The sequence below is a fragment of the Pseudoalteromonas sp. Angola-4 genome, from assembly GCF_028599265.1.
Lineage (GTDB): Bacteria > Pseudomonadota > Gammaproteobacteria > Enterobacterales > Alteromonadaceae > Pseudoalteromonas > Pseudoalteromonas atlantica.
On sequence record NZ_JAQREK010000003.1, the window covers coordinates 287,453 to 345,123 of the forward strand.

Here is a 57,671-nt window from a genome sequence, read left to right on the forward strand (position 1 = left end):
TTATATGGTTACTTTGCGCCGCGGCATCGGTAATTATTGGCTGTGAAATTAACGCCTTGATTGGCTCTAACAACGTATTTAGTATTTGTACTTGTTCACCCTGTGATAAATAAAACGGTGCAGGGGCACATTGAGGAATCGTTTCGTTGAATTTTTCTAAAAAAGAAGGGTGCGAATTAATAAGCTTATTAGCAGCAAAAACACCTAAAGGCACATAACGATAAAATGAGCGCGGGTAGGCAGATGCGTCAATACCTAAGTGATCGGCAGCATTATTAAAGTCATCTAAATCAAGTAATACCTTGTCTACTCTATGATGGTGAAGTACGTTTACTATTTCTTCTAGCGAGTTTACTTCAAGCAGCGAGGTAATATTTTGCGTTTTAAACCAATTAGCCTGATAACTGCCATGGACCACGCCATAACGTAATTTTTTCGGGTCTTTATTAACGCTATCGGGATGAGTAAACCAGTACCAATTTTCTAGGTAAATAGGTGACGACAACTTACCATACTGGCTCATCTCAGAGGTTAAATGCGTTGTAAAATACCCATCCAACCTATCTTGTTTTACCTCGCGACGAGCCCTCAGCCAAGGTAACGACTGCAACTCAAATGGCATGTCCATATTGTGTAAAATACATTGCACTTGGTTAACCGCATTATCTGGTGTTGTAAGCGATACATTGGTACCTAATTTTAAGGGTTCAGTTAAAGTTAAAAGTGCAAAAAATAACGTTGTGGGCATAATCCATTGCTAAATAATTGTGTTAATTACAATAAGTATAGTAAGGCTTTGCCAAAATACCTAACTTCGATAAAATTAAATATTAAGTTAAATCAATAGGTAACCTTTCGCTTCAGTAACACTATACTTTAACGCTTAAATTTTGTTTCTAAAATCACTGACGACGTTGTGCGCTCTACCCCATCTAAATTACCTATATCATCAAGTAAATGGCTTAGCTTTTCTAAGTTTTGCGCTTGCACTACAGCAATTAAATCAAACTCCCCACTAATGGCATAAAGCTGAGAAATAGCATCAATCTGTTTAAGTTCTAAATTGGTTTTAGTGGTGAGTTTTTGCATCACCTTTATAGATACATGAGCCGAGACCATACTGGTCAAATAGTCTTCACCGTAGTCTACGCTATAGCCTTTTATAACTCCTGTTTCTTCAAGTTTTAACATACGGCTTTGCACGGTAGAGCGCGATAAATTAAGCATGCGTGCCAAGTCAGAAATACTGGCTCTTGCATTGGTTTTTAAAATTGAAAGTAGCTTTTCGTCTTGTGAAGTTATCATATTGCTTATTAATTTCGTTATTTTGACTTTTATTGTAATCATTTTTCACAAAATAGCACTGCAAATTTAACCTACAACCTTCGATAATAGTGCTTAATAACAAAAATTACCTAGCTGAGAAAACGCTAACGTTTTTATTTTGCTAATCTTTATTCAATATTCACAATTTTTAGGTGTACATAATGCAAGTAACAAGAGACTTATTTAACGATGTAATGGTGCCAAACTACAATCCGTCGGCAGTTATTCCAGTGCGCGGCGAAGGCTCACGTGTGTGGGATCAAAATAACAATGAGCTTATTGATTTTGCAGGCGGTATTGCCGTTAATTGTTTAGGCCACTGTCACCCAGCGCTTGTATCTGCTTTAAAAGAGCAAGGCGAGAAAATTTGGCACTTATCAAATGTAATGACTAATGAGCCAGCCCTGCGTTTAGCACAAAAAATGGTTGAAGCGACATTTGCTGATAAAGTGTATTTTGCAAACTCAGGCGCAGAAGCCAACGAAGCGGCTCTTAAGCTTGCTCGTCGTTTTGCACTTGACGAACACGGCGAAGATAAATCACAAATCATTGCGTTTAACAAAGGTTTTCACGGCCGTACATTTTTTACTGTGACGGTGGGCGGACAAGCTGCTTACTCTGATGGCTTTGGCCCTAAACCTGGCGACATTATGCATTGTGATTACAACGACATTGCAGCATTTGAAGCACTTATCAGTGATAAAACATGTGCCGTAATGATGGAGCCACTACAAGGTGAAGGCGGCATTATTTCACCTACCGACGAATTTGCTAAAAAAGTACGCGAGTTATGTACTAAACACAATGCACTGCTAATTTTTGATGAAGTACAAACAGGCGTTGGCCGCACTGGCGATTTATACGCTTACGAAGGTTTAGGTGTAGTGCCCGATATTTTAACGACAGCTAAAGCTTTAGGCGGTGGTTTTCCTATTGGCGCTATGATCACTCGTACTCATATCGCCGAGCACTTAAAAGTTGGTACGCACGGCTCTACGTACGGTGGTAACCCACTAGCTTGTGCAGTAGCAGAAGCTGCATTTGACACCGTAAACACACCGGATGTACTCAACGGCGTTAAAGAGCGTGAACAACTATTTCGCGATGGTTTAAATGCAATAAACGAAAAATACAACGTATTTAGTGAAGTACGTGGTAAAGGTTTACTTATTGGTGCGGTATTAAACGATAAATTTGAAGGCCGTGCACGTGACTTTTTAGTTGCCAGTGCTAACAATGGTTTAATGAACCTTGTTGCAGGCATGAATGTTATTCGTTTTACCCCTTCTTTAGTTATTCCATTTGAAGATATTAAAGAAGGCCTAGCACGCTTTGAAAAAGCAGTAAGCGACGTAGTAAACGGCTAATTTAATTAAGCGCGCCTTAGGGCGCGCTGTTGGAGCAAGTAATAAATGCAAGTATTACGTCCTATTACCACTGAAGACTTTGCTGCACTTAAGCAAATTGCGATTGAATCGGGCCATGGGTTTACCTCACTTCCGGTTGACGATCAGCAATTAAAAGACAAAATAGACCGCGCCGAAAAAAGCTTTGCTAAAAATATCAATCAGCCGTTAGATGAAAGCTACCTATTTGTTTTAGAAGACAGTGAAACAGGTGAGGTCATTGGCACAACCGCCATAGAAGCCGCTGTTGGCTTATCGGTGCCGCTTTATCATTACCATTTAGGTAAAACAGTACACCACTCGCCTACACTTAATGTTTATAACACCGTTGATATTTTAAGCATGTGTAACGATTACACCGGATGCTCTGAAATATGTACTTTGTTTTTGCGCGAAAACAGCCGTAAAGGCTTAACCGGGCGCTTTTTATCACGCTCACGCTTTTTATTTATGGCGCAGCACAGCGAACGCTTTGCCGATACAGTGATTGCTGAAATGCGTGGTGTAAGCGACGAAGATGGTCATTCACCGTTTTGGCAGTGGCTGCAAGAGCACTTTTTTAGTATTGAGTTTCCCAAGGCCGATCATTTAGTGGGGCTTGGCGATAAAGTGTTTATTAGTGAGTTAATGCCTAAATACCCTATTTACGTAAACTTACTCAGTAAAAAAGCCCAAGCAGTGATTGGCAACGTGCATGAAAAAACTAAACCGGCACTTAAACTGCTCGAAAAAGAAGGTTTTGAGCACCGTGGCTACGTTGATTTGTTTGATGCAGGCCCAACGGTAGAAGCCAAACTTGGTAATATTCGCAGTATTCGTGAATCTCAAGTATGCCCTATTACTATTGGCGAGCTGGAACATATTAGCCAGCACAGCTCAGATACTTTAGCCGTTTGTAATCAAGGTGTAAGTGGGTTTAGAGCAACCTTTACCCAGCACGCCCACTATAACCACGCTAAGCACACATTAGTAATAAGCCAAGAAGTGGCTGATGCCCTTAATTTATCCCAAGGAGATGCAGCGCGTTTTTTCCGCCTGTAAAACAAATATGAACACACACCTTATAAATAACCAATGGCATACAGGCCAAGGCCCCGCTTTTAGCTCTGTTAATCCGAGTAACGGCGAAGTTGTATGGCAAGGTAAAGGCGCAAATGCCGAGCAAGTAGATGCTGCAATCAATGCAGCTAGAGCCGCACAAGTACAATGGGCAGATACGCCAATTGAGTCGCGTATAACCATACTTGAAAACTTTGTAGCACAATTAAAAGAGCACAGCGAAGAATTTGCAGCCATTATAGCGCGCGAAACCGGCAAGCCTCTTTGGGAAACACGCACAGAAGTAGGCGCTATGACAGGTAAAGTGGCCATTTCGATTAAAGCGTACAACGAGCGTACCGGCACCACTGAAAACCCAATGCCGGGTGCAAAAGCCTTTATACGCCATAAACCACACGGCGTTGTGGCTATATTTGGCCCGTATAACTTTCCTGGGCATTTACCTAATGGCCATATTGTACCGGCTATTTTAGCGGGTAACACCGTGGTATTTAAACCGTCTGAACTAACCCCTCACGTTGCTGAATTTACTTTATCACTTTGGTTAAAAGCAGGCTTACCAGCAGGTGTTATTAACCTAGTGCAAGGTGAAGTAGAAACAGGTAAAGCTCTTGCTTCGCATCAAAACATAGACGGCTTATTTTTTACCGGCAGCTCAAACACCGGCCATTTATTACATAAACAGTTTGCAGGCCACCCAGGTAAAATATTAGCGCTTGAAATGGGCGGTAATAACCCTTTAATAGTTAAAGACGTAGCCGATGTAAGCGCTGCAGTGCACGATATTATTCAATCGGGCTTTATTACTTCTGGCCAGCGCTGTACTTGTGCACGCCGTGTGTTTATTGAAAAATCGTTCAATGGCGATGCTATTTTAGAAAAACTTATTAGCGCAACTAAATACATTGTTGTTGATGACAGCTTTGCAAGCGTTCAACCATTTATGGGCGCCATGATCAGCGAAAAAGCCGCCTTAGGCATGGTTGCAGCGCAAAATGAATTAGTTGCAAGTGGTGGCGAAATACTTGTTGAGCTTAAGCAGCTAAAAGCAGGCACTGGGTTTGTAAGCCCAGGTATTATTGATGTAACTAACATTACCAACATGGCCGATGAAGAACACTTTGGCCCGCTCATTAAAGTGTATCGCTACAACGACTTTGACAGCGCAATAGCAGAGGCTAATAACACCAGCTTTGGTTTATCAGCAGGCTTACTTAGCGATAACGAAGATGATTACAGCCACTTTTTAAAGCGCATTCGTGCCGGCATTGTCAACTGGAACCGCCCTATTACGGGTGCCTCTAGTGCAGCACCGTTTGGTGGCATAGGCGCAAGTGGTAACCACCGAGCCAGTGCGTATTATGCCGCTGATTATTGTGCCTACCCTGTAGCATCAGTTGAGGCCGATAAGGTAAACCTGCCACAAACTTTAGCGCCAGGCTTAGTAATTGAATAAGTGAATAACCCAATTTAAGGATTTAACATGCACACTAACGTAAATACATTATTTGAAAACCTATGGGATAACTATTTAGCCGTTACCCCCTCGGCAGATAAAATTCATGATTTATTAGGCTCAACGCAAAAAGATGACATTATTAACGACCATATTGCGCTGCGGACCTTTAATATTGAAAAAGTAGGCCTAGAAAAACTAGCCGCGCACTTTTTAGCACTTGGTTATACAGAGTGTGGTGAATACCACTTTGAAGCTAAAAAGCTCTATGCTAAACACTACGAGCATAGCGACCCTAAGCAACCTAAAGTATTTATTTCTGAGCTATTAGTTGAAAAGTGTTCACCCGAGTTACAAGCCATTGTCACAGATATGGTAGAGCAAATAGATGAAAACGCAGTAACTGCCGATAACTTTTTATACTCAGGCACCCATTGGCAAGTAAGTAGCGACACATACAAGCAGTTACTTGCTGAAAGTGAGTACGCAGCGTGGATGTCGGCATGGGGCTACCGTGCAAACCACTTTACTGTAAATATTAATATGCTTGCTAAGTTTGATAATATTCAGGATGTTAACCAAGCACTTAAAGACGCAGGCTTCGCCCTAAATACATCAGGCGGCGAAGTAAAAGGCTCACCAGAGGTGTTATTAGAGCAATCATCAACCCTTGCAGATGATTACGCTGTCACCTTTAGCGACGGCGAACTGCGCATCCCTAGCTGTTTTTATGAGTTTGCCATTAGATACCCTAAAGCCGATGGCGAGCTTTACACGGGGTTTGTTGCAGCCTCTGCTGATAAAATCTTTGAAAGCACTAACGCGCGTTAAAAATAAAACATGCCTTAATGTTTTAACTTAAAAAAAGCCCGTTTGGGCTTTTTTTATGACAAAAATATTTAGAACATTTACACTAAGTTTTATGCCTGTATTTACTAAATTTTTGATTATCTTGCATGTACTGCTTATATCATCATTGAGCCATGCAAATGAACCACTTACATTACTCTCTAGAGCGAATGCGTCTACTGATGGCTTTTTAAACTCAGATAAAACGTTCGAAAGCCTGCTCAATCATACAATTAATACTAAATTGCAGTGGACCAACCAAGCTCGTTTAATCAAGCGGCTTATGGGTAATGAAGCAGTATGCAGCTACGATATAATAAAAACGCCCGAGCGTGAAAAACATATTTTGTTCTCAAATATACCAACTACTATTTACGAGCAACGAAAAATATACGCATTTAAACGCACCTTACAAAACTTTCCTGAACGAGTCTCTGTTGCTCAACTACTAGAAAAAGACTTTACCCTTGCCGTAGACTCAGGAACGAGTTATCAAAAACTTGAGCCTGTTTTAACAAAGTATAATGAGCAAATTGCAGCGATAAGCTCAGAAGATACCAGCTCTCAACTACCTCAACTTCTCATCCATAATAGAATAGACATGATTGTCGATTACGAGGTTAACGTACTTGGTGCACTCACCAGTGAGCAACTAAAACAAATAGATAGTCGTGAAATAGCTGAATTTCCAGAATTTGTTAATGGCTACTTTGCATGTAGTAAGTCAGAGCTTGGCGAAAAAGTAATAAAAACCATCAATATTTTAATGAACACCCCCGAAATTTACGACCGCTTACAAAAAAGTTTACAACAAGCCTATAGTGCTGATACATCTAGCGCTATGATGCTTGCTTACTCTCAAGAGCACGTATACTTAACCTCTGATGAGTAAAATCAATCGTCAAGATAAACACCACAAATCAACATAAGCCAATGATTTTAATAGCAAATAAATTATTTTAAATTTATTTAAAATTTTTATTGCGCTGGATAAAAACCTACATTATTATCTCGCCGCTTCTTGATGATAGCCAATCCGAGTACATTACAAACCCCGTTTGTAGCAAGGCGATAGAGCAACTATCCAAGAGTGAATTTGACTGTGCGTTTGCACTATTGATCTCACTCAACTGACTCGTGGATATACCATACCCGAGCAGTTGCTTAATTGACTCGGAAAATAAAATGGCTTTATCAACACAACAACAAGACACCGTAACTAAAGTACCTGCAGCAGCGGTTGCTGCAAATCAAGCAATTGATTGCGCGCAACCGAGTATTGCCCACATTGAACAACTTGCTTCACAATTTGGCGCACCTCTAATGGTGCTTGACTGCGACGCTATACGTCGTCAATACCGTGCACTTAAACATGCACTGCCTGGCGTTGTGTTACATTTTGCTTTAAAGCCTTTACCGCATGCTGCTGTTGTGCGCACTTTGTTAGATGAAGGCGCAAGCTTTGATTTAGCAACCAGTGGCGAAGTTGACTTAGTAGCAAGCCAAGGCGTACCAAGCGAGCGTACGATTCACACGCACCCAATAAAGCGCGACAGTGACATTCGCGACGCACTTGCCTACGGCTGTACAGTGTTTGTGGTGGATAACATTAACGAGCTTGAAAAATTTATTGCCTATAAAGATCAAGCCGAAATTTTAGTGCGTTTAAGCTTTCGTAATAAAGATGCATTTGCTGATTTATCTAAAAAGTTTGGCTGCAGCCCAGAGGCGGCAATCGACATTATTAGCCTTGCCCAGCAACTTGGTATTCGTATTAAAGGGTTATCGTTTCATGTTGGCTCGCAATCACCTAACCCAACTAAATACGTTGAAGCGATAAATGCATCTGCAAAAGTGGTTAAACAGGTGGCTGAGTTAGGCTTACCAGCACTTAGTACGCTCGATATTGGTGGTGGGTTTCCTGTGCCGTACAGCGCAGATGTGCTACCAATTGATGTATTTTGTGCGCCTATTAATATCGCGTTGGCACAATTACCGGAAACAATGCAAATTATTGCTGAACCTGGCCGTTTTATTGTAGCAAGTAGTGTAACCAGTGTTGCCTCTGTAATGGGACAAGCCACGCGCGAAGGTAAAACATGGTACTACTTAGATGATGGCGTTTATGGCTCTTTTAGCGGTTTAATGTTTGATGAAGCAGCCTACCCTATCGATAGTGCAAAACAAGATAGCGAGCGTTTTGAGTCGGTACTTGCAGGCCCCACATGCGACAGTATAGATGTAATAAGTGATTCAATTATGCTGCCAAAACTAAACAATGGCGATTTAATTATTAGCCGTATGATGGGTGCCTACACACTTGCTACAGCAACCGACTTTAACTTTTTTAAACGTGCTGAGGTCGTTGTATTAAACGAGCAAATGCACAGCCAAGTATTAACAGGTTAAGAAAATAAGTTCCTCGCTATAGGTACGCTGGCTTGTACCTATACATTTCAACGCAGTTGCTCATTCCAACTGCGTTTTTTTATTGCGTTAAATAACTGGGGCTTGTTTATCTTTTTGCTCAACAGAGCAGGCTCTAATAAAAGCAACCTGCGCTACTTATTACAAAAATAATGGTTTATAGTCGTTTTCTAACTGTTCAAACGATAAGTTACCTATAAATCTGCCAAAGCTTAGCCACGTTGCTAAACCTCGTAAATCTTTAAAATGTGGTGGTACAAATTTTGGGCTTTCTATTACACCTAAACTATGTAATTGCGATATAAGTCTAAAATCATCAATCGATATTTTTCCGACCAACAATAATGGCAGCTGATCAATGCGGCCAAGCTGTATAGCAACACGAATTAAGTTATATACCAGCACAAATCCTTTAATGTAAGCAATATCCTTAGTAAAAGGTAAGCCTGTTGCCGTGCTGCCTCTAAATACACGTTGTGCTAACGTATAGCTTTCATCTTTTGAAAGCCCTTGCGCTAAGTAGTCACTGTATATATCAACAAACTCTGCACCATCAATCACTTTAGTAACTGCTTGAATACGATTTACTAACTTTGATAAACGCCTAGGTGTTGATTTAAGGGTAATTATTTCGGTTAAAACAGCTAAGCCTTCTTGAGTCACTGTTGAGCTTGGCGTCCCTTTACTTAAACAGGTTAAATAAGGCTGAGCTAGCCCGTTTTGCTTTGTACCTACGTGTATCCACCCTTCGTGCACTTCTAAAATATCGAGCTCACGCTGTGAGAATTTAACATCTTGATTTAGCTTAATGTTATTTGCACCTGCAGCAGCATCACTGACAATCCCATCGCTGAGCATAACCTCTACATTAATACCCGCCATACTGCTATTCACTTGCTCAGACAGAATACGCACGGCATCACTTGCATTAATATTTTTAGGATCATCAGGCAAAATATCGGCTATTAATAAGTTTTGCAGTGGTTTTTCTAACATATTGGCAAGTTCGAACAGTGAAGGTTCACCTGCATGGAATAAATCTTTTGGGTGACCAAAAAGCTCTACCGACAAATCATGAAACTCAGGCGTTCCTCTATACTCAAGCATACTGAGCACCGTTTTATACTCGCTACACATTTTACCCATGTATTGAGAAATAGGATTTAGCTGACCTAACTGGTTAATAATATTGCGGTGCAAGTTAGAAAACGCTTGGCGTAATTCGCTGGGGACAAATCCTAAATCTCGTTGCTGGTAATAGGCGCTATCGATTAGCGGATTTTTTTGGCACTTTTGCCTAAAAAACGCCTCTTTGATTTGTTTATCCCAGTTAATGGCATCGAGTATTCTAATGGGTGTTTGTAAAGCAATTAATTGCTCTGACAGTTCGCGAGTTTTAAGGAGTAAAGCCTTGTCTATCATGGTGTAAGCTCAACAAAAAATGAGTCTTGAGCATAAGGTAAAACCAGTTAATAGCAAGATTATTTTAGCGCTTATTAGGCATTGTTTTTACGGTGATCGACCCTCATATATAAAACGTAATAGCTTTAAACAATAAAGGGTTAATGATGAAAAACGAACTCGACAACAAGCAGATCCTCTCTGTGTACGAACGTATTCAGCAGCGCGGTAAACAAAATGATATTGGTAAACATTATCAAGGTGTTACGGCTTACTCTGACATTGACGGCTACACTATTTACTTAGAAGGTAGCGGCGTATTGTTACGCTTTGGGTTTCATAATGCTTATCACCTAGATTATGAGCATGACAAACATAAAGACGACTTTTTAAAAAAACTATACAACATTGCTAATGAGGAATAATGCAGCCAAGACGCATTCGTAAACGCACCTCAAACAAGCAAACCACCACGTTTATAAACCAGGTAATTACTGAGCTGCAAGCGCACCCAGAAAAGCTGGAGATAATCCGTCGAAACCTAAATGAATACCGCGAACAGACTCACCTTAAACGCGGTTTTTTGCTGGCTATTGAACGCTTTGACTGGGTGTTTGAGGCCAGTAACGATGTTAATTTTATATGCCAACAAATCTTAGCCGATGATTACATAGGTAATCGCCTTAGACGCTACCCACTATTATTTAAAGGCGTTATTAATAGCGCCTAATTTACACGCCTTTTTTAACCTTAACCCCTCCTCTTATAACCATTACACACTGCTATTTTTTTAATTAGTACACTAATTAAACATGTAAAATGGTTTCGTTTGCTTATTTAAAATACCCTTCGTACTCTAACTATTACCATTCTAACGAATATTTATCTTTTTTATTACTCATACCCCGTAAACAAATCCTTACTATTTTTACCATTTAAAAATTAACATATAACCCACTGAATATAATCAACTTTATTAATAAAGGCCTGCAAACAGCACTACTACAAATTAACCCGTTTTTATTAATAACCCATCTACATCTTGGTATCTGGTTGTTTACTTGCGCCTTGAATTGTTAGAGCTATTACATTAAGCTTATCTTTATTGAACGTTCAATTAATAAAAATTATGCCTAAAGTCGGAATGGAACCTGTCAGGCGTCAGCAGCTAATTGACGCGACCATTGAGTCAGTTGCACAGCGCGGTTTGCAAGGAACAACTATTAACACCATCAGTAAAAATGCGGGTTTATCATCTGGCATTATTAGCCATTACTTTGGTGGCAAGCAGGGGTTAATAGAGGCAACCGTTAGGTATTTGCTATCAAATTTAAAAAATGAATTAATTGAAAAAGTTGAGCCAACCACCAGCGCAATTGAGCGTTTGATGTTTATTGTTGAGGCCAACTTTGCACTTGTTCAACAGCGCAATGACACCACGCGAACGTGGTTAAGTTTTTGGGCGCAGTCAATGCACGATCAAGAACTGCACAGGCTGCAAAATGTAAACAGTAATCGCTTGCAAAGTAATTTAGCATTTTCTTTTAAGCAACTAATGCCCGTAAAGCAAGCAAAACAAGCTGCAGAACTTAGCGCCGCCATGATTGATGGCCTATGGTTAAGAGCAGTATTAAGTCAATCTGACGAAAACCAATTTAAACACAGTGAAACATTAGCAAAAAGCTATGTACATTCACTCATCAAGCAATATGGAGCCTAGCGTGACTACACCTGTCTATCAAAACTTTATTAACGGCCACTTCCTTGCAAACCAAAGTGGTGAAACTTTTGATGTAAAAAACCCAGCCACAGATGAAGTTATTTACTCGGTAGAAGTAGCCGACGAATTTATTCAAAACGCGGCTATCGAAAGTGCAAAACAAGGCTTTGCTCAATGGTCAAAAATGAGCCCAATAGAACGTAGCCGTATTTTATTAAAAGCGGTTGCTTTATTGCGTGAGCGTAATGATGAGCTTGCCTTAGTTGAAGTGCTTGATACAGGTAAACCAATGCAAGAAGCTAACTGCGTTGATATAGAAACAGGCGCAGATGTAATTGAATACTTTGCAGGCCTAGCACCAGCGCAAGTTGGCCAGCAGCAAATGGTTGGCGAAGACTTTTACTATACCCGCAAAGAGCCACTAGGCATTTGTGCTGGTATTGGTGCATGGAACTACCCGCTGCAAATTGCATGTTGGAAATCGGGCCCTGCCCTTGCCGCAGGTAATGCGTTTATTTTTAAACCTTCAGAAGAAACCCCTTTAGGTGCTATTAAACTAGCTGAAATTTTTGTTGAAGCAGGCGTACCTGCCGGCGTATTTAACGTTGTGCAAGGTGCGGGTGATGTAGGTCAGTGGTTAACCTCTCACAGTGAAATAGACAAAGTGTCGTTTACTGGTGAAGTAGGCACAGGTAAAAAAGTAGTGGCAAGCGCTGCTGGTACATTAAAAGACGTAACAATGGAATTAGGTGGTAAATCACCTTTATTAGTGTTTGAAGATGCCAATATTGAGCAAGCAGTCAGTGCTGCCATGCTAGGTAACTTTTATACGCAAGGCGAAATTTGTACTAACTGTACCCGTATTTATGTTCATAAAAATGTCTATCAACAATTTATTGATGAGCTTAAAACACGTACTGAGCAAAATATTATTGCCGGAGACCCACAAGATTTAAATACTAACTTTGGGGCATTAATATCTAAAAAGCATCAAGAGTTGGTAATGAGCTACATAGAAAGTGGCTTGGCCGAAGGTGCAACGCTACTTACTGGCGGTACAACTCTTTCTCCTGAATCAGCGCCTAATGGCTACTTTGTAGCACCTACGGTATTTACCGATTGCAACGATGACATGACTATTGTTAAAGAAGAAATATTTGGTCCAGTTATGAGCGTGCTTGTTTTTGAAGACGAAGACGATGTTATCGCCCGTGCAAATGGTACACACCTTGGCTTAGCCGCAGGCGTATTTACTAGCGATATTAAACGTGCGCACCGTGTTATTCACCAATTAGAAGCTGGTATTTGTTGGATTAATGCTTACGGTAATTCACCTGCTGAAATGCCTGTTGGTGGTTACAAACAATCAGGTATCGGCCGTGAAAATGGCATAGAAACGCTTGATCATTACACGCAAACTAAGTCTATTTATGTGGGCATGGCCGACATAGAAAGCCCGTTTTAAGGTGGCAACTATGAGTAACACTTACGACTATATTATTGTTGGCGCCGGTTCTGCAGGTTGTGTACTTGCAAATCGCTTATCTGAAGATACAAACAATAAAGTGCTATTGCTAGAAACCGGTGGTAGCGATAAAAGTATATTTATCAAAATGCCAACTGCGCTCTCTATTCCTATGAATACAGATAAATACGCATGGCAATTTCACACTCAGCCAGAGCCGTATTTAGATAACCGAGAAATGCACTGCCCACGCGGTAAAGTGTTAGGCGGTTCATCATCAATTAATGGCATGGTATATGTACGTGGGCATGCGAAAGATTTTGACGAGTGGCAGCAACACGGTGCTAACGGCTGGGATTATCAGTCGTGCTTACCTTACTTTAAAAAAGCAGAAAGCTTTTATTTAGGTGAAAATGCGCACCGTGGTGGCACAGGCCCGCTTGGCGTTAATAACGGTAACGAAATGCAAAACCCGCTTTACACCACCTTTATTAAAGCAGGTGTAGAAGCAGGGTATGCACACACAGACGACTACAACGCAGCTCAGCAAGAAGGCTTTGGCCCGATGCACATGACAGTTAAAGACGGTGTGCGCAGTTCGGCCTCGCGCGAGTATTTAGACCCAGTAAAATCACGCAGTAACCTAACAGTTATTACAGGTGCTTTAGCACAAAAAGTGATTTTAGAAGGCAAAAAAGCCACAGGCATTGAGTACACAGTAAATGGCACTCTTAAAACGGCGCATGCGACAAAAGACGTTGTATTAAGTGCAGGTCCAATTGGCTCACCTCATATTTTACAGCTTTCGGGTATTGGCGATAAAGCCATACTTGAAGAAGCCGGTGTTGAGGTAAAGCATCATTTACCAGGCGTAGGTCAAAACTTACAAGATCATCTTGAGTTTTACTTTCAGTACAAGTGTAAACAACCTATTACCTTAAACGGTAAATTAGGTCTTATTTCAAAAGGCTTAATTGGCGCTAAATGGCTACTGACCCGAAAAGGCTTAGGTGCAACAAACCACTTTGAGTCGTGTGCGTTTATTCGCTCAAAACCAGACGTTGAATGGCCAGATATTCAGTACCACTTTTTACCAGCGGCGATGCGCTACGATGGGCGCAGTGCATTTGCGGGCCATGGTTTTCAGGTGCATGTAGGTCATAACAAACCTAAAAGCCGGGGTAGTGTCACAATTCAATCAGCTAATCCTGAGCAACCGCCAAAAATTTTATTTAACTACTTACAGCATAAAGACGATATTGAAGGTTTTAGAGCGTGTGTGCGCCTAACTCGCGACATTATTGAGCAAAGCGCATTTGATGACTACCGCGATGAAGAAATTCAACCAGGTAAGCACATTCAAACCGACGAAGAAATAGATGCCTTTGTACGCCAAGCAGTAGAAAGTGCCTATCACCCGTCTTGTTCTTGCAAAATGGGCGAAGATGACATGGCCGTGGTTAATTCTAATACCCAAGTTCATGGTATTGAAGGGCTGCGTGTTGTTGACTCGTCAATCTTCCCTACGGTGCCAAATGGCAACTTAAATGCCCCTACAATTATGGTTGCAGAAAAAGCAGCTGATCTAATTTTAGGTAAAACCCCACTTACACAGGCATCGGTAAACGTTGCCATGAGCAGTAATTGGCAAACAACGCAACGTAATAGCGAGATTTAATTAAGCCATAACGTGCCTAACACTATGTAGGGCACGTTCAACTTGCAGTGGCTCACGGCGTAAATTGGTTACGCGGTGTTTATGCAAGCAATAAAACAAAAACGGAGAACTTATGAGTTACTTTTATTCATTTTGGGAGGGCGATAATGACTATATGGCTTAGTGCTGGCATTATATTTACGCTACTTGCTGTTATTACTATTTTATTTAAATGGGGTAACGTACGCGTAGTAGGCGTAACACCAGTGAGAACGTTTACCTTTATCGCAATCTTATTTACCTCAGGCCTAGACGTTGGCCTAATCATGTTTCCATTAACCGAATTTGCAGGTTATGCAGACATAAAAGCAAGCCCAGAATACGCGTTTGCAAACCCACTGGCTATTGAGTTTGGCTATTGGGGATTCTTGATCTGGGGATTTTACTTTCTTACGTGCTTTTATTTCTGTGTAATAGAGCCCAAAGTTAAATTTTTCGAAATTTCATGGGTTAAGTTCATTAATAACGTAGTTATTATTGGCACATGTGCCTTTACAGCTTACCTACTGCTTTCTAACTTGCCGTGGTACTTACCAGAGCTAGGCGATGGTTCGAGCGTTATACCTACCTTCTACTTTATTGTATTTGCAGCTATTTGCTTTGCTGTGTACTCAAGTACAGATATTAAATACGTGCGCTTTTTAAGTATTTCTACAACGTGGTTATTTATCGCATTAATTGCCTTTATGTGGGCAGGTGCCTTTGTCGTTGGTGATAGCGAAATGTCGGCATTTACCAATAACCTTGCTGAAATTGGTACTTACTTTGCCAATATAAATCAGTTTGTTTTACCGCTTAATGACTACCATGAATTTTATCTATTTTGGTGGTTTGCGTGGAGCATTATGATTGGCCAATTTACGTCTCGTTTTGTAGGCGGCCTTAAAACATACCAAGTATTAGGTGCAATGTTGATATTTCCATCTATTCCGATTGCGATTTGGTTTAGCGTACTTTATCACTACCACGAAATGGGAATTTCAACAGCGGGTATTAAAAACTTTGCCATGGTATTTGTTGGGATAGTGTTTGTTATTAATTCGCTTGATTCATTAATACGCTTATACACAGATAACCTTAACTTAACTGTTAAACGTTTAGGTAAAATGAACTATATGATACTCAATATTGTTGCCCTTTCGTTACTAACCCTATTGTTTAAGCTTGAGTTTTTACAAATTCAATGGGTTGGCGCGTTAGTAATTGCACTGTTTTTTGGTTGTGCTGCGTTTATTGGCTACAGCAAATTTAAAACGGTTAACAATATAGACAGTTCGCCAAAAGCAAACAAAATAGATTACACAAAAATAGAAACTGTACATTAGGGATCAACAATGAATAACAAACTAAAACAACTAGCCGTAGCGCTACCTTTCGCACTTTTATCAACTACGGTGTCAGCTAACTGGTCAACAACCATTACAGCAGCATCTGACTATACTTTTAACGGTGTAACACAAACTGATAACGACCCTGCAATTCAAGCAAGCCTTGATTACGCGTTCGACAGCGGTGTGTACGCAGGTGCATGGGCATCTAATGTAGATTTTGGTGATGACACTGATTTTGAACTTGATGCCTACCTAGGTAAATACGTGCAATTAACTGACAAGGTTAGCGCTGATTACGGTATTGCTTATTACACATACCAAGGTAATAACAGCGATGGTAACTACGCCGAAGCCTACACAAAATTTGGCTATGCAAGTGAGTATGGTCAAACAGAGCTAAACTTTTGGTATAGCTGGGATTACTTTGGTACAGGTGCTGGCCATGTTATTTCTATGATTGCCCACACCTTTGAAATTGCCCCAAATCATGCCATTCGTGCAAGCTTTGATATTTCTAATTCGCTTGATGGCGAAAAATGGGCATGGGATGTAAACCAAAAGAAATCATACAAACATTACCGCCTAGCGTATCAAACTAGCTACGAAGGCTTTGGCATTGAGATTGCTGCTGAAGACACAAGCCTAGATTACGATTACGCTGATGAGCGTATAGTACTTGCTATATCACGCACATTCGATTTATAAAATTGTAGTTGTTAGATTCTACAAACAAAAATGCCACTTTTAAAAGTGGCATTTTTTTACTAAATTTTAGGGCTTTAGCCCTAAAGAACTTAGTTTTATTTAGGGGCAATTAAGCACAATACAGGGTTTAACATCTCCTGGCCTAAATAGCTGCACCAGTAAATGCTCAAGTTAATCGCTATCGGTAGGGGCAATTTAATACCATAGCCTTAGCCTAAAACCCTCCATAAGCTATTAAACTACCTATAATAATATACAGGCTCTAACCTTCTATCTCCCACGCGCTAGTGCCCGCTGCAGATAAGTTAGCGGTATTTTTACGTAAAACTTTGTTACCCACATTGATAGAGGATTCTGGGCGACTAACCAAATAACCTTGTACAGAGCTTACACCCATGCGTTTTACAAGTTCAAACTGCTCAATTTCTTCTACGCCCTCTGCCACTATTTTAAGTCCTAACTTTTGACCTAATTCGCTAATAGTATTAAGGATGTCATTGTACTTTGGACTTTTATCGGCTTGAGAGATAAACGAGCGATCTATTTTTATTACATCAATGGGCAAATCAGCCAATGTACTTAATGAACTAAAGCCGGTACCAAAATCGTCAATAGCAATTGTCACACCTTCTGCACGAAGCCGCTCAAGCTCTTCAATCATACTTTTACTGGCTTTAATAAACGTAGACTCTGTTATTTCTAGCATTAAAGAATGCGATGGCAGCCCTGTGTTTTTTAGGTTTTTCATTATCCAATCGTACACTGAGCGGTGCTTTAATTGCACACCCGATACATTAACCGAAATTTTTACTTTGCGCATTCCGGCATTATGCCATGCCGCCATTTGCCTACACGACTCATGCATAATCCAATCGCCAAGCTCTAAAATAAGGTTAGACTCCTCGGCAATAGGTATAAACTCCGCCGGTGAAATCATCCCTGCTATAGGATGATCCCAGCGTGTAAGCGCTTCAAAATAATCTATCATGCAATCTTCTACATGCACGATAGGTTGAAACGATAAGTAAAAGTCTTTACACGCAACCGCTAAACGCAGCTCTTCTAATAAATAGTGATAGCGGCGCATTTTATTACCCATCTCTGGGGAGTACACTTTAAAAACCCCTTTACCATCGCTTTTTGCACGGTACATTGCCACATCGGCCAATTGCAATAATGCTTGTGGGGTTGATGCGCTCTCTGGGTAAGCCGCTATACCAATACTGGCGCTAATTTTTATTATTTTATTACCCAGTACAAAGTCCTTTTCAAGTTCACTGAGTACGTGCTTAGCAATATCGACTACTTTATTATCGGTATCTACTGACTCAATAAAAATTGAAAATTCGTCACCGCCTAAACGTGATAAATTTTGCTCTAACTGATTCGCCTCGTTAATATTACTTAACTTATGATGGCGTAATACGTTGGCTAAGCGCGTAGCAACCTGTACCAAAATTTCATCACCAAAGCTGTGGCCAAACGAGTCATTTACCTGTTTAAAGCCATCTAGGTCAATAAACAACAAGGCGCATTTAAGCTGCTCTTCGTCAGTAAAATTTATTTGCCTATCTATATGCTCAATATAAGCATGGCGGTCAATGAGCAAGGTTAGCTTATCTTGGCAGATACTTGTTTGTGTTTGCTTTAAATAATTAGCAACATGGGTATTTAAATTGTTTATTGACTGGCTTAAATTACCCAGCCCTGACGGGTTGTCGTGTTGGGGTTGTAGGTTAAAGGCTACAAGCAATTGATTAGCGTTGTTATTCAGTTGTGCAATTTGATGCTGATAAGAGATTTTTTTACGCTCTTTACGAATAATTGTAAAGCCAACAAACAATGCCATACACACCAATATAAAGTTTATTGGCGACGTTAGCGTCATTAAAATAAGCTTTGTTGCGTTTGCAGCGATAAATTCCGTGTCGGTAGTTTTAACTAACAAAAAATCGGCAGAAGGCTGGTGAATTAAATAGTGCCCATTGAGCATAGGGTTATACCAAGGCGCCATTTCGAGCGTTGTATCGACAATATCAAAGTGGCGCAAATCTATATCAGGATTGAATAAATTAATGCGGTTAATCTGGTTTGTTAGTTCGATGTTTAAACAAAAGCAAAACAAGATAAATACAAAAAAAATGCCGCCTAAGGGTTTAAATTTATTCATCAACAAAATCCATCTAAATTACTTATCCTATAAACCCGTTACTAAAAGACGATTATATCGCCTGTTTTTAGTACTAAGCAAGCTATAGCACAGTCCTTATTCATTAAAATTTTTAGAACTGTACTCAAAAAGAATAAATTAATGCTTAATAATTAACTAATTATAGAGTGTGATGAATAAAAATAAACCTTAAGCTTAAAATGTTTGAAAAAACTAATATTACAAGTATTTAATACATACCATCGATTAGTTCGATAATTTTTTCTTTCGCGTCTATAAACTTATCCAAACCACCGCCGGTGCGATAAGATGCTTGCGCAATTTTTTTATTGGTTTGAGCGTCTGTAACCCAAATATTCGCGTATGACATGTACAACGCTAAATCCCAATGCCAGTTAGCCACGTAATAAGCAACGGCATTACACCCTGCGATGTCAGCATTAGGTAATTCAGTTTGATACTCCTGATGTTTCAATACATAGTTAGCAGCAATTACACGTGTTTTGACGTTATGTTTTGCAAACCCTTCTTCCATTGCTGTGACAACGCCTTCTTTAACTGCCTTATGTTCAGCTATACATACTACTTCTGGTTTCACAGTGTCAAAGCGAGTTATATCTTGCTTAGCAGCACAACCCGCTAGGGTTGCTACCATTGCAGCTGCGATAGTTATTTTTATTGTTTTCATATTCATCCTTTTAATGGTTATTTAAAGTTGCCATGCATAGCTCACTTTTGTAAAAAATGTGCGTTGATCTCTTTCAACGTGTTTTAGGGAATCGTCTTGATAGCTTTTATCTGAGTAGCCTAAATAAAATAATGTTTGAGCATTAATTTTGTACGAGTAAACTAATTGGCTGCCGTAGTCTTTATTAATGTGGCTAACTTGGTAGTAGTAGGCGTCTTTATTTCTATCAATGTCTTCAAATTGCAATATAAGCTTGAGCATAGCGCGCATGCTAAATTTATAATAAAGCCTAAAATCTAATAAGTTCGCAGTATAAACTCGCTCCCCTTGAGGGTTATCTAAAACGCTGTAGTTATGTGTAGCGTCTACTTGCCAATGATCGTTTATATCCCACGTAACTTGCGTTTGCGTAGCATACGAATCGCCAATTTGCTCATTGGCGTAATCAATGCGGCTGCCATACTCACCGTAAAACGAAAGCCATATATTATTTTTAGGTTTAAAGCCCGTATAAACAAAGCCAATATTTTGATTATAAAAAGCATCATTATAGTTTTCATAACGATGCAGTAAGCCAATTTCAAAAATAGACTGCTTTTGCCCTTTTAATGTTATAAACCCTTGGTATTCTTCTTCAAGTAGGTCGCCATTTTGCGCCCATGTTTTATCCCAATCAGCCTCATAAGACCATGACGTTAATAAGCCAGACTCATCTGCATACCAGGTTTGCCCGCCCCCAAAGCCTACGTTCTCATAATCTACTTTTTCTTGATAACCTAAGTCAGTACGATAGTCTTTACCTATATTTTCGTAGCTAGCAAACAAATTGTAGTCACGTTTATCACGGGTAAACTCTATAGCGTACGCTTCATCAGATTGAGTTTTAGATAAGTTATAGTTACTTGTTAAAAAATCAGAGTTTTTAGAATCTGTTGTAGCTACCTGGTAGGTCAGTAGATCTGATTGATTAAACCAATAGCTGCCATCGACAGAAAGTACTGTATTGTAGTAATCATCGCTTTCGCGGTGAGTCGTACTTAGCCCTATAGTGCCTTGCTGGCCAATATCGTATTGATAACGCGCTGCTGCTGCATGGGTTTTATCCTCTAAAATTGCAAAACCAGAGCCTTGATTTGTAGGTAATAAAATATTGCTATTATTGTCATCGGCATACATAAATGCATAGCTATGTTGCCCTGTTTTACCTGTTAATTTCGCCCCTACTTCAGGCTCTGCAATAGTGCGGGTATACAATAGTTCAAATAAACTGCTTTTAAAGTAGGATGCGCCATCTAAAAAAAATGGTCGTTTTTCTGCATAATAAATTGAGTACGTGGTATTTACATCAAGGGCTAACGCATCACTTTCTATTTGCGAAAAATCTGGGTTTATAGTGGCATTAATTACCGCATCTTGTGTAACCCCCCAGCGTAAATCAAGGCCAGCTTCGGTGTCTATATCGCCATTATCCCACTGCCCTGGCAAGGTAGCTTTTGAATCATTTCTGAGCGCAGTAAGTGTGGGCGTTAGTTGCAGATTTTTGCTGGCTTTTATATTTTTAAAGCCATTTAATTTATCAAACTGACATAAACTGCATTTTATATCTCGGTCAAACCCCATATTTGAAAGCTGATACAGTACATCACGTTGGTAATTTCGCATAAGGGCAAAGCCCCATGTTAAATCTGTTTTATTTTCAGGAAATCTTAGCGCTTTAAAAGGTATACGCATTTCAACCACAAACCCTTGGTCGGTAATTTGCCCTGCGCTATCCCATATTGCATCCCAAGACGGGTCTGATTGCCAGCCATCGGTGTCACTCATCCGCGTATCACCTTGCGCACCCAATGGATTTACATAAAATTCGTAAGCTGAACGTTCGTCGTTAAAAGTGTCAATAATTAAAATAACCGTATCATCTTGCCAAAGCGTATCTCTATCACGTAGTGACGCTGTTATTTCGCTCGGCTGTGGATCTTCGGCTACAAATGCAACATATAAGTTGCTGCCATCTTCATACATGTAAGCATCGGTTTTAACCGGTGGGGTGCCCTTTTCGTTAGGCTCATCTTGAAATGCTATAGGAACTAAAGTGGCATTTTGCCAGTGGGGCTCATCAAGTACGCCATCTACAGTAATATCTGCATTTATATGTACAAGAGAATGCTGCTGTTTTTCACTGGCATAAAGGTGGTTAGAAAATAAAAGTGCTAATAAGAAGGGGAATAAAGCACTGCATTGTTTTTTTATAATTATTAAGTACTGCATAAACATCCATTTAGACGTGTTTACCCTTAAAAGGTAAACTTATTTATGCAGTGTAATTTAAGTCAGTACATTTGTTAATAGTTTGATACTAAAAACAATGGCTTTTTTAACTAATTAATATTAAAGGCTTAATTTAAAAGCTAGGTTTCAATTAATTTAAGCTTATTAGCCACGCCATTCCAACTATCGGCGTCAGCAGGCGCTGGTTTTACCTCAACAATGCGTGGCCACACCAATGCAAGCTCAGCATTAAGCTCGGTAAACTCTTTTTGCTCTTCAGGCAGCTCGTCTTCTTGGTAAATTGCTTCAGCTGGGCACTCTGGTACGCATAATCCACAATCTATGCAATCAATAGGGCTTATTGCTAAAAAGTTAGGGCCTTCGTAAAAGGCATCTGCAGGGCACACTGCCACACAATCTGTGTATTTACACTTAATACAGTTTTCGGTGACCACAAACGCCATAATAGTTTAAACCTAGTAATTAATTATCTAAAGCGAGGATCATACCCAACCCCATTAAAAACACAATAAATATGTGCCATCTGCGGTCAATTTAACGTAATATATGCGCCCTTAATGTATAGCCATTACGTGCCCTACACTTCTTATTGTGAGCGGATAATATTACCGCTAAGACACCTAAAAGAGATAACAATGATACGTTTAACCGAAATAAAGCTGCCGCTTGATCATAATGAAGACGCTATAGGCCAAGCCATAGTTGATAAACTAAAAATACAGCCAGCGCAGCTACACAGCTACAATGTGTTTAAACGTGGGTACGATGCACGTAAAAAAACGGCTATTTTACTTATTTATACCCTCGATATTGAAGTAGATAACGAAGAAGCGCTGTTAAACGCATTTGCTAAAGATCAGCACGTAAAGCCTGCCCCTGATACCTCATACAAATTTGTTGCCCACGCCCCCGCTAATCTTACTGAGAGACCTGTAGTAATTGGCTTTGGCCCGTGTGGATTATTTGCGGGCTTAGTGCTGGCTCAAATGGGTTTTAACCCTATTATTTTAGAGCGCGGTAAAGAAGTACGCGAACGTACCAAAGACACCTTTGGCTTTTGGCGTAAACGTACCCTTAATACAGAGTCTAATGTGCAGTTTGGCGAGGGTGGCGCAGGTACATTTTCAGACGGTAAACTATACAGCCAAGTAAAAGATCCAAAACATTACGGGCGTAAAGTTATCACCGAATTTGTAGAAGCCGGCGCACCAGATGAAATTTTATATGTAAGTAAGCCACACATTGGTACGTTTAAACTTGTTACCATGATTGAAAAAATGCGCGCACGTATTATTGAACTTGGCGGCGAAATCCGCTTTAGTACCCGCGCAGACGACATTCATATAGATGATGGACAAGTAACTGGCTTAACGCTTTCAAACGGTGAAAAGCTCAATACCCGCCATGTAGTACTTGCTGTGGGACATAGCGCCCGTGATACCTTTAAAATGATTCACGATAAAGGCATTTATGTAGAAGCTAAACCGTTTTCTGTGGGCTTTAGAATCGAGCACAAGCAATCCATGATTGATGAGTGTCGTTTTGGGCCTAACGCGGGTAACCCCATTTTAGGCTCAGCCGATTACAAACTCGTTCACCATTGTGATAATGGCCGCACAGTTTACAGCTTTTGTATGTGCCCAGGAGGGACTGTTGTAGCCGCCACCTCTGAAGAAGGCCGCGTAGTAACAAACGGTATGAGCCAATACTCTCGTAGTGAGCGCAATGCAAATAGTGCCATTGTAGTAGGTATTACACCTGAAAAAGACTTCCCTGGTCACCCGCTTGCCGGCATTGATTTGCAACGTAAACTAGAAGAGCAAGCCTATGCATTAGGCGGTAGCAACTACGATGCACCAGCACAGTTAATTGGCGACTTTTTAAAAGGAAAAGCATCGGGCGATTTAGGTGATGTACAACCATCGTTTACACCAGGAATAAAACTCACCGATTTAGCAAATGTACTCCCGCAGTTTGCTATCGATGCAATACGCGAAGCCATACCTGCATTTAATAAGCAGATTCGTGGTTTTTCTACAAACGACGGTTTATTAACAGGGGTAGAAACCCGTACATCATCACCTATTAGTATCAAGCGCGATAAAAGCTTCCAAAGCATAAATACTAAAGGTTTATACCCAGCGGGTGAAGGCGCAGGTTACGCAGGTGGTATTTTATCTGCAGGTATTGATGGTATTAAAGCGGCTGAAGCCGTTGCACTCTCAATGTTAGAAAACGCTTAACCCTTTTAAATTATTAATCAAAAACCTCACTTAGTGAGGTTTTTTTGTTTACACCTTGAGCTAAATTGAGGCACAAAAAAACCTGAGTAAACCTCAGGTTTTTTTATAAATGCTAAATTTTTTAAGCTTACTTTTTAAGGGTAAGCTTGGCGCCTTTTAAGCTTTTACGCACATTTGAAATACGTGAGCGATTTACCGCACGTGCTTCGCCTGTTGCTTGGCCTGTTGGCTTATTAGTACGGCTACGACGTAAATGCGCTGGTTTTTTACCTATTTTATCAATAAGTACTTCACGGCTACTTACTTCATAACCCTCTAAGTAAACACGCTTGATTTTTTGGCCAATTAACGACTCTATCTCAAACAAGGTGTTTTCTTCTTCGCGGCTTACAAACGAAATAGCTTGGCCTTGATTACCAGCACGACCTGTACGGCCAATGCGGTGTACGTAATCTTCTGCAAGCCATGGTAAATCAATATTAATTACTCGTGGTAGGCCTTCAATATCAATACCACGCGCTGCAACTTCGGTAGCCACTAAAACACGTACTTTGCCTTCTTTAAATTCACGAAGTGCACGGCGGCGGTTACCTTGCGATTTATCACCATGACATACAGTGGCAGGAATACCATCAAGGTTAAGCTCTTTAACCAGCTCGTCCGCCGTTTCTTTCATGTTTACAAACACAAGTACTTGTTGCCAGTTCTTTTTACCAATCAGCTCAGAAAGCAGCTCTTGTTTACGGCGCTCTTCAACTGGGTACACAACATGCTGTACCGTACTTGCAGTACTATTGGTTTGATCTACGCGAACAATTTCAGGCTGTTTTAATACTTTTGCTGCAAACTGCTTAATAGCCGCTGGAAAAGTGGCTGAGAAAAGTAAAATTTGGCGCTGCTCGTCACAACTTTTAATAACACTTTGCATATCTTCAATAAAGCCCATATCAAGCATACGATCAGCTTCATCAAGTACTAAGTGTTTAACGCTTGCTAGGCTTAAATTACCTAAACGAATATGATCAAGTAAACGCCCTGGAGTTGCAACTACAACATCTACGCCGTCTTTAAGTGCATTTGCTTGGCCTGCGGTATTAACACCGCCAAATAAGCTCACTACTTTTAAAGCGGTATGTTTTGCATAGGCTTTAAAGTTATTTGCTATTTGCTCTGCCAGCTCACGAGTTGGCGCAAGCACTAACGCGTGCGGAGCATTGCTTGTGCTTAGCTCAGATTCAGTTAATTTTTGGATGATAGGTAAAGCAAACGCAGCCGTTTTACCTGTGCCTGTTTGGGCACTTGCTAAAACGTCTTTACCTTTACGAACAGCCGGAATAGCTGAACGCTGAATGGGCGTAAGGGTGTGGTAATTAAGTTCGTCTAACGCCTGAATAAGTTCAGGGGAAAAACTAAAAGATTTAAAATTCATGCTGTATAACCTGCGGCCACATTTATCAAGGGTCGCAAATTATACAGCAAAAATGAGTCAACAGTTAGTGATTAGTGTTTATAAACTTGGTTAATCTTGCTTATACCGTTTAAAAATAAGAGATGTATTAATCCCACCAAATGCAAAGTTATTACTCATGACATAATCGGTGTTAATTTCTCGCCCTTGTGTCTTAATATAATCAAGCTCAGCGCAATCATTATCTATATCGGTTAAATTTATTGTAGGTGCAAACCAATTATCGCTCATCATATTAATAGTAGCCCATGCTTCTATTGCACCACACGCCCCTAAAGTATGCCCTAAATAGCTTTTTAAAGAGCTAATAGGTTTAACTCCCAGCGCATTAAAAGTGGCATGAGACTCAGCAATATCACCTCTATCGGTTGAGGTACCATGCGCATTGACATAACCTACTTTATCAGGTGATAAATTGGCATCTTGCAATGCCATTTCAATAGCTATTTGCATGGTATCTGAAGATGGTTGAGTAACATGTTGTCCATCAGAGTTACAGCCAAAACCGACAACCTCAGCTAATATATTTGCCCCTCTAGCTTTAGCATGCTCATACTCTTCAAGTATTAAAGTACCGGCACCTTCTCCTATAACCAAGCCATCACGGTTTTTATCAAATGGGCGAGGCGTATTTTTAGGGGTGTCATTTTTAATACTTGTAGCATACAGCGTATCAAATACAGCTGCTTCGGTAATACAAAGTTCTTCTGCCCCCCCTGCTACCATTATTTTTTGACGACCAAATTTAATTGCCTCATAGGCGTAGCCAATACCCTGCGAGCCAGACGTACATGCCGAACTTGTGGTGATCACTCGTCCTTTTAAGCCAAAAAATACGCCTACATTTACTGGCGCTGTATGTGCCATCATTTGAATATAGCTTGTAGCTGTGACTCCAGACATTGAGCCACTTTCCAACATATTTGCAAATGCGAGAAGCGGCGGTGTTGAGCCGGTGGATGAGCCATATGCTACACCGGTAGAGCCATCTGTAAGACTTTTATGTTCAAGTAAATCAGCTTGCTCAAGCGCACGCTCAGTTGCACGTGTGGACATAAGTGCCACTCGCCCCATTGAGCGTATTTGCTTACGTTTATAATGGTTAGGTTTTTCAAAATGGGTGACAGGGGCAGCTAAGCGCGTATTAAGCCCATCAGCCTTATCCCATTCACGCATTGTTACAACTGCATTTTCACCTTTAATCAAGGCGCTTTTAAATTCATCCCAATCATCGCCCAATGCGGTTATAACCGACATCCCTGTAACAACAACACGTTTCATTAAACCATCCCGCCGTTAACCGAAATAACTTGGCGAGTGATGTAAGCAGCATCATCAGACATTAAAAATGCAACTGTACCAGCCACTTCGTTCACTGTTCCCATACGTTTAAGTGGAATCATTTTCATCATTTCAGCAACCGGAAGCTCATCCGTCATTGCTGTTTCAATTAAACCAGGCGCTACACAATTTACAGTAATTTTTCGCTTAGCTAGTTCCAGCGATAGGGCTTTGGTAGCGCCAATAATACCTGCTTTCGCTGCGCTGTAATTTACTTGCCCTCTGTTGCCCGCAATACCCGACACTGAAGCCATAGTAATAATGCGCCCACCTTTACGAGTTTGTACCATGGGCATAACTGTTGGGTGCACAACATTATAAAAGCCATCTAACCCAGTTCTAATTACGCTATCCCAATCATCGCCCTGCATTGCCGGAAAAGCCATATCGTTGGTAATGCCCGCATTACACACCACACCATAGTAAGCACCATTGTTTGTAATATCTTGCTCAATTTGTTGCTTTGCCGCTGCTCTATCGCATACGTCAAATTGTAGTAGTGTAGTGCTTTGTCCAAGTGCGTGTATTTCTGCACATGTTTGCTGAGCTTGCTCTAAACCAGTTCTGCAATGAACAGTAATGTCATAGCCTTGAGCTGCAAGTTTAAGTGCAATAGCCTTACCTATACCCCGGCTAGAGCCGGTCACTAAAATTCTTTTATTCATTGGTTTTCTCTTATAAATTCCAGCGGATCTTCTGGCTGAAATACATTTATTTTTGCATCACACAGTATTTTTTTATTTTCACTTATTTGGCATTCAAACACACTTAAACCAGATTCTTCTTGGTAAAGCTTGTGAACATAAATAGTTAAGGTGCTGTTTTTATAAAACATGGCCTGATGTGTTTTATATTTTCGCGTGCCGATCAAAAAGCCAATTTTAACCGCTTCATTAATATCGTTAGCTAATGCTCCAGCATAGGCAGCTATAGACTGGGCCATATATTCAACACCGATATAACTTGGCACTCCCTCAATTTGCTCATTATAAAAAGGGCTTTGGGGTGTAATAGTCACAGAGCAGGTTGCACTTTCATCGCTGTATTCAACTAACTGATCTATTAAGATCATAGGAGCATCGTGGGGTACAACCTGCTCTATAGAATAATTATTCATTATGAGTACCTAAAATCAAACTAGCATTATTACCACCAAACGCAAATGAGTTAGATAGACAGTAATTTAATTTAACCGTGCTAGCTTGCTCAATAACGTTAACATCTGCCAGCTTATTTCTGTGTGTGCATTTATTAAAAGGCAAAGTAATATTTCCTCTCCCTCTGAGCAACAGCCAACAAATACCTGCTTCAATTGCACCAGCTGCACCTAAAGTGTGCCCAGTTAAGTACTTACTGGAGCTCAGCGGTGTATTGTTGCCAAACACACTATTAATTGCAAGGGCTTCCATTTCGTCATTTTTAATTGTTGCTGTGCCGTGTGCATTTATATAGTCAATATCACTAGGTAATAAGTCAGCAACGGCCAGAGCTGCTTTCATTGCCGATTTTGCACCATTACCGCTAGGGTCTGGCGCCGAAATGTGATGAGCATCAGAGCTTTCCCCACCACCTAAAAACATAACGCCATTTTCTAACGGTGCTTCTTTACTCATGACAAATAACGCAGCACCCTCACCAATATTAATACCATCTCTGTCATCGCAAAAAGGCTTACACATTCCAGTGCTCATTGATGCCAAGGCATTAAATCCATTAATGGTAAGTTTGCAAAGGCTGTCTACGCCACCACAAATTACAACGTCTGCTAAATCAGCAGTTATTAAAGCTTTTGCGCTAATGAGAGCTTTAGCACTTGAGGTACATGCCGTTGAAATACTATAACAAGGACCTAACGCCCCTACTTTTTCGGCTATGTAATGCGAAGGAGTAGCAAGTTCTTGATCAGCATATAAAAAGTCACTTGGCCACACACCTGAACTGTCGTGTTCAGCTCGAGCTTGTTCGCCATCATGCACCCCAGATGTACTTGTACCTACCACAACAGCAATTCGTGATTTATCAATATGTGAAAAACGCTTAAGTGTTGGGGATATTTGCTCAAGGGCTATATCAATTAGCGTATCAATACGGTGCTTTTGATTTAGAGGAACGCAGTCCACGTGCCCAACATAAAATGGCAAACCCTCTGTGCTTAAATCTTTTGTCTTTAAAAGCTGTGGGGCTTCATTATTTTGTAAGTTATTTAGGCTAATAATTGTATCTTCAACGCCTTTGCCCATTGCACTTACAATGCCTAAATCATTTAACCAAAAAGTCACTAGTTTACCTTCTCAAATGTAATTTGATAATGTCGCTCACTATTATTTAGTACTGTTTTATTATCGCTATAATTTATTGTAATAATCGAGCGGTTATTTTTTACTACACGCCTTTGTGTGGCTATCTGCTTTATAATCGCCCCAGATATTTTCTCATTAAGAAATAATACAGGCCAATGCACTAAGGCAATATCTGCCAATATATAAGCTGGGTCTAAATCAACACCGACTATCATTTTAGTAACATTAGGTGGTTGGTTATTTAGTTTCTCAAGCTTTAAAATAGGTAAACCTTGTGTAGTCATTAACAATAAGTTGATAGTACCCTGCTTGTTTATTTCTAATTGTGCTAATAATGTATGCTCTTTCTCATTGTTTTGAATATATAAAACATGCTGCCAATTTTGATCAAACATTTGTACAGGCACATGCGAAATATCAAGTGTAGTGGCTGCAGAAATATCAACACGCTCACTGCTTTTATATGTGCTACTACATGCTGTTATGCAAACACACACTAAAGCTATAAAAGTACATTTTAAAAAGTGTCTGATATGAGCCTCAATAACTGGGATTAATTTTGACATAGCTGCGCTAATACATTTAAACGACGCTCACTTTGAGCAACAAATGGATTATTTTTATCCCATGCGTAACCCGCTAAAATAGCACTGATCATTTCACGAACCTGCGAGTTTTGTTCTGAATAAAAAATAACGTCTTGAAATCGGGTATCGTACCAACCTTTAACAAAGGTTTTAAAACAATCAACTCCTGCCTGCAATGGCTCGGCGTAACATTCCTCAAAATCAATCACTTCTCCATTTAAATAATCATCAATAAGGGGGGCAATTAAGTGTGCAGACTTTAAAGCAATAGTCACCCCAGATGAAAACACCGGATCTAAAAATTCACCCGCATTGCCTAGTAAAGCAAAATGCTTTCCATGTAGCGTACATACATTAGCAGAGTAACCACTAATGCTACGCGCTTGTGTTATAGGTACGCGATTAGCTAAAAGTTTTTTTAAGTAAGGGTCTTGCTCTATAAACTGTTTTAAGGTGTCAGCTTCACTAATCTCATTAAAGCGTGTTTGCTTTGCCACAACCCCAATGCTGGACGTGCCATCACTAAAGGGGATGAGCCAATACCAAACATCATTAAATTTAGGGTGAACGGTTATTAAAATTTTATTTCTATCAAACAGCTCGTCAGTAATGCCATCATTAAAGTGACTGAAATAAGCACTACGCACAGGAAAAGTAGAAGGTTTTTCTAAATTTAAAAGTTTTGGTAAAACTCGGCCGAAACCGCTCGCATCAAGTACAAACTTAGCCCTTACGTCATACGTTTGTTTTTTATTATTTTGCACTTGCAGCGTCGCACTAGCGGCTTCATCAGTAAAACCAATAACACTATGCTGATAGCGAATTTCAACGCCTTGATGCTGCGCTCTATCAGCAATCAGCTTATCAAAATCAGCCCGTTTAACTTGAAAAGTAGTACCCGGGCCTGGGCTAAATTTTTCAGTAAAATTTATAGCTGTATTTTGGCCATTACGATGAAACGCAGCACCATCTTTAAATTGAAAGCCAAGCTCATCCGCATATTCATGTATTGTTTTAACTAGCCCAGCATCCGCTAAATACTCCATACATTGAGGTAATAAGCTTTCGCCAATTGAAAAACGAGGAAACACTTGTTGCTCTAGCACCAGCACTTTCCAGCCTTTTTGTACTAATAAGCTACTTACAAGTGCACCTGAAGGCCCTGCTCCTATAACCACAACATCATACTGCTCAAGGTTGTTCAAATTATTATTCCTTTTGAGACTTTAATACACTTAATGGAGATAAAATATATACGGCTAAAATCCCTACCATAACAGTAAGGCCAAAACTAAAAATGGCGGGAGTATTTGAAAAGGCGAGCATACCAAATACACACATCGAAGAGGCGGCCGACAAGCTAATGGCCAATACATTTACCGCCGTTAAGTTGTTAATTTGGTAAAACACTAAATAATCTATGGCTAGGCCAATAATGAGTAAGCCACCTAGCAGATTAAAAATTGAGATACTTCCTTGCGCTGCATTACATACCCAAAGCATAGTCAACAGGCTGGCACTTAATGTTATCACCTGCACAGTGCCAATCCGAAGGCCAAATTTATAGCTAAATAAAACAAAGCAAATAACAATGGCCACGCCCAATGTAAGCAATAAATACTGGCTGTAGTTTTCAAGTAAGCTACTGATTTGCTCAGGCTTGTTATATATAAACGCATCTTCATAAGCATTAACGTTAGAAGTTAACGCGTGCGTGGATACTCCCGATACAGAAAACCAAGTAATAGCCTTATTAGGCTCAACAAACATTTGTGCATTTAAAAGTGCTGAAAAATGACTACTTGCTAAAGCGTCGTAACTCAAAAGTTCTGTGTTAGCTGACTCAACTTTTATCCCTGTATATTTTTCAGTGATAGTTAACACATCGTTTTTAACAGCCCCATTAAAGAGCGCTAAATTATTTTTTTGCGTGCGCTTACTAGGTAACCAACGCTTAATAGCATTGTGTTTAAGATGTGGGTTAATACGCTTTAAATCATCTATTAGTTGCTCTTGCTTTTGCAGAAGTTGTTCAGCATTTGATGCAAATAAAAATACAATGTGGGCATCTAACTGTCCCAATAAAGTTAAATGCTTTTGCTCATTAAGTATTAGTTGCTGTGGGCTTGCATTTAGTAAACGTACATCGTTGTTAAATGAAATGGGTTTAAGGTAAAACAAAAACATTAACACCAGCCCCAATACGAGTAAAACCGATTGCTTACAACGGTTAAAGCGCACCATTAAACCTAATAACTGCTGACTTTTAATCAAACTTCGCTCAGAGAGTACAAGCTTAGATTGCCAGATAGGTAATATAATTAATGTGAATAACCAGGCGCTCGCAAGCCCAGCAATTACAAACACTGCTACTTGCGATAAAAGTGAAATTGGCGCACCTAATAAACAGCTATAGCCGAGGCCTGTTGTAATAAAAGATAAAAGCAAAGCTGTTTTTGTGCCTTTGCTTAACCCACTACTTTGGTAAAAACTGTTGCCATACGCTAAATCAGTCATCGCATGAAATGCATAATCAATAGCTATACCAATTAGGGTTACAGCAAAAACCAGTGTTAATAAATGAATCGAATTAAACACAAATACCATGGCCGTAGCACCACCAGCCAGTGCACTAAGTACGGTTAAGCTTGCAAGTAAAATGCTACTGACTTGCCTAAATACCCAAAACACCATTAAAAGTAATGCGATTACACTAAGGCCACCAAATAAGCTCATTTCATACTTAGCTTGCTGAGCGTTTTCAGCTGTATGAAAAAGAGCACCTGAATAGCGAATAGTGGTCTGTGGGTACGTATCATTTAAACTTTCAAGCTTATTTTTAATGCTGCTCGCAAGCTTAATAGACTCATCAATTGGGAGGCTATTGTTAGGAATGGTAGCCAATATAACAGCATAATCAGTATGATTTAGACGGCGCGTTAACCGCTCATTTTTTAAAGAGAATAACTGACTTTGTTTTAAATTATCGCCTATAAATGCAGCAAGACTTAAACTAATATCGGCTTTTAGGGTGGCACTTACAAAAGGGTTTCCTAATTGATTTAATTGAGTAAGGTAAAATGACTCAAACTGTGCTTTATCAACCATACTATTTTTATAATTGTCGCTAAGCAGCGCATGTTGATACGCAGAGAACACTGAAGATAACTGCACAATGCTTGGCAGTTCAAAGCTATTTTTTATATCACGTTTTAACAGCCATGATTTAAGCTCGTCATGTGCTAAGTTTTTACCATCACCAGTAAATGAAAACATAATACGGTTTGCATTTTTTTTAAAAAAGACCTCTTCGCCGTACGCCAATTGAGAATGTGATTTTGGTAATAAACTAAACATATCAGCATTTAATACAGGCTTAGTGATATACAAAGCAGCACAAAGTAAAACAGCTAAAAAACCAAACCATGTAATAAGTACACTAATACGTTTAATCACATCACTTTTCCGAAGGTTACTTACACTTATTAATTATTAGGTGTATTTGCATAAGAAAACTCTATTACTGTGTTGCTACCCGAGTGCTCATTTAAGGTTATACTTTGTACACGCTGGTTATTTTCACAAAGAATAAAATGGCTAAACAGCTGTTTTAATAGCGTATCTTTTGGCTTTAATAATAAACAGCCTGTTTGATTTGCTACATCAAACCGCGCATATAAGGCTTTCATATCTAATGCGAGTAAGTCAGTTAATAAGCCTACAAACTGCTCGCTGCCAGGCTGAGGAGTAAGCTCACCCTCTTTATTTTTCACAAATACTTGGCCATTCTCGATTAGTAATGTACTTTGCACTGGTGTTTTTACATACCAAAGCAGCTTTTCCCCTTCAAGTGTAAACTCCCCTTTAGAGATGAATGGTTTAGAGAAACCGGCAAAATGCTTTAATTGCTTAAATTCACCCGAAACTGTCGTAGCAGCTAATAAACTGGCACTAAAAAAAACAAAATAAAGAGCACTAACAAACACACAATTTTTTAAATAATTCATAGCATCATCCAATATTAGCTAAGTATTTTTGCAAGCTTATCAACTATCACCGCTGGTGAGGCAAACTGCATTTCTTTAGTCGATATCTCAACAGCAACTTGAGTGGTAGTCGCTTTAGTAATACGCTTATTCGTTATGGCATCTGTAATTACATAATCAATTTTTAATCGGTTTTCGAACTCTTTTAAATGCGCGGTCACTTTAATTTTTTGGGTAAATATGGCGGATGCCACGTACTTAATTTGCATATCCACTATTGGCCACGCATAACCCGACTCCATCATTTGAGGATAGTCGTAATCAAATAATCGCAGTAACTCACAGCGAGCCACCTCTAAGTAGCGAGGGTAATTACCATGCCATACAACATTCATCGGATCGCAGTCATGAAATGGAATTTCAATTTCCACTTCATGAGTTAGCAAAGCGCCTTTACTATTCATATAAAGCCCAACGTTTTTCTTGAATATAACTAATGGTTTGTCTAAGTACCGCTTCCATTGGCCTATCTTCAGTTAGGTTTTCGAAATAATGAGTTATGTCAGTATACATCGCTTGCATATCTGCAGTTAAACTTGAAAATTCGAGTTCGCCTTGTTTAATACGCAGCCTCACCCCTTGAATACTTGCTAGTAACGTACTTGCAATAACCTGCTCTGTAAGCTGTAAAATACGCAAACAATCACGTGAGGCAATAGTCCCCATACTTACTTTATCTTGATTATGGCACTCAGTAGAGCGAGAAAATACACTTGCAGGCATCGTTAACTTAAGCGCTTCAGCAGTATAGGCACTGGCGCCTATTTGCACGGCTTTAAAGCCATGATTTATGTAACGACGTTCAGCCTCACTGTCTGATAAATTTGATGGTAATCCATTATTAAATTTAGTATCGACCAATGAAGCGATTTGCCTGTCAGCTAAATCTGCCAGATTTGCAATCGCCGTTTTCATACTATCCATTGCCATTGCAATGTGGCCGCCATAAAAATGGCCACCATGAAGTACATACTCACCCTCGCCATCAATAATAGGGTTATCGTTTGCAGAATTAAGCTCGTTTTCTATCATCTGCCTGAAAAATGGCAAACTATCTTGCAACACACCAATAACATGCGGTGCACAGCGAATAGAGTACCTATCTTGCAGTCTATCAGCGTTACGAGGATGGTCATGATGGTTTAAATCATCTCGTATCCATTTAGCAACTTGTTGCTGCCCAGGATGAGGCTTAACAGAGAATAAAATTTCATCAAAATGATGACTATTACCTTTAAGAGCAAGGCTAGACAATGCAGTAATCCTACTTGCAAGTTTTGCTAAGTAATTGGCTCTATCAAACGCTAAACAAGCCAGTGCGGTCATCACAGCTGTACCATTCATAACTGCAAGCCCCTCTTTTGGGCGAAGCGTTAAAGGCTTTAAACCAGCCGCTTGCATTACCTGTGCGCTGTTAAGTATTTTATCTTTGTAAAAAACATCACGTTCACCAACCATAGCACCTGCTACATACGACAGTGGGGTTAAATCACCGCTAGCGCCTACCGAACCTTCTTGAGGAATAACAGGTACTATATCAAGGTTTAAATAGTCTTTGAGAAGATTAAGCATTTCCCAGCTTACGCCAGAATAGCCTTGTGAAAGTGATGCTAAGCGCGTAGCTAAAATTGCACGCCCTTGCACTTTATTAAACACATCGCCTAGTCCACAACCATGAAAGCGCGTTAAATGTAATGGTAGCTCATCAACTAAGTTAAGTGGTACAGGAACCGTGACTGAGTCACCATAGCCTGTAGTTACCCCATAAATCACACCATCTTCTTTGAGTAGAGAGTCTAAAAAGCTAAGCGCGCTATCAATCTTTGCGCTAAATTGCTCGCAGCCACTTAATTGCACCTGAGTATTTTGATGTGCAATATTAACAATATCTTCAATAGAAAGTTGTTGGTTTCCAAAAAGCTGTACTTCCTGAGCTGACACTCTACTTCTCCTTTGCATTGCTGCGTTCTACTTGCTGATCGTTTTGCCAAAAATCATAAAAATTAAACCACTGATAAGGATACCGCGCGGCATAAAAGCCTAAACGCGCAGAAAAATCTGTAATAACAGTGGTTAATAGACCTTGCCTTTGTGAGCGGGGTATTTTTAATGTTTGGCTATAATGTTCAAAAATCACATGATACTTTTTTGTTTTTTTATCTTTTAAGCAAAATAAAAAGTAAACGGGGCAATCTAATAATGCAGCTAATATAAAAGGCCCTTGAGAAAAAGATGCTGGCTTACCTAAAAACTCAACACGTGTTGATCGCTCACCCGTTGTAGCGCTTGTTCTATCACCAACAATAACGACTATTTCACCCTGCTCTACTTTATCTTTTAATAAAATAGCTAGATCAGGCCCCATATCGCTCACTTGAATTAAGTTAACCGACACCGCGGGGTTAATTTTTTTAAGCATTTTATTAAATTCAACAGCGTGATGAGTAAATACAAGCACATTAATTTTTTTACTGCTGCGATGCTGGCTCAGTGCTCTACATACCTCAAGGTTACCCAGGTGAGAGCCAATAAAAATGGCCCCTTGCTGTTGCTCATTTAAATCAATAAACAGCTGTTCATTAGTATATTGGATATCCTTTTTTGAAATTCGACCGAGCCAACCATCAATTTTATCAAGGGCGCTATCGGCAAAACTACAAAAATGCATAAGCTGTTGTTTAAAAGTTACTTTACGCTCAACATTATTGTAATTATTAACTTGGACTAAAAACTGCTTAGAAGCCGCGCGTGCAACTTTACCGGTAATAAACAAATAGCAAACAACCGGGAATAAAATAACCCACAACCCTTTACGGCCAAGTACTTTATGGGCAAATAGTAATATTTGTATACCTAAAAAGTTACCTCGCTCTTGCATTTTAGACCAATGTTTAACGGCCATAACGTCTCTTATATTTATGCCATAGTAAGACAGGTGAACGAAGCAGCATGCCAAAAAATAAACGCGTATGTAACCACGAAATACGCACATTATCTTGGAGTGGCTGGAAGTGTGACAAGCCATTTTCTGGGTAAATAACCTGGCTTGGTAAAAAAACAAATGGAACGTTGCGCCAATATAACCTAACCAGTATTTCTGGATCAAAGTCCATACGTTTACCGAGCTTAACCTCACTTATAAGCTTATTAGTCACATTTAAAGGGTAGACTCTAAAACCACACATTGAGTCCACAATTTTAAAGCTGAGCGTTTCTATCCATACCCACACATGGGTTAAATAACGTGCTAAGTAACGGTGCTTAGGAACCGATTCATCATACACTGGGCAACAACTAATTAATGCCTGTGGGTGTGTGTTTGAAAGCTCAATCAACTTTTTGATATCTGATAAATTATGTTGCCCATCTGCATCTACTTGTATTGCATGGCTATAACCTTGCTCATACGCGCAGCGCAATCCTGTTTGTACCGCACCGCCTTTGCCTTCATTTTGCTCATGCGATATAAGAGTGAGGTGGGCATATTTTTTCTCAAGAGTAGCAAAAAGAGATTTAGCCTGCACACTACTGGCATCATCAACCATTATTATTGGCAGCGTATACTCAGTTAACGTTGCAAGTACTTCATCTATAACACTTACATGATTAAAATTAGGTATAACAATACAAAAATTATTCATCTGTATCACTTTTAAACACTATACGCCCTGAGGCGTGTTGGCCTTTATCTGATTGATACGAAAAGCCATACTTACCGCCAGGCTTTTCTTCTACAGTTAATTTAATTGTTAGACCAGGGGTAATAACAACCTGAAACTTAAGCACTTCAATATCTTTTACTTCACGTTTAACATTAAAGTATTTTCGCACGGCATCTACGGCCCAATCGAGCTGCACTACACCTGCTAAAATAGGGCCTTGACTAAAGTGACCTTTAAAATAATCTAAACTTGGCGGTATAAAAAGCGTTAGGCAATGACTCTGTGTTGACGATACACAGTTAACAAGTTCAGGCTTTGTGTTAATCAGCTTTGACAAAAAGAGACTCCAATACTTTTAAATTTATTTTAGCTTGCGTGTTGTAGGGTAAATGATTTAGAAAACGCCATTTTTTAGGCGTACAGATCCCTTCAAAACGATTCAATGTATGTGTTTTTAAAAGCGTATTAGTCGCTAACTTTCCATTGGCGTTTAAATATGCTTGTCCTTTATGTGTAAGCACTATAACAGCGCCTAATACTAAACGTTTCCCATTTAGCGTTATTACTTTAGCTTCCTGTACCCACTCACTTTTGCATAAATGTAGCTCTAGTTCGTCAAGGCTTAAGCGTTTTTCTTCAAGCTTTATAATACGGTCAAAACGACCTAGTAATTCAAATTGGCCATTTTGAAATAATGTACCTCGGTCATCTAATAAATAGTTTGTTTGCTCAACTAAAGGCGAATTCAACACTAATCGTTGTTCAGAGGTACTGTGTAATGTGATCCCTAAAAATGGCTGCCAATGACTAACGTTCTCTAAAGACACAACCTGACGATATGCAATTCCGCCAGTTTCGGTGCTGCCAAATACTTGAGTAATGGGTTTATTTAGCTGTTTATTTAAAGTGACAGCGTCTTCATTTTGAAGCGGCCCACCGGATGAGAAAACCCACTGTAAATGTGACTTTTCTTCTATTAAAACGTTATCTTGATGCAGCCGCTTTAGCTGTGCCGGACTGGATATAAATACGGCCTGTGTAATTGTTTTAAGTTTAGTAGCAATATGTTCGGGGTAGTTAAGCAAGTCTGTATCAATTATGTGGTTATTGCTAAGCGGCCATAACACTCTAAATAACAAACCGTAAATATGCTGATGCGAAACACTGGCAATAAATACAGGATTACGTTTTAAAGCAAACGTACTGTTGAGCGTTTTTATCTCTTTATTAAGCACTCGCCACGATTTAAAAATAGGCTTAGCTTGACCTGAAGAGCCAGAAGTATAAAAAACAAGGTTACCTTCACTCGGCCAAGCAATTTTATTGAACGGTGTGTAGTTAGGTGTCGTTGTTAAATTACCAATATTTTCAAATGGCGTAGTCGCATGCTCGACCAAATCACTATCGCCCAAATAGTAAGGGGTTTGCTCTAAAAGCGCATTGAGTGTTTCGCTTTGACCATTAGGCGGTAAAATTATAGTCCAGCCTTTATGCGCCAATGCAAAAAGGTTTACAGCAAAATCATAGCTACTACTGTTGAAAAGCACTGCCGATGCTTTAGTAGGCGATTGCGGAATTTTAGCCAATACTTGATTAATATCATTAACAAATTGACGCTCAGATAACGCTGAGCCGTTATGATTAAATCGAATATTTATGCTTGCGTTATCTAAAGTATTAAACACCTGCATTCCTTTTTACTTTTTTCCTTACTAACCACTCTACTGCAAATAAAACACCCATAATAATGTATGCAATAAAACCGTTATAAAATGCCCACACATCAAGAGCTGTAAACACACTAGTGTATAACGCTATACTGGCGTTAAAAACAAAAAAAACGCACCATATTTTAGTTACATTTTTAGTGTACGAAATGGCTCTTTTATCAAGCTTTGGCTCAGTGATACGCGCAAACGTTTCTATGATACTTGGACCTTTATAAAGCGAGAAAGCAAAAACAAAAAACATAACAGTATTTACAATAACCGGATAAAGCCGAATACCAAAATCACTGCCCATCGTTTTTGATAAGCCAATAGCTAAAATTCCCAGTAATGAGGCTGGCTTTATCCATGGCATTTTAGCTAATAAAGGCTTGCTTAACCAAAGCCTTATTATTAACAGTGTTAATAAAATCACAGTGAGTAAATAACTGTTGAAACGTGTCAGCCCTATATAAACAATGAAAGGGTAACAGGTTAAAAAAATCATTATTAACGCTGTTAAAAATGCCTTAAACATGCTTATTTAACGAGCTTTTCTATTTCAGATACAACATCTTGCACAGTGCGAACTTGTTTAAATGCGTCAGGCTCAATTTTCTTACCTGTAATTTCACGTAACTTAACAACTAAATCTACAGCGTCAATACTGTCTAAGTCTAAATCTTCGTACAGGTTAGCTTCTAAAGAGATATCTTCAGCATCTATTTCAAATTCATTTTCTAAAATGCCGTGTAATACATCATAAATTTCAGCAGCGGTTTTCATTATTATTCCTAGTGTGTGTTAATTAAGTACGTGATTGTTCTATAAATTGCGCTAAAGAGTTAACACTCGCAAAATGCGCTTTAGTTTGTTCTGAATTTGCATCAATTTTTACGTCAAATTCTTTTTTGATAGCAAGCCCGAGCTCTAGCGCATCAATGCTATCTAGCCCTAAACCATCTACAAATAAAGGCTCGTCGTCTTTTATATCGGCAGTGGTCATATCTTCAAGATCTAGGCTCGAAATAATCAATTGTTTAATTTGTTGTTTTAATTCACTCATATATAGCTAAGCTCTTTTGTAAAGTATTGTTGTAAGCCTTTCGTAAGCTGGCGGGACTGTATTGCTGGTACGTCGCTTGTATAAATAATATCGCTTTTGAAAGAATGTGGTGCTAGTTGCATAGAAAAATGCGCTTGGTATGGGGCTACTTTGTACCAAGGCGTCCCTTTAGTTAACGTATTAGGTTTCATTTTAATCAATACGGTGGTTATAGGGGCATGACATCTAAGGGCTATATTTGCAGCCCCTCTTTTAAATTTAAGCGAATTATGAGGTACTGAACGTGTTCCCTCAGGAAAAACAATTAAGTTATTCCCTCTTTTTAGTGTTTGCTCGCATTCTTTTAATAATTCTTGCGGGTCTTCATTGCTTATATAACCTGTACTTTTTATCACACCACGCATAAAAGGGTTTTTAAAAAGGTGTGCTTTTACAACGCAATCAACATTTTTAATAACCGATATAAGTACCACAACATCAATAAGTGATGGGTGATTAGCCAAAACAAGCTCGCCTTTCAAATTAGCTAAATGGGCTTTATCTTTAATATGAAAACGGATAGCGCCAGTATAATGCATTAAAGCGACAAAAAATTTAAAGCTATAATGCACTACCGTACGCGCATCTTCTTTTTGCTTTACAGGACAGCGTTGAAATAAACGTTGAACGGGGAATAGTAGTAAGGCTAAAAATAGCCCACCCAAACCAAATACACTAAAACAAAGGCCAGTGGCTATAATGCGCCAAACAAGGCCTATTACTCTTATTATTGTATTAAGCATAGTGTGTTAACAACCAACCATTAGCACTGGCGCTTTGTTTGTTAAACATTGCTTTAGCAAGCTCTAAACTTAAAGGAGTAGTTGTTTGTTCGCTATTGTTAGTGGCTTGTTTAGTTAAACTAAAATGAGCTTCTTTTTCTGTAGCTAAACGTATAACTAACGCAATAGAATGTGTTATTTGTGCCTCATCAACAAATGTTGTGTACGGCTCTGGGAGTGAATCATCTGTATGCACAAGTAATATATGTGGTTGTTTATACTCAACCAACTTTATATATGCTTCAATCAAAGCGCAAGCAAAGCTATCCTTACCCGCTGCGATAGCGTTCATAGGTTGGGTGTTACCGCTAATAATGCTATACATACCAATCGCAGCGTTGTGCACACTTAAACCAAAGCCTGTCGGAGATAGAGGTTGTTTCTCACCAAGCTCTCCTAATAAATTAGCTGTTTTATGGAAATCGCCATGGCGTGATGAAAAAATAACAGGCATGTTTTCATACCCTTTATCATTTGTAACCTGGTGCGCAGTATGTAAAACCATTTTTACAAATGGTGTCATTCTTCTGCGCTGCATTGCAGGTACCCAACTTAATGTAATTGGTGATGAGTCGTACCAATTTTCAGAGGGGCTTTGTCGCTGTTCAGGCTTAATCCATGTAGCGAGTTGTTCAACAACAAATTTCACAAATAAACGTTATTTAGTAAGTAAGGGGGCGAGAATTTTACCGATATTAGCAATAAAAGTAAAATATTCATTAAATAAATGCCAGCACTTACTAACTGTTCAGCGCTGGCTCATATAACCTAAGAAAGCAAAGCAATATCACTTTGTTTTATACACTTAGCTTTATTGCCCACAATATCATCAACGTTAAGCGCGTTTATTAAGGCCTCGCCTTGTGCTTGTTGCTCATCGCTCAGTGGAACATACGGTAATCTAAATACGGGATTTACCGCGCCTGTCATCATCATTGCGGTGTTTATTGCAATCGGGTTTGGCTCGCAGAATAGCCAGTTCATTAAAGGTTGTAATGAGGTATTTAACGCATCATTTTTAGTATCCATTAATTGGCGGAACAACCCTGGTATAAGATTAGATGTGACCGATATAACACCGTGTGCATTGTGCGTGTGACGTGCATCGTGTGCTTCGTCATCGTTACCTGACCAACACGCAATGCCTTGCTGTTCGTAATGAGCAATACGCTCGTTACCACCACATTCTTTTACACCAATTAAATTAGGGTGTTTTGCTAATGGCTCAATAATATCAGGGGTTAAATCTTGCCCTGTGCGCCCTGCTACGTTGTAAATAAACGCAGGGCCAATATCCAGTACACGTTTAAAGTGCTCGTTAACACCAGCAATAGAAGTGCGGCCATAATATGGGTTAATTTGCAGCGCGGCATGCATACCACTTGCAAAGCCATACTTAGTGGCTTTAATAGCTTCGCGGGTATTATTGCTACCCGTATTCCCTACAATCACGAGCTTATCGCCATATTTATTTGCACTGTGCGCGATAAGCATTAAATGCTCTTCCCAGTTCATTAGCTGGCCTTCGCCGGTTGTACCACCAACCACAATGCCATCTACACCCGCTGCAATTTGTATTTCAACGAGTTCATCGTACTTTGCTAAATCTATTTCACCATTGGCTAAGTATGGGGTTTTAATGGCGGTAATTAAGCTTGCTTGTTTAATTTGTTCTAGGGTGCGCATAAAAATTCATTATTTATAAAACTTGCGCTATTTGTAACATACTTGCACGCATTTTTGCAGGCCTAAGCGAATAATAAACGTAAAATGGCTTGTGTTATTTAGTTTGATAATACAAAATACAAATGCTGTACATTTAAACAGTGTTTGTATTTTTAACTTTAAGCGAGCCATTATGCGTTTATCTGACTACTTAGCCACTCATTTTTATAACACCGATGAGCTTTGCCATGCTTTAAATATTGATGCCGAGCAACTAGATACATGGCAGCAGCAAAGTATTTTTCCTAAACCAAGTTATTGTATAAAAAGCCAATTAAGTTGCAGCTCGTACTCTGGTTTGTATGAATGTGAAGAGTACGATGACTATTACCCGCGCGGCTGTGTAAATTGGGGGCAAGGGCTAATAAAACAAAAAATTGAATCCTCAAGCAATGCCTTTAATTACTTTGCGCAGCAGTACACGGCAAGCCTGAGTAAACTTGCCCAGCAAGGTTTTATTTTTAATGAAGAATTATTTGGCTGCGAAATAGACGAGCATTTACAGCAAGTGTGGCAACAGTTTTTATGCAGCAAATACGGCGTACTGACACAAAACGGTTTAATTGACGAAATAGTATGTGTGGATATAGGCCGCTTGCTGGTAGACGATATTACTGAATTGCGCACTAAAGGAAGTTTAAACCAGCAAGAGCGGACGCAGCTTCACCCCGCGATGAAATTACTCAATAAAGCATTGGGCCACGGTGCCGATCACGAAAAACAACACACATTACGCGCCCGTTACATAGATGCACTTATTTTAAAGTACGATTTATCGATTAAATAAAATGGCTGAGGTTTTAATACGAGGTGGGTATTTAAAAGACTAAGTAACGCAAATGGCGATGTATGTTTACGCCGCCACTGAATTTTACTCATTAACCAATATTAAGAGTGCTTTTTACTAGCCGATGGTGTTGTACACATCAATATTACTGCTTGTTACAAGCCCGGTAACTTGGGTACCAAATGCTTTGTAGTGAGGCTCTTGTTTATGAGCTTCAAAGTGTTCTTGCGACGCCCATTGCTCACTTACAAGGTACTCGGTATTGTCTGAGTCACGTTTAACCGACAACTCATAACGCAAACAACCCACTTCTTGACGTGAATACTTTTGCAGATTTTCGAGCGCAGTTAAAACAACCTCTGCGTCGATATTTTTGCTCGCTATAGTGGCAATTACCGTTAACATGCGGAGTCCTTTTAAAAAAATAAAGGTGCAGCTTTGCTACACCTAATGTTGTTTTGCGTATTTTATTACTGATCCCACTGCGGCGCAAAATCAGGCGTTGCTTGGCGGTCGCCACAATCAAGTCCGTCAATACGAGCAATGTCTTCAGCGTCTAATTTAACATGGTCATTAAAGTTATCTTCTAAGTTTTTACGCTTAGTTGACGATGGAATAGTGGTCATGCCGTTGGCATTAATCCATGCAATAACTACTTGCGCTGGCGATGCCTCATGCTTATTAGCAATATCTATAATAGTTTGATCTTTAAGTACTTTACCAACTACAAATGGCATATACGCTGTAACGTGAATATCGTGCTGGGCACAAAAAGCGCGTAGCTTAGTATTGGTTAAATACGGATGCACCTCAACTTGGTTAGTAAATATTTCTCGCGAATCAAGTGTTTGCATTGCTTCGTTTAAGTTGGCAATAGTAAAATTAGATACGCCAATATGTTTTGTTAAACCAAGCTGCTTAGCTTTTAAAAGCTCCGTTAGGTACTCACTCATTGGTTCATCATTTGAAGGCGCTGGCCAATGAATAAGCAGTAGATCGACAGAGTCTACTTGTAATTTCTCAAGTGACTTTTCAACGCTGGCAATAAAGTCAGTTTTGTTAAGCTTGTTGTTCCACACTTTGGTGGTTAAAAATATTTCGCTGCGCGGAATGTTACTATCTTTTATAGCTTGGCCTACTTGCTCTTCGTTACCATAAATTTGCGCAGTATCAATATGACGAAACCCCACTTCTAACGCCATTTTTACTGAATTGTAGGCGGTATCGCCTTCTAAACGGAATGTTCCCATGCCTAAATCTGGCATTTCTATTACACGTTGTGTCATGGCTCTGTCCTTATAAAATAATCGGTTAAAAATACAAACTGTTTAAAGTTTTACGAAATACACCTTTTACTTCTTTTGTGTTGTCACCTAAAAATTATGACCTCAATACAGGTAATGAGGTCATAAATTTAAGTTTCAACCTTAGCAGAATACTTTATGCTTGTTTCACTTCTCGCTTATCAAGCATGCCACTGTAACGAGTTACTACTAATGCTAGAGCACAAATTGCTGCGCCAATCCAAGCGGTATCTTGAAGTGACATGCCCTCTACTACACTGCCACCAATAATTGAGCCCAATGCGATACCAATATTAAACGCTGCTATGTTTAAGCCCGATGCGACATCTACCGCATTAGGAGTATGCTTTTGCGCCTGTTTTACGACATAAAGCTGTAAGCCTGGTACGTTACCAAACGCAAATGCACCCCATACTAAAATAGTCAGTACGGCCGCTACTTTTGATTCCATCGTAAAAGTAAAAGCCAATAAAATAATTGTCAGCGCGCTAAATATAATACTCAGTGCGCTAATTGGGCCGCGTTTATCAGCCAGTTTTCCGCCCCAAATATTACCAATGGCTACCGATACACCGTAAACCAGCATAATTAAACCAATCGCTGAAGGAGCAAAACCTGTTTCTTGCTCTAAAATAGGTGCTAAGTAAGTAAACGCAGTGAACGTGCCGCCGTAACCTAAAATTGTCATTAAATATACGAGTAATAAGCGCGGCTTAACAATAACCTGAAGCTGCTCTTTAAACGTTGCCGGAATAGACTGTTTTAAGTTTTTTGGTACTAAAATAGCGCTGCCAATTAAAGCGATTAAACCCAGTACCGACACCACTAAAAACGTTGCTCGCCAGCCAAAGTGTTGGCCAATCCAAGTGCCTAGTGGCACACCCGTCACTAGCGCTACAGTAAGTCCGGTAAACATAATAGCAATAGCACTGGCTTCTTTATCTTTACTTACTAAGCTTGTGGCAATCATTGAGCCAATTGAGAAAAACACCCCGTGAGCCAAGCCTGTTAAAATACGCGCTAGTATTAATGTTTCGTAACTAGGCGCTTGCCATGCAAGTAAGTTACCTAAAACAAATAAGCCCATTAAGCTTATTAGTACAATTTTACGGTTCCAACGCCCAGTTAGTGCGGTCAGTACTGGTGCACCAATGGCAACCCCTACTGCATATAAACTAACTAGCAAACCAGCTGAAGGTAGGCTTACGCCTAAATCGTTTGCAATAGTAGGCACTAATCCCACTATTACGAACTCGGTTGTTCCTATTGCAAATGCGCTTAAGGTGAGCGCCCACAAAGCCAATGGCATAATTAAATCCTCATTATTAGTTAAGACTTACAGTTTGACTAAAAATGTGTTTGCAAAAAATAGCATTAGTGACAAAATACTTTTGTAATTAATGCAAAAGTAAGGTGCTCACGTATGGCTCAGCATGCAAAAACCGAAGACTTAGAAATGTTTTTAACGGTAGTAGATAGCGGAAGTTTTTCAGCAGCAGCTAATTTGCTTGATCAGCAAGTAGCAAAAGTGTCGCGGGCCGTGTCCCGCCTTGAAAACACGTTACAATGTACATTACTAAATAGGACCACTCGCCGATTAGAACTAACCGAAGAGGGCCATACCTTTATTAAATATGCTCGCGATGGCTTAAACACTTTACAAACCGGCGAAGAAGCAATAAAGCTTTTAAAACAAGCCCCTAGTGGCAAATTACGTATTGATGCAGCCAGCCCCTTTGTACTACACCAATTGGTACCTTTAATTGCTGAATTTAATAAGCAATACCCCCACATTACGCTTGATATAACCTCCCACGACAGCATTATTGACTTGCTCGAACATAAAACCGACTTAGCAATTCGTATAGGCGAGTTAAAAGACTCCAACCTACATGCAAAAAAGCTCGGCGTAAGTAAATTGCATTTAGTTGCAAGCCCTAGTTACCTTAAACATACACCGACTATTTCGCACACCAGCGACTTAAACCAGCATAAACTCATTGGTTTTACCGACTCGCCCAAACTTAATAACTGGCCGCTAAAATCGCCCACAGCTTTAAATTTTGGCTTAACCGCCAGTAGCGGCGAGACTGTACGCCAGCTATGCTTGGCAAACCAAGGGGTGGCGCTGCTTTCGCACTTTATGATTGGTGGTGATTTAAAATCAGGCAAGCTAATAGAAATACTGCCAGGGAGTATTAACACGCCAAACAACCGCGAAATTGTGCAAGCGGTGTATTACAAAAACAGTGCTGTATCGTCGCGTATAATGGCCTTTTTAGACTTTATAAAACCACTGCTGAAATTGTAAGTGACGTTTTTATACCAAACGCTTAATTAAGTAATCTATATTGAGGCTGGGAAAACGTGTTGATAGCTAGGCAAAAAATTGGCTATTTCGTTGTTCTCAGCAATTGCTCCTGCATCCTTATAATCGTAAATTAAAATTTTTTAACGCAGGTAGCGACACGTTTAGCCCCGCAATATGATTAAGTATTATTGTGGATTGGTTTTAAGCCCAAGGGCAGTATAACTAACTCCCTAAATAAAAAGGAATAAAATGGACTCGTTAACGCAGGTAGTTTTAGGTAGCGCAGTAGGTTACGCCGTATTAGGTAATAAAATTGGCCGAAAAGCCGCTTTATGGGGTGCTGCTTTAGGTACTTTACCCGACTTAGATGTTTTTATTCCTTATGGCGGGCCAGTGGAGGCATTTACTTATCATCGCGGTTTTAGCCATTCGTTTATTGTGCACTTATTAATTAGTCCCCTTATTGTTTGGCTTATTTTAAAAATACACTCCGGTATGCAAATACATAAAGCCCGCTGGTTTTGGCTGGTATTTTTATGTTTATCGACCCATGCATTACTCGATAGCTTTACAGTATATGGTACGCAATTAATCTGGCCGCTTAGCGAGCACCCTTTTGCTATTTCAAATATATTTATAATCGATCCCCTGTACACCTTGCCGTTATTGTTGGCCTTTCTGTGCACTTTAATACCTAAAATACATACACCGCGCATGTATAAAATTAACGCCGCTATGCTTGTGCTCAGTAGCCTTTATTTATGTAGCTCTCTTATTTTAAAAGTAATAATTAACAATAAAATAGACGCCGCGTTTGCACATAAACACATACACATTAATAACTATGTAAGCAACCCCGCCCCGCTTACAACCTTGCTATGGCGAGTTGTTTCAATGTCTGATGGGCAATATTACATAAGTTATGCCTCGGTATTTGACTCCCCTGAAGAGGTTACAATAAACCGCTATAACACAAGCCCCGCTTTACTAAACGATATTAAAAATGAATGGGGCGTACAACGCTTACAATGGTTTACTAAAGGTTTTTATAGCGTGAAAGAGCAGCAAAATAAAATTGTTTTATCTGACTTACGTATGGGCATGGAGTGTTATTACGTATTTAATTTTGCAGTTGGTGAAAAAACCAACAAAGGAGTGCAGGTAAGCAACTTTGAAAAACTAAATCAGCGCTCAAATTTAAGTAGCCTAAGTAAAGTGTGGGATAGAATTTGGAACCCTGATGTCAGTTTAGCCCCGCCCTATGCAGACAAAAACTGTATGAAAACGCCTTAACACTCTGATTATAATTGCATTTATTAATCTGAGCTGTGGTTATAATATTTAAGTTTGCTTTCGCTAGCTAAAAATTTTATGTGAAACAAAACAAATTAGCAGCTTGAGATGATTTTATTATCCAAAGCTCAGGTTGGTGGTTAATTAATAAGGCGCAGCTAAGTGAATGTTTAACCAGCGCCTAAGTATTAATTTTGGTGCTCGTATTGTCCGCGGTATACCTCAAACACTTTTAAAACAGTGTGCTGTTCTTTATTTAGATTATCAAACCAATCGTCAAATAGTTCGTCGTTATCTTGCTCACTTAACGCCATATATTGTGCTAATAGCTCAATAATATCGTTGTGTGTACAGTCTATTGGATTAATTTGCTCAGATAAGACTGTGTGATCGCGCTCTCTAAGGGTTTCCATCACCCCTTGGTCTATTTGTTCTTGTTGTGCTGAGTCGCTCATAGCTTACCTCTAAACCGTAAAAAATTTTCTTGTTAACACTTTTTATATAGTTATAACAGCCTAAAAACTAATAGCCAGTATTTTTGGTTTAAGTGGTTATTTTTTGAATTGTTTGCGCAATTAGCCAGCAAAAATGCCAGTAAATGAGAGTAAAAATCATTTGCACAAATGCCGTAAACGCGATAACCTATAGTTATATTATCACATAACAACTTGAGGCGTATTATGAAACCTAATATCCATCCAGATTACAACGTGGTTGCTTTTCACGATACAGCTGCCGATAGCTACTTCATTATTGGCTCAACCATTAAAACAGACCGCACAATTGAGCTTGAAGGGAAAACGTATCCGTATGTGCCTATTGATGTGTCTAGCGACTCGCACCCATTTTATACTGGTAAGCAAAAAACAGTGGCTAGTGACGGACGTGTCGCGCAGTTTAACCGTCGCTTTAAAAACTTATCTACTGCCAAAAAAGGTGAGTAATGAAAGTATTAAGCTCGCTTAAAAGCGCTAAGCAACGACCAGGATGTCAAATAGTGAAGCGAAAAGGACGTGTTTTTGTAATATGTAAAGACAATCCACGTTTTAAAGCAGTACAAGGAATGAAGAAAAAATAACACTAATTCCGTGAAGTATACGGGTAAACGATACATGTTTACCCGTATTTTTTATTTAACAACTACAGAAAACTCAGGTTGGGCCTGAATCACTTTTTTAACAGTACACGTATTAACCGCAGCAATAAGTGCTTTTTTATATTTTTGAGGAAAGCCATCTGGTAAATTAATTTCGATAGAAAATAATTTTTTACCTTCTTCATCTACGTTTTCATTATTTTGCGTAAGCGTCATCCCTTGTGTAGAGATATCGCGTTGCTCACAAAATTTACGTGCATAAAACCCAGCACATAGCACCATGCTTACTAAGAAGTAGTCAAACGGTTCTGGGTGTTCGGCACCGCCACCAGCATTAATACTTTGATCGCTTATTACTTCAAGGTCGCCAAATTTTGCACTTTGTTTTTGACCCTCTAACAATGACACTGAAATTTCCATTACTATTCCTTAATTAATCTGCACCCTAGATAAGAGCTTTACTAAAATATTGAAAAATGAGCATTCAAACTACTTAATCTGCAGCTATACATTTTATTAAAACATCACAAATCTGCGCATCAATAATGCGCTACTGCGAAAAAGTTAACCTAGGTAGCGCTGAAATAACTGCTCGACATTAATTTACAAAAAAGCTGAGGTTAATTACCAAACAATAAGTCAAAAAAACCTGGAGGCTCGTGCAACTCATGATACTTCTTGCGTAAATCATCTATATTTTTAAGGGCTGGCTTTGCTGCATCAAGCCCGCGCTCATTCGCTAATTTTTTTGCCAACTTTGCTTGCGCAATAACTTTATCTAGCCCTTGTAGCGACATTTGTGCTTCTTTATGAAAGGTCGCTTTTTTACTGGTTTCAACCAAAGTAATAAACTTATCTATGGCGGTATTAAAGCCACCTATACCTACTGCTTGCACCGCATTTTTATAAGCAAGGCCTGTATTTTTCATATTAACTTCGAGATCAACTTCTTGCTCTGAAATGGCCGCAGTACTAAATAAAAAAGTAAAAATTAAAACTAAAAACTTCATGGTAAAACCTATTTATAAAAAACAGTGTAAGTGTATCAAGTTTACGTAATAAAGTAACTCAAGGCGCATAGGAAGCTAGGTAACTGTAAAGGGGCTTTACAATAAACGAGTAAGTAACAAGTATTACCTTTATAAATGTAACTAAACAGTAAACAAAAATAATACACCTTAAAAACACACCCCATAAAAGGGACAATATAAATTAGCACCGCCTAATAAAAACTCAAAAATCTCAATATAAACACATGAATTACCTATATTAAATACGATTTAAAAACAGTGGCAACAATTTCAATTAGAAGAATAATCTTATTTTAAAACAAAGGTTAAGCATGTTTTTTTTCATTTAATTAACACTGTATTTGGGCTTATTTTATTGTGATTTCAGCGAAAAATAGTTGTTCCCATATATATCCATGTTAATTGTTAATGTGCAATGTAAATAATAAATAAACAGCTCGTAGTAATTAATACACATTGCACAAGAGCTGTACCTAAAATCACAAGTAATCATCTAGGGAATTTCAATGAAAACGTTTAATATAGTCTCTCACAGTATTAAAGCTGCACTTTGTCTCTCAACTGCAGGTTTAGCATTTTCATCATTAGCGGCAGAAGAGGATGAAAAAAAATTAGAAAGAATAGAAGTAACAGGTTCTAAGATCAGCCGTGTAGGCGCAATAGCCCCAGCCCCTGTTACCGTTATCTCTGGCGAAGATCTTATTAACACCGGCGCAGTTAATATTGGTGAAGCCTTAAACAAATTACCAGCGTTAGGTAATACATACTCACTTGCAAACTCAGGCAGGTTCATTGGTACTGCCGGTTTAAATATTCTTGATTTACGTAATATGGGTACAGACCGTACCTTAGTACTTGTTAATGGTAAGCGCCATGTTTCAAGTTCTGCGGGCTCTCAATCAGTCGATACGAATACTATTCCAAGTGTATGGGTTGAGCGCGTTGAAATAGTTACCGGTGGTGCATCGGCCGTTTATGGTGCGGATGCGGTAACGGGCGTAGTTAACTTTATCTTAAAAGACAACATTGAAGGCTTAAACGTAAGTGTGACTAAAGGGGTTTCTGATCTAAGTGATTATAACAACGAAAAAGCCACTTTTTCATATGGTAAAAACTTTGATAATGGCCGCGGTAACGCAGCATTTGCAGTTGAATACTCTGGTCAAGACTCATTAAACGCACTTGATCACCCGTGGACAGACGGCTCTTACTCAAGTTTACGCAACCAAGCACAAACTGATGCTAATAAAGATGACCCAAACTTTCCTGATAAAATTTACACACCAAATGCAGGCTACTATGCAATTAATAACGCAGGCGTATTTAGCGTAGGTAACGGCTATGTAAATACGTTTAATCCAGATGGAACACAGCGTGATATTTATATTGGTGACAATGTTGATGGACTACTGTGTGCCGATTGTGACTCGTTTAACCTTGCACAATTTGATGAAATACAACCTGAATTTGAAAGATACAATGTTAATTTCAAAGTCAACTATGACGTAACAGAAGACTTAAATGCTTATTTTGAAGCAAAATACGTCAACAGTGAAGGTGAAAGCATTGGTCAACCAGCATTTTTCTTTGGCGATCCTAGAAATACAATCAGTATAGATAACCCATACTTAGATGACAGCGTCAGAACATTAATGGAAGAGGCTAATGATGGTGAAGGCGTCGACTCGATTAATGTTTTACGTATGATGACAGATTTAGGTCGTCGTATCGAAAATAACACCCGTGAAACCACGCGCTTTGTAGCGGGTTTAAAAGGAACAGTTTTAGAAGATTGGGATCTAGATGCTTCAGTGGTTCGTGGTAAAACCGAACTTGAGCGTGTAAATGGCGCTAATATGATTTTAGATAACTATTCTTTCGCGCTTGATGCAATTGAAGATGACGAAGGCAACATTGTATGTCGTAGTGAAGCTGCACGTGCTGACGGCTGTGTGCCTGTAAACATTATGGGTTTTGGCGCACCTAGCCAAGAAGCCATTGATTATATTAATACCGTATCGACCGGTACTTCTGAAATCACACAAACAGTGGTTTCAGCTTCACTGGCAAATGGTGCACTTTTTGAAGTACCGGCAGGTTATGTTGGTATGGCATTTGGTGTTGAATACCGTAAAGAAGAAAGTGAAACAATTGAACCTGATAACGCTGAGGGGACTTTCTTCAATGCTTTAGGTGAGGATAAGGGCGAATTTGATGTAAATGAAGTTTTTGCTGAGGCCACTATTCCTTTAGTCTCTGACCTTCCTTTTGTTCAAGATTTAGTACTGGATGCAGCTGTGCGTTACGCTGATTACAGCACTATTGGTGATGCAACAAGCTGGAAGCTTGGCTTAGATTGGACTGTTAATGACCAAGTACGCTTGCGATTTACACAGTCAGAAGCACTAAGAGCGCCTAATATTGGTGAAATTTTTGGCGCACCTAGCCAAACTTTCTATAACGTAGATGATCCTTGTTTAGCCGATAACTTAAATGATTTACAAAATAGCGACACTCGCCGTGCTAACTGTGCTGCGCTTGGTGTACCAGTTGGCTTTGAATCAGACTACGATTCACAAACACTTGAAGGCTTACAAAGTGGTAACCGTGATGTTAAAGGTGAAGAATCAACAAGTACAACGATAGGTTTAGTGTACCAGCCTGATTTCATTGAAAATGCAGTATTAACGGTAGATTACTGGAAAATAGAACTAGAAGATGCGATTTCTACAATTGCATCTCAAGAAATTCTGGATCGCTGTGTCGACAGCACTTCAGGTATTGAAAATCAATACTGTGATTTAATAACGCGTGATGCAAACAGTGAAATTACGCTAATTCAAAACTCAGTTCTAAACGTATCAGGCCAAGAAGCTTCTGGTATTGATTTTGAACTTGCTTATGACTTTGATGCCCTTGAGGGTAGCTTTGCAACCCGTTTAATTGGTACTTACTTAATTGAACGTAAAGAGTTCCCATTCCAAGATGAACCAGAAGAGTTCATTGAATATGCGGGTACAACTGGCGAAGCTGAGTGGCAAGCTAACATTAATATAGAGTATAGCTACGAGCGTTTCTACACCTCTTTAAGCACTCGCTATATTGAACAAGTGAGCTTATACACAGAACAAGAACTTGAAGACAACCCTAACCCTAGTAGCTTAATGAACTATGGCACTTATATTATTTCAGATATAACAGTAGGTTATAACTTTGATAATGGCATGGGTGTTAAATTAGGCGTAGATAACGTATTTAACAGAGAGCTTCCATACGGTACACGTGGTACAGGTAGTGGTAGTGCAAGTTACGATAATATTGGCCGTTTTGGCTATGTAAACTTATCATACGATTTTTAGTTTTTAACCCTCCCTAGAAAGGCCCTTAATTGGGCCTTTTTTATTTTTTTAGATGAAATTTACTCAATTTATTGTTTTTAGAAACATATAACTGTTTCGTCATGTTACTTTTTCGGGGCCAACCGACACAAAGTAATTACATTAAAAACACATTAAAGCTCACTTTCAACTCAGCAGTTCAATTTACGAGCAAAACATAGTTAAGCCCCTCGCCAACTTCAAAGCCATTAAAAGATTAAAAAACAAACCAACAAATCAACCAAACGTAAACACACCTGTAAAATAACAAAAAATGTAACACTAACCCCTTTTAAATATCATTAATATTAACAAAACCCAAGTGATTTATTGTTGCGTTAATGCTAACAAGCGGCAACTTTAGACAATTTAATAAAGAGTTAACTTACTGAAAAAGCAAAAATTACCACGCTTCTATTCATTGTTTCAGCATGCAATAATCGCCGGCCCTATAACAAAAGTTATAGGGCTTAGGCTAAATGCACTGTGTATTTAGCTAAAAGATAATGTATTTAATTATTATAAAATCTCCTTTGGGAAACACATGAAACGTCATAATTTACTTTCTACTAGCATTAAATGTGCATTGATTACTGCTGCTGCAACAGCGAGTAATTCTGTGCTTGCACAAGATGAGCAAGCGACAAAAATCGAACGCGTTGAAGTAACGGGTTCGCGTATTTTACGTGAAGGCGCTATTGCGCCGGCACCAGTAACAGTTATAAGCGGCGAGCAGCTAATTAATACTGGCGCTGTAAACATTGGTGAAGCGCTAAACAACTTACCAGCACTTGGCAATACATATTCAATGGCTAACTCAGGCCGCTTTATTGGTACAGCTGGTTTAAACATTCTTGATTTACGTAACATGGGTACCGACCGTACCTTAGTACTTGTAAACGGTAAGCGCCACGTATCTAGCTCAGCGGGCTCTCAAGCTGTTGATACAAATACTATTCCGAGCGTCTGGGTTGAGCGAGTAGAAATTATTACTGGTGGTGCATCAGCTGTATACGGTGCTGATGCGGTTACAGGTGTTGTCAACTTTATATTAAAAGACAACATTGAAGGTATGGATTTTAGCGTTACCCGTGGTTATGCCGATTTAAACAGCTACAACAACGAAAAAGCAACGTTCTCGTACGGCTCTAATTTTGATAACGACCGTGGTAATGCCGCTTTTGCTATTGAGTACTCAGGCCAAGATTCATTAAATGCACTTGACCACCCTTGGACTAGCACATCTTTTAGCAGCTTACCTAACCAAGCCCAAACGGATGAGAACAAAAATAGTGCTGACTTTCCTGATGATATTTTAACACCTAATGCGGGTTATTTCGCCATCAATGATGCAGGTGTTTATGCACTTGAAGATCCAAGTAAATTTATTAATAGCTTTAACCCGGATAGCAGTGCTCGTGACTTATACATAGGCAATAACGCAGATCCATATTCATGTGCAGAATGTGACTTTTTTAACCTAGGCCAATTTGAAGAAATACAACCTGAGTTTGAGCGTTACAACGTAAACTTTAAAGTTAACTACGATGTTACCGACGATTTAAACGTCTACTTTGATGCAAAATACGTAAATAGCCAAGGCGAAAGCATAGGTCAACCTGCGTTTTTCTTTTTTGACAGCGACAACAGCATTAAAATTGATAACCCTTACCTAGACCCAGATATCAAAGCGCGTATGCAAGAGGAAGGCGTTGATTCAATCATGATAAACCGCATGATGAGTGACCTTGGCCGCCGCGTTGAAAATAATACCCGTGAAACAACGCGTTTTGTTACAGGCTTAAAAGGAACTGTGTTTGAAGACTGGGAATTAGATACATCAGTTGTGTATGGTCAAACTGACTTAGAGCGCGAAAATGGCGCTAATATGATTTTAGCCAACTACTTTAATGCCCTTGATGCCGTTGAAGATGCAGATGGCAACATCGTATGTCGCAGCGCTGCTGCACAAGCTGATGGCTGTGTACCGGTAAACATTATGGGTTTTGGCGCACCATCTCAGCAAGCGATTGATTACATAAATACGGTATCTGTAGGTACGTCAACTATTAAGCAAACCGTGGTTTCTGGTTCACTTGCCAATGGCGCTATTTTTGAATTACCAGCAGGTTACGTAGGTGTTGCGTTTGGTGCTGAATACCGTAAAGAAGAAAGCGAAACAAAAGAGCCAGATAACGCAGAAGGTACATTTTTTAACGCTTTAGGCGAAGATAAAGGCTCGTTTAATGTGCGTGAAGTATTTTTTGAAGCAACTATGCCTATTTTAACTGACTTACCGCTTATTCAAGATTTAGTATTTGATACCGCAGTACGTCATGCTGATTACAGCACAATTGGCGAAGCAACTAGCTGGAAACTAGGCCTTGATTGGACTGTTAACGATGAACTACGTGTGCGTGTAACGCAATCTGCAGCACTTCGTGCGCCTAACATAAGTGAAGTATTTGGTGCAGCAAGCCAAACTTTCTACAACGTAGAAGACCCGTGCCGCGCTGAAAACATAGCTAATTTATCAAATGCAGCAACACGCACTGCAAACTGTGCTGCATTAGGTGTTGCAAGTGACTTTAACTCAGGTTACGACTCAGCCTCTTTAGATGGCTTAACAAGCGGTAACCGTGATGTTAAAGGTGAAGAGTCTACAAGTACAACGGTTGGTATTGTTTATCAACCAGAGTTTTTAGAAAACGCTGTGCTTACTATAGATTACTGGGAAATTGATCTAGAAAATGCAATTGACACAATCGACGCGCAAGAAATTCTTGACCGCTGTGTTGATAGCACAACAGGTATAGACAATCAGTACTGTAATTTAATTACACGTAATGCCAGTGGTGAAATTTCGCTAATTCAAAACTCAGTACTTAACGTAGCTGGTCAAAAGGCGTCTGGTGTTGATTTTGAACTAGGCTATGACTTTGATGCGCTAGAAGGTAGCTTTAAAACACGTTTAATTGGTACTTACCTTATTGAACGCAAAGATTACCCGTTCCAGGATGATCCTAGTTCATATATTGAGTACGCAGGTACAACCGGCGAAGCGAAATGGCAAACTAACCTATCAGTTAGCTATGCAATGGATAACTTTTATTCAACGGTTGAAACACGCTTTATCAGCGAAGTTGATTTATACACAAATGTAGAGCTTGCGAGTAACTCGAACCCAAGTAACCAAATGTCTTACGGTAAATACTTTATTACCGATATGACAGTGGGTTACAACTTCGATAGCGGCTTAGGCGTTAAAGTAGGTGTTGATAACCTATTTAATCGTAAGCTTCCGTATGGTTCACGTGGTACAAGTGCGGGTAGCGCAAGTTACGATAACATTGGCCGCTTTGGCTACATTAACTTAAGCTACAGCTTATAATTAGTAATAACGTTTATTAATTAAGTTAAAGGCTCGCACTGCGAGCCTTTTTATACCAATGCGCTTAATTAAGTGATCTATTTTGCAAATTGGTATTACTGCACTTT

Annotated in this window: 56 protein-coding genes (2 of these 56 running past the window's edge); 21 read left to right on the forward strand and 35 right to left on the reverse strand. The window is 39.4% G+C overall.

Going from position 1 to position 57,671, the window contains the following annotated elements; translation table 11 throughout:
• Positions 1-748: the 5' portion of a cellulose-binding family II protein gene (locus PSH48_RS06010; RefSeq protein ID WP_273611120.1), read on the reverse strand. 425 nt of this gene lie to the left of the window's left edge; only the first 748 of its 1,173 coding nucleotides appear in the window; the start codon lies at positions 746-748; its stop codon lies off the left edge, out of view.
• 128 nt (positions 749-876) lie between these two features.
• Positions 877-1,305, reverse strand: coding sequence for an Lrp/AsnC family transcriptional regulator (locus PSH48_RS06015; protein ID WP_031289416.1), 429 nt, complete (start codon positions 1,303-1,305; stop codon positions 877-879).
• A 182-nt stretch (positions 1,306-1,487) separates the two neighbouring features.
• On the opposite strand from PSH48_RS06015, the gene PSH48_RS06020 reads away from it, so the two are divergent.
• The 6 genes from PSH48_RS06020 to PSH48_RS06045 all read left to right on the forward strand — a co-directional run bounded on the left by PSH48_RS06020 (position 1,488) and on the right by PSH48_RS06045 (position 8,505).
• Positions 1,488-2,693, forward strand: coding sequence for an aspartate aminotransferase family protein (locus PSH48_RS06020; RefSeq protein WP_273611121.1), 1,206 nt, complete (start codon positions 1,488-1,490; stop codon positions 2,691-2,693).
• A gap of 45 nt (positions 2,694-2,738) precedes the next feature.
• Positions 2,739-3,773, forward strand: coding sequence for an arginine N-succinyltransferase (astA, locus tag PSH48_RS06025; RefSeq protein WP_154944711.1), 1,035 nt, complete (start codon positions 2,739-2,741; stop codon positions 3,771-3,773).
• A 7-nt stretch (positions 3,774-3,780) separates the two neighbouring features.
• Entirely contained in the window at positions 3,781-5,247 is a 1,467-nt protein-coding gene (astD, locus tag PSH48_RS06030) for a succinylglutamate-semialdehyde dehydrogenase (RefSeq protein WP_273611122.1), read from the forward strand.
• A 27-nt stretch (positions 5,248-5,274) separates the two neighbouring features.
• Positions 5,275-6,078 carry a DUF1338 domain-containing protein gene (locus tag PSH48_RS06035; RefSeq protein ID WP_256846281.1) on the forward strand — a complete coding sequence of 268 codons (804 nt, stop codon included), beginning with the start codon at positions 5,275-5,277 and terminating at the stop codon, positions 6,076-6,078.
• 55 nt (positions 6,079-6,133) lie between these two features.
• Positions 6,134-6,988 carry a transporter substrate-binding domain-containing protein gene (locus PSH48_RS06040; RefSeq protein ID WP_085065560.1) on the forward strand — a complete coding sequence of 285 codons (855 nt, stop codon included), beginning with the start codon at positions 6,134-6,136 and terminating at the stop codon, positions 6,986-6,988.
• 293 nt (positions 6,989-7,281) lie between these two features.
• Complete coding sequence (locus tag PSH48_RS06045; protein WP_082430524.1) at positions 7,282-8,505, forward strand: type III PLP-dependent enzyme; 1,224 nt, start codon at positions 7,282-7,284, stop codon at positions 8,503-8,505.
• A gap of 159 nt (positions 8,506-8,664) precedes the next feature.
• On the opposite strand, the gene PSH48_RS06050 is transcribed toward PSH48_RS06045, so the two are convergent.
• A complete protein-coding gene (locus PSH48_RS06050; RefSeq protein WP_273611123.1) occupies positions 8,665-9,945 on the reverse strand; it encodes a flavohemoglobin expression-modulating QEGLA motif protein in 1,281 nt (426 codons plus the stop codon).
• A gap of 146 nt (positions 9,946-10,091) precedes the next feature.
• On the opposite strand from PSH48_RS06050, the gene PSH48_RS06055 reads away from it, so the two are divergent.
• From PSH48_RS06055 to PSH48_RS06085, 7 genes are all read left to right on the forward strand, one after another.
• Positions 10,092-10,349 (forward strand): DUF3081 domain-containing protein, encoded by a 258-nt coding sequence (locus PSH48_RS06055; protein ID WP_024031788.1) that lies wholly within the window; start codon positions 10,092-10,094, stop codon positions 10,347-10,349.
• On the forward strand, positions 10,349-10,654 hold the full coding sequence (locus PSH48_RS06060; protein WP_273611124.1) for a hypothetical protein: 306 nt from the start codon (positions 10,349-10,351) through the stop codon (positions 10,652-10,654). Before PSH48_RS06055 ends, PSH48_RS06060 begins: the two co-directional genes overlap by 1 nt.
• 414 nt (positions 10,655-11,068) lie before the next feature.
• The gene (gene betI, locus PSH48_RS06065) at positions 11,069-11,644 is read left to right on the forward strand and encodes a transcriptional regulator BetI (protein WP_024031790.1); all 576 of its coding nucleotides are present in this window, start codon (positions 11,069-11,071) and stop codon (positions 11,642-11,644) included.
• Between the two features lies 1 nt (position 11,645).
• Positions 11,646-13,109: a betaine-aldehyde dehydrogenase gene (gene betB, locus PSH48_RS06070; RefSeq protein WP_264389872.1), complete on the forward strand. Its 1,464-nt coding sequence runs from the start codon at positions 11,646-11,648 to the stop codon at positions 13,107-13,109.
• A gap of 10 nt (positions 13,110-13,119) precedes the next feature.
• On the forward strand, positions 13,120-14,787 hold the full coding sequence (gene betA / locus PSH48_RS06075) for a choline dehydrogenase (protein WP_096042949.1): 1,668 nt from the start codon (positions 13,120-13,122) through the stop codon (positions 14,785-14,787).
• A gap of 146 nt (positions 14,788-14,933) precedes the next feature.
• Positions 14,934-16,151, forward strand: a complete 1,218-nt coding sequence (locus PSH48_RS06080) for a BCCT family transporter (RefSeq protein ID WP_004586453.1) — start codon at positions 14,934-14,936, stop codon at positions 16,149-16,151.
• Positions 16,152-16,160: 9 nt separating this feature from the next.
• A complete protein-coding gene (locus PSH48_RS06085) occupies positions 16,161-16,862 on the forward strand; it encodes a TorF family putative porin (RefSeq protein ID WP_248461999.1) in 702 nt (233 codons plus the stop codon).
• Positions 16,863-17,124: 262 nt separating this feature from the next.
• On the opposite strand, the gene PSH48_RS06090 is transcribed toward PSH48_RS06085, so the two are convergent.
• The 4 genes from PSH48_RS06090 to fdxA all read right to left on the reverse strand — a co-directional run bounded on the left by PSH48_RS06090 (position 17,125) and on the right by fdxA (position 22,452).
• Positions 17,125-19,032, reverse strand: coding sequence for a putative bifunctional diguanylate cyclase/phosphodiesterase (locus PSH48_RS06090; protein ID WP_273611125.1), 1,908 nt, complete (start codon positions 19,030-19,032; stop codon positions 17,125-17,127).
• A 229-nt stretch (positions 19,033-19,261) separates the two neighbouring features.
• Positions 19,262-19,720, reverse strand: a complete 459-nt coding sequence (locus PSH48_RS06095; protein ID WP_004586456.1) for an Sbal_3080 family lipoprotein — start codon at positions 19,718-19,720, stop codon at positions 19,262-19,264.
• Positions 19,721-19,741: 21 nt separating this feature from the next.
• Positions 19,742-21,988 (reverse strand): carbohydrate binding family 9 domain-containing protein, encoded by a 2,247-nt coding sequence (locus PSH48_RS06100; RefSeq protein ID WP_273611126.1) that lies wholly within the window; start codon positions 21,986-21,988, stop codon positions 19,742-19,744.
• A 140-nt stretch (positions 21,989-22,128) separates the two neighbouring features.
• Positions 22,129-22,452: a ferredoxin FdxA gene (gene fdxA / locus PSH48_RS06105; protein WP_055254052.1), complete on the reverse strand. Its 324-nt coding sequence runs from the start codon at positions 22,450-22,452 to the stop codon at positions 22,129-22,131.
• A gap of 192 nt (positions 22,453-22,644) precedes the next feature.
• Here fdxA and PSH48_RS06110 point away from each other — a divergent pair, with 192 nt between their 5' ends.
• Positions 22,645-24,252 (forward strand): NAD(P)/FAD-dependent oxidoreductase, encoded by a 1,608-nt coding sequence (locus tag PSH48_RS06110; protein ID WP_273611127.1) that lies wholly within the window; start codon positions 22,645-22,647, stop codon positions 24,250-24,252.
• A gap of 127 nt (positions 24,253-24,379) precedes the next feature.
• Here the strand turns inward: PSH48_RS06110 and PSH48_RS06115 are convergent, their stop codons facing one another.
• From PSH48_RS06115 to dapA, 21 genes are all read right to left on the reverse strand, one after another.
• Positions 24,380-25,681, reverse strand: a complete 1,302-nt coding sequence (locus PSH48_RS06115) for a DEAD/DEAH box helicase (protein WP_004586461.1) — start codon at positions 25,679-25,681, stop codon at positions 24,380-24,382.
• A gap of 90 nt (positions 25,682-25,771) precedes the next feature.
• Positions 25,772-27,001: a beta-ketoacyl-ACP synthase gene (locus PSH48_RS06120; RefSeq protein WP_004586462.1), complete on the reverse strand. Its 1,230-nt coding sequence runs from the start codon at positions 26,999-27,001 to the stop codon at positions 25,772-25,774.
• Positions 27,001-27,726, reverse strand: a complete 726-nt coding sequence (gene fabG / locus PSH48_RS06125) for a 3-oxoacyl-ACP reductase FabG (RefSeq protein WP_029772005.1) — start codon at positions 27,724-27,726, stop codon at positions 27,001-27,003. The genes PSH48_RS06120 and fabG overlap by 1 nt, the downstream gene beginning before the upstream one ends.
• Positions 27,723-28,178 (reverse strand): ApeP family dehydratase, encoded by a 456-nt coding sequence (locus PSH48_RS06130; RefSeq protein WP_029772004.1) that lies wholly within the window; start codon positions 28,176-28,178, stop codon positions 27,723-27,725. Before PSH48_RS06130 ends, fabG begins: the two co-directional genes overlap by 4 nt.
• Positions 28,171-29,340, reverse strand: coding sequence for a beta-ketoacyl-ACP synthase (locus tag PSH48_RS06135; protein ID WP_138577290.1), 1,170 nt, complete (start codon positions 29,338-29,340; stop codon positions 28,171-28,173). Before PSH48_RS06135 ends, PSH48_RS06130 begins: the two co-directional genes overlap by 8 nt.
• Positions 29,340-29,927, reverse strand: coding sequence for a DUF3261 domain-containing protein (locus PSH48_RS06140; RefSeq protein ID WP_064387204.1), 588 nt, complete (start codon positions 29,925-29,927; stop codon positions 29,340-29,342). The genes PSH48_RS06135 and PSH48_RS06140 overlap by 1 nt, the downstream gene beginning before the upstream one ends.
• Entirely contained in the window at positions 29,915-31,153 is a 1,239-nt protein-coding gene (locus PSH48_RS06145) for an NAD(P)/FAD-dependent oxidoreductase (protein WP_273611128.1), read from the reverse strand. Before PSH48_RS06145 ends, PSH48_RS06140 begins: the two co-directional genes overlap by 13 nt.
• A 4-nt stretch (positions 31,154-31,157) precedes the next feature.
• Positions 31,158-33,404, reverse strand: a complete 2,247-nt coding sequence (locus PSH48_RS06150; protein ID WP_273611129.1) for a transporter — start codon at positions 33,402-33,404, stop codon at positions 31,158-31,160.
• A gap of 29 nt (positions 33,405-33,433) precedes the next feature.
• Complete coding sequence (locus tag PSH48_RS06155) at positions 33,434-33,955, reverse strand: outer membrane lipoprotein carrier protein LolA (protein ID WP_273611130.1); 522 nt, start codon at positions 33,953-33,955, stop codon at positions 33,434-33,436.
• A 14-nt stretch (positions 33,956-33,969) separates the two neighbouring features.
• On the reverse strand, positions 33,970-34,398 hold the full coding sequence (locus PSH48_RS06160; RefSeq protein ID WP_096042938.1) for an acyl-CoA thioesterase: 429 nt from the start codon (positions 34,396-34,398) through the stop codon (positions 33,970-33,972).
• Positions 34,391-35,935 carry an HAL/PAL/TAL family ammonia-lyase gene (locus PSH48_RS06165; RefSeq protein WP_273611131.1) on the reverse strand — a complete coding sequence of 515 codons (1,545 nt, stop codon included), beginning with the start codon at positions 35,933-35,935 and terminating at the stop codon, positions 34,391-34,393. The genes PSH48_RS06160 and PSH48_RS06165 overlap by 8 nt, the downstream gene beginning before the upstream one ends.
• A gap of 1 nt (position 35,936) precedes the next feature.
• Positions 35,937-36,896, reverse strand: coding sequence for an LpxL/LpxP family acyltransferase (locus PSH48_RS06170; protein ID WP_029771996.1), 960 nt, complete (start codon positions 36,894-36,896; stop codon positions 35,937-35,939).
• Positions 36,886-37,635 (reverse strand): glycosyltransferase family 2 protein, encoded by a 750-nt coding sequence (locus PSH48_RS06175; RefSeq protein ID WP_273603541.1) that lies wholly within the window; start codon positions 37,633-37,635, stop codon positions 36,886-36,888. The genes PSH48_RS06170 and PSH48_RS06175 overlap by 11 nt, the downstream gene beginning before the upstream one ends.
• The gene (locus PSH48_RS06180) at positions 37,628-37,993 is read right to left on the reverse strand and encodes an ApeI family dehydratase (RefSeq protein ID WP_029771994.1); all 366 of its coding nucleotides are present in this window, start codon (positions 37,991-37,993) and stop codon (positions 37,628-37,630) included. The genes PSH48_RS06175 and PSH48_RS06180 overlap by 8 nt, the downstream gene beginning before the upstream one ends.
• A complete protein-coding gene (locus PSH48_RS06185) occupies positions 37,977-39,341 on the reverse strand; it encodes an AMP-binding protein (RefSeq protein ID WP_273611132.1) in 1,365 nt (454 codons plus the stop codon). The genes PSH48_RS06180 and PSH48_RS06185 overlap by 17 nt, the downstream gene beginning before the upstream one ends.
• On the reverse strand, positions 39,334-39,870 hold the full coding sequence (locus tag PSH48_RS06190) for a hypothetical protein (protein ID WP_273611133.1): 537 nt from the start codon (positions 39,868-39,870) through the stop codon (positions 39,334-39,336). Before PSH48_RS06190 ends, PSH48_RS06185 begins: the two co-directional genes overlap by 8 nt.
• Before the next feature lie 32 nt (positions 39,871-39,902).
• Positions 39,903-40,148, reverse strand: coding sequence for an acyl carrier protein (locus PSH48_RS06195; protein ID WP_004586477.1), 246 nt, complete (start codon positions 40,146-40,148; stop codon positions 39,903-39,905).
• 22 nt (positions 40,149-40,170) lie between these two features.
• Positions 40,171-40,428: a phosphopantetheine-binding protein gene (locus tag PSH48_RS06200; RefSeq protein WP_004586478.1), complete on the reverse strand. Its 258-nt coding sequence runs from the start codon at positions 40,426-40,428 to the stop codon at positions 40,171-40,173.
• Positions 40,425-41,210: a lysophospholipid acyltransferase family protein gene (locus tag PSH48_RS06205; protein ID WP_029771989.1), complete on the reverse strand. Its 786-nt coding sequence runs from the start codon at positions 41,208-41,210 to the stop codon at positions 40,425-40,427. The genes PSH48_RS06200 and PSH48_RS06205 overlap by 4 nt, the downstream gene beginning before the upstream one ends.
• Positions 41,203-41,898 (reverse strand): beta-ketoacyl synthase chain length factor, encoded by a 696-nt coding sequence (locus PSH48_RS06210; protein WP_273611134.1) that lies wholly within the window; start codon positions 41,896-41,898, stop codon positions 41,203-41,205. Before PSH48_RS06210 ends, PSH48_RS06205 begins: the two co-directional genes overlap by 8 nt.
• Positions 41,899-42,017: 119 nt before the next feature.
• Positions 42,018-42,935: a 4-hydroxy-tetrahydrodipicolinate synthase gene (gene dapA / locus PSH48_RS06215; RefSeq protein WP_029771987.1), complete on the reverse strand. Its 918-nt coding sequence runs from the start codon at positions 42,933-42,935 to the stop codon at positions 42,018-42,020.
• A 172-nt stretch (positions 42,936-43,107) separates the two neighbouring features.
• On the opposite strand from dapA, the gene PSH48_RS06220 reads away from it, so the two are divergent.
• Positions 43,108-43,761 carry a DUF6058 family natural product biosynthesis protein gene (locus tag PSH48_RS06220; protein ID WP_024031799.1) on the forward strand — a complete coding sequence of 218 codons (654 nt, stop codon included), beginning with the start codon at positions 43,108-43,110 and terminating at the stop codon, positions 43,759-43,761.
• Between the two features lie 117 nt (positions 43,762-43,878).
• Here the strand turns inward: PSH48_RS06220 and PSH48_RS06225 are convergent, their stop codons facing one another.
• The 3 genes from PSH48_RS06225 to PSH48_RS06235 all read right to left on the reverse strand — a co-directional run bounded on the left by PSH48_RS06225 (position 43,879) and on the right by PSH48_RS06235 (position 46,374).
• Positions 43,879-44,166, reverse strand: a complete 288-nt coding sequence (locus PSH48_RS06225; RefSeq protein WP_004586483.1) for a putative quinol monooxygenase — start codon at positions 44,164-44,166, stop codon at positions 43,879-43,881.
• Between the two features lie 65 nt (positions 44,167-44,231).
• Complete coding sequence (gene dkgB, locus PSH48_RS06230; RefSeq protein WP_004586484.1) at positions 44,232-45,047, reverse strand: 2,5-didehydrogluconate reductase DkgB; 816 nt, start codon at positions 45,045-45,047, stop codon at positions 44,232-44,234.
• Positions 45,048-45,201: 154 nt separating this feature from the next.
• On the reverse strand, positions 45,202-46,374 hold the full coding sequence (locus PSH48_RS06235; protein WP_004586485.1) for an MFS transporter: 1,173 nt from the start codon (positions 46,372-46,374) through the stop codon (positions 45,202-45,204).
• Between the two features lie 114 nt (positions 46,375-46,488).
• On the opposite strand from PSH48_RS06235, the gene PSH48_RS06240 reads away from it, so the two are divergent.
• Both PSH48_RS06240 and PSH48_RS06245 read left to right on the forward strand, forming a co-directional pair.
• Positions 46,489-47,376, forward strand: a complete 888-nt coding sequence (locus PSH48_RS06240; protein ID WP_273606117.1) for a LysR family transcriptional regulator — start codon at positions 46,489-46,491, stop codon at positions 47,374-47,376.
• Positions 47,377-47,625: 249 nt separating this feature from the next.
• A complete protein-coding gene (locus PSH48_RS06245; protein WP_273606116.1) occupies positions 47,626-48,669 on the forward strand; it encodes a metal-dependent hydrolase in 1,044 nt (347 codons plus the stop codon).
• 188 nt (positions 48,670-48,857) lie between these two features.
• Here the strand turns inward: PSH48_RS06245 and PSH48_RS06250 are convergent, their stop codons facing one another.
• Complete coding sequence (locus PSH48_RS06250) at positions 48,858-49,124, reverse strand: hypothetical protein (RefSeq protein ID WP_273606115.1); 267 nt, start codon at positions 49,122-49,124, stop codon at positions 48,858-48,860.
• Between the two features lie 225 nt (positions 49,125-49,349).
• Here PSH48_RS06250 and PSH48_RS06255 point away from each other — a divergent pair, with 225 nt between their 5' ends.
• Together PSH48_RS06255 and ykgO are read left to right on the forward strand one after the other, a co-directional pair.
• Positions 49,350-49,613: a type B 50S ribosomal protein L31 gene (locus PSH48_RS06255; protein ID WP_004586488.1), complete on the forward strand. Its 264-nt coding sequence runs from the start codon at positions 49,350-49,352 to the stop codon at positions 49,611-49,613.
• Positions 49,613-49,747, forward strand: coding sequence for a type B 50S ribosomal protein L36 (gene ykgO / locus PSH48_RS06260; RefSeq protein WP_004586489.1), 135 nt, complete (start codon positions 49,613-49,615; stop codon positions 49,745-49,747). The genes PSH48_RS06255 and ykgO overlap by 1 nt, the downstream gene beginning before the upstream one ends.
• 51 nt (positions 49,748-49,798) lie before the next feature.
• Here ykgO and PSH48_RS06265 read toward each other — a convergent pair whose 3' ends face one another.
• Positions 49,799-50,185 (reverse strand): OsmC family protein, encoded by a 387-nt coding sequence (locus PSH48_RS06265; protein ID WP_004586490.1) that lies wholly within the window; start codon positions 50,183-50,185, stop codon positions 49,799-49,801.
• 200 nt (positions 50,186-50,385) lie between these two features.
• Positions 50,386-50,775, reverse strand: coding sequence for a cytochrome b562 (locus PSH48_RS06270; RefSeq protein ID WP_264389850.1), 390 nt, complete (start codon positions 50,773-50,775; stop codon positions 50,386-50,388).
• 527 nt (positions 50,776-51,302) lie between these two features.
• Between PSH48_RS06270 and PSH48_RS06275 the strand changes: the two genes are divergently transcribed.
• Complete coding sequence (locus tag PSH48_RS06275; protein ID WP_256846304.1) at positions 51,303-54,155, forward strand: TonB-dependent receptor domain-containing protein; 2,853 nt, start codon at positions 51,303-51,305, stop codon at positions 54,153-54,155.
• A 562-nt stretch (positions 54,156-54,717) separates the two neighbouring features.
• Positions 54,718-57,564, forward strand: coding sequence for a TonB-dependent receptor domain-containing protein (locus PSH48_RS06280; RefSeq protein ID WP_273611135.1), 2,847 nt, complete (start codon positions 54,718-54,720; stop codon positions 57,562-57,564).
• 105 nt (positions 57,565-57,669) lie between these two features.
• Here the strand turns inward: PSH48_RS06280 and PSH48_RS06285 are convergent, their stop codons facing one another.
• On the reverse strand, positions 57,670-57,671 hold a 2-nt sliver of the coding sequence (locus PSH48_RS06285; protein ID WP_004586493.1) for a sugar phosphorylase. 1,777 nt of this gene lie beyond the right edge of the window; only 2 of the gene's 1,779 nt are visible here; its start codon lies beyond the right edge, outside the window; only part of the stop codon is in view: it crosses the right edge, with 2 bases visible at positions 57,670-57,671.

Bases quoted from the DNA above. Each gene is read 5' to 3' on its own strand.
- PSH48_RS06015 (WP_031289416.1), bottom strand. From the start codon at position 1,305: ATGATAACTTCACAAGACGAAAAGCTACTTTCAATTTTAAAAACCAAT.
- PSH48_RS06020 (WP_273611121.1), top strand. From the start codon at position 1,488: ATGCAAGTAACAAGAGACTTATTTAACGATGTAATGGTGCCAAACTAC.
- astA (WP_154944711.1), top strand. From the start codon at position 2,739: ATGCAAGTATTACGTCCTATTACCACTGAAGACTTTGCTGCACTTAAG.
- astD (WP_273611122.1), top strand. From the start codon at position 3,781: ATGAACACACACCTTATAAATAACCAATGGCATACAGGCCAAGGCCCC.
- PSH48_RS06035 (WP_256846281.1), top strand. From the start codon at position 5,275: ATGCACACTAACGTAAATACATTATTTGAAAACCTATGGGATAACTAT.
- PSH48_RS06040 (WP_085065560.1), top strand. From the start codon at position 6,134: ATGACAAAAATATTTAGAACATTTACACTAAGTTTTATGCCTGTATTT.
- PSH48_RS06045 (WP_082430524.1), top strand. From the start codon at position 7,282: ATGGCTTTATCAACACAACAACAAGACACCGTAACTAAAGTACCTGCA.
- PSH48_RS06050 (WP_273611123.1), bottom strand. From the start codon at position 9,945: ATGATAGACAAGGCTTTACTCCTTAAAACTCGCGAACTGTCAGAGCAA.
- PSH48_RS06055 (WP_024031788.1), top strand. From the start codon at position 10,092: ATGAAAAACGAACTCGACAACAAGCAGATCCTCTCTGTGTACGAACGT.
- PSH48_RS06060 (WP_273611124.1), top strand. From the start codon at position 10,349: ATGCAGCCAAGACGCATTCGTAAACGCACCTCAAACAAGCAAACCACC.
- betI (WP_024031790.1), top strand. From the start codon at position 11,069: ATGGAACCTGTCAGGCGTCAGCAGCTAATTGACGCGACCATTGAGTCA.
- betA (WP_096042949.1), top strand. From the start codon at position 13,120: ATGAGTAACACTTACGACTATATTATTGTTGGCGCCGGTTCTGCAGGT.
- PSH48_RS06080 (WP_004586453.1), top strand. From the start codon at position 14,934: ATGACTATATGGCTTAGTGCTGGCATTATATTTACGCTACTTGCTGTT.
- PSH48_RS06085 (WP_248461999.1), top strand. From the start codon at position 16,161: ATGAATAACAAACTAAAACAACTAGCCGTAGCGCTACCTTTCGCACTT.
- PSH48_RS06090 (WP_273611125.1), bottom strand. From the start codon at position 19,032: ATGAATAAATTTAAACCCTTAGGCGGCATTTTTTTTGTATTTATCTTG.
- PSH48_RS06095 (WP_004586456.1), bottom strand. From the start codon at position 19,720: ATGAAAACAATAAAAATAACTATCGCAGCTGCAATGGTAGCAACCCTA.
- PSH48_RS06100 (WP_273611126.1), bottom strand. From the start codon at position 21,988: ATGCAGTACTTAATAATTATAAAAAAACAATGCAGTGCTTTATTCCCC.
- fdxA (WP_055254052.1), bottom strand. From the start codon at position 22,452: ATGGCGTTTGTGGTCACCGAAAACTGTATTAAGTGTAAATACACAGAT.
- PSH48_RS06110 (WP_273611127.1), top strand. From the start codon at position 22,645: ATGATACGTTTAACCGAAATAAAGCTGCCGCTTGATCATAATGAAGAC.
- PSH48_RS06115 (WP_004586461.1), bottom strand. From the start codon at position 25,681: ATGAATTTTAAATCTTTTAGTTTTTCCCCTGAACTTATTCAGGCGTTA.
- PSH48_RS06120 (WP_004586462.1), bottom strand. From the start codon at position 27,001: ATGAAACGTGTTGTTGTTACAGGGATGTCGGTTATAACCGCATTGGGC.
- fabG (WP_029772005.1), bottom strand. From the start codon at position 27,726: ATGAATAAAAGAATTTTAGTGACCGGCTCTAGCCGGGGTATAGGTAAG.
- PSH48_RS06130 (WP_029772004.1), bottom strand. From the start codon at position 28,178: ATGAATAATTATTCTATAGAGCAGGTTGTACCCCACGATGCTCCTATG.
- PSH48_RS06140 (WP_064387204.1), bottom strand. From the start codon at position 29,927: ATGTCAAAATTAATCCCAGTTATTGAGGCTCATATCAGACACTTTTTA.
- PSH48_RS06155 (WP_273611130.1), bottom strand. From the start codon at position 33,955: ATGAATTATTTAAAAAATTGTGTGTTTGTTAGTGCTCTTTATTTTGTT.
- PSH48_RS06160 (WP_096042938.1), bottom strand. From the start codon at position 34,398: ATGAATAGTAAAGGCGCTTTGCTAACTCATGAAGTGGAAATTGAAATT.
- PSH48_RS06170 (WP_029771996.1), bottom strand. From the start codon at position 36,896: ATGGCCGTTAAACATTGGTCTAAAATGCAAGAGCGAGGTAACTTTTTA.
- PSH48_RS06175 (WP_273603541.1), bottom strand. From the start codon at position 37,635: ATGAATAATTTTTGTATTGTTATACCTAATTTTAATCATGTAAGTGTT.
- PSH48_RS06190 (WP_273611133.1), bottom strand. From the start codon at position 39,870: ATGATTTTTTTAACCTGTTACCCTTTCATTGTTTATATAGGGCTGACA.
- PSH48_RS06195 (WP_004586477.1), bottom strand. From the start codon at position 40,148: ATGAAAACCGCTGCTGAAATTTATGATGTATTACACGGCATTTTAGAA.
- PSH48_RS06200 (WP_004586478.1), bottom strand. From the start codon at position 40,428: ATGAGTGAATTAAAACAACAAATTAAACAATTGATTATTTCGAGCCTA.
- PSH48_RS06205 (WP_029771989.1), bottom strand. From the start codon at position 41,210: ATGCTTAATACAATAATAAGAGTAATAGGCCTTGTTTGGCGCATTATA.
- dapA (WP_029771987.1), bottom strand. From the start codon at position 42,935: ATGCGCACCCTAGAACAAATTAAACAAGCAAGCTTAATTACCGCCATT.
- PSH48_RS06220 (WP_024031799.1), top strand. From the start codon at position 43,108: ATGCGTTTATCTGACTACTTAGCCACTCATTTTTATAACACCGATGAG.
- PSH48_RS06225 (WP_004586483.1), bottom strand. From the start codon at position 44,166: ATGTTAACGGTAATTGCCACTATAGCGAGCAAAAATATCGACGCAGAG.
- dkgB (WP_004586484.1), bottom strand. From the start codon at position 45,047: ATGACACAACGTGTAATAGAAATGCCAGATTTAGGCATGGGAACATTC.
- PSH48_RS06235 (WP_004586485.1), bottom strand. From the start codon at position 46,374: ATGCCATTGGCTTTGTGGGCGCTCACCTTAAGCGCATTTGCAATAGGA.
- PSH48_RS06240 (WP_273606117.1), top strand. From the start codon at position 46,489: ATGGCTCAGCATGCAAAAACCGAAGACTTAGAAATGTTTTTAACGGTA.
- PSH48_RS06245 (WP_273606116.1), top strand. From the start codon at position 47,626: ATGGACTCGTTAACGCAGGTAGTTTTAGGTAGCGCAGTAGGTTACGCC.
- PSH48_RS06250 (WP_273606115.1), bottom strand. From the start codon at position 49,124: ATGAGCGACTCAGCACAACAAGAACAAATAGACCAAGGGGTGATGGAA.
- PSH48_RS06255 (WP_004586488.1), top strand. From the start codon at position 49,350: ATGAAACCTAATATCCATCCAGATTACAACGTGGTTGCTTTTCACGAT.
- ykgO (WP_004586489.1), top strand. From the start codon at position 49,613: ATGAAAGTATTAAGCTCGCTTAAAAGCGCTAAGCAACGACCAGGATGT.
- PSH48_RS06265 (WP_004586490.1), bottom strand. From the start codon at position 50,185: ATGGAAATTTCAGTGTCATTGTTAGAGGGTCAAAAACAAAGTGCAAAA.
- PSH48_RS06270 (WP_264389850.1), bottom strand. From the start codon at position 50,775: ATGAAGTTTTTAGTTTTAATTTTTACTTTTTTATTTAGTACTGCGGCC.
- PSH48_RS06275 (WP_256846304.1), top strand. From the start codon at position 51,303: ATGAAAACGTTTAATATAGTCTCTCACAGTATTAAAGCTGCACTTTGT.
- PSH48_RS06280 (WP_273611135.1), top strand. From the start codon at position 54,718: ATGAAACGTCATAATTTACTTTCTACTAGCATTAAATGTGCATTGATT.